The following is a 57671-nucleotide window of genomic DNA, read 5'->3' on the forward strand; positions in this document are numbered from 1 at the left end:
CAGGCGGGTAGTCTCTATGAGGTCATTTATGATCCATGTAAGTTGGGTCGTATTATACAAAACTGATTCAACGTGGCTCCGGGAAGCCCGATTCAGTCCTGTATCTTCAGCGATTAGTTCTGAGAATCCCTTTATGGCAGTGAGCGGGGTTTGCATTTCGTGGCTGACATTATCAATAAATTCACTTTGGGCGGCATTAGCGGCCTCCAGCTCCGACTGTTGCGCAATGATAGCCATTTCACGCTTTTCGAGCCGATAAGCCCCAACATAGCAGACTAGACAAACAGCCAGCATGCTCGGCGGCAAGCGCGCCAGCATTGTCTCCGGTATATGTGAAAGGACCAGCAAGAACACCAGCGTACTGAGACAGAGACTCAAGAACAGTGCAATATTTCGTTTAGTTAACTGAAAGATCGCAAGCACTCCGACATAGATCCACAGGAACCCGGGGACTGGCCGGAAATACGCTGACGTCAGCACAATAAAGATGATCAGCACCATCAATATTCCCGGAGCATAGCGAGTTGAGCCGGGCCTCTTAGCAGCCATAGCCAAAGCGCCGGTGGCAAGAGCGGTGGCTATACCAATGAGCCCAAACACTAGGTCGCCGTTTAAGTAATTTGAAATGCCACCGCCAGCAAAGATTATGGACGAAGCTATCATAAGGCCCGGTAGCAGAGTCGATATGGCTTCTGAGTGAATACCCAAATTCGGGGTTTCGTGTTCAGGCATTGCGGCTGGCTCTGCTGGCGAAATATCGCCTATTTGTACTCTTGAGCACTTTAGTTTCACCGAGTAATCAGAAGGTTGCAGGTTTATAGACAAGTAAGCAATTAGCGTGCCAGCAACTACAAGGCAAAATATTCTATTTATTCAGTAACTTAGCTGCCATCAGGGTTTTGCGTCTCGCAAATAGGATTGCAAAATGCATCGCATATTGCGAGGATTCGGTGCCACCTAAATACTGATTGGCTCTACTATCGCTTCAACCTCAGCCAGCGCGATATCGAAGATCTGCTCGCACGGCGCGCAGCAGTATGAGAATAATCGAGCTGAACAATCTCATGAGACGCGCGTGAGCAGGCTACTAGGCTGAGAGAGCGTGCGATGTATGGTCCCGCATCCCGGAAGTGCAAATCGGTCAGGCAAGCCCAAAGGTTCCTCAAGGTCCGGAGTAGGTAATTTGCCAAAACCGCGGCGCGCGCAATACCGATGGACGAGCTACACCAAGGCGCCTGGCTCAGGCGCTGTAACCTCCGTCCACGCCGATGACTTGTCCGTTTATATAGGATGCCCCATCACTCAGTAGGAAAGCTACCAGATCGGCGACCTCACGTGGCTCACCCAAGCGCGGCATTGGTGTACGCTGCAGGCACAAGTCGATCACATCGGCAGCGACCTTATCTGTGGTGAAAGACGAGTGCACAATACCCGCATCGATCACACCGGGAGCAACCGCGTTTACGCGCACGTTTACCTGTCCGACCTCGCGCGCTAGCTGTCGCACAATGCCCATAATGGCGGTCTTGGGTATGCCAGACATACCGTCGTTCTCCAGCGTGCGTAGTACAGCCGCGGTAAGCAATTGCACGACGGCACCGCCCTCGCGCTGGGCGAATAGACGGGATGTCGCCGTCAGCAGGTTGAATGCTCCGTTGACGTCGGTTTGCATGATGCGGTGAAACTCTTCAGGGGATACCTCCATCAATGGGCGCAATGGTATCGCCGGCCCCACTGCATTGACCACGCCCACCAGTCTCCCGCCGAGGGTATCGCCCGCGGCAAGAAATTCGTCTACCTGCGCGGCATCACGAATATCCACTGCCCGTGCCGAGGCAGTTCCTCCGGATTGCCTGATCCGTGCGACCAGGTCATCGGCTTTGTCCTGTCCACTGAAGAACCCGACAAGTATCGCGGTATCCTGACTGGCCAGTTTCAGGCAAATGTGTTCACCCAAGCCCCCACTGCCGCCCACGACAGCCACTGTTTTGGTTTCCATGGTTAGTTCCCCTGCGCGAGGGCGGCGCCCCGGATTATGCTTGTCTCAATGACGCCTATCGCTCTTGTATGTGTCTAGTAAAAAAACTTAGTGTACGCTGTGCATCGCAGAGCTCAAGGGTACTGACAAGCTAACTTATTTTTACTCGAAATGGGGTGCCAGCGCGGAAGATTCAGTGAAGTCGAGCCAAAGGTGATAGCTGATGACGCATTTCTGTTTAACTGACCCCTGTGTGTAGCGCCAGCCCATGACTTCAAGTTAATTTGTCAGCACCGTCAAAACCGCTTGGTGCGCAGGAAAAGCTAGGCGCCAGGCCAATACTTGCGCAGCACGGCTACTCTTTGGCGGCCCTTCTCCTGATCTTGATGCGCTCCAACATTCAGGGCTATGCCTTCCATGTTCAGACCCGGGTCTAGCTCGCAAGCGAGTTCGACCGCGCGCTTTGCCTTGTCTGACTGCCCTGTCATCTCTAAGGCGATGGCCAAGGTAATCCTCGCGGTCGCGTAGCGAGCCATATTCTCGAGTACGTGTTCTATGATCGGAATTGCTTCTTCATAGCGATCTTCCAGCCCTAGAACGATGCCGCGATACCATGTGTAAGGCCCCCTGTCACCATCGTCTGCAGCCATGCGCTCGGCGTTGTCGAAGCATAAGTGGGCTTGCTCAAATTTGCCGAGATAACCCCAGGAAAGCCCCAGGTGTAACATGGCATCGGGCTGGTGCGGGTTGTTGGATAGTGATTTCTGCAGAAACCTGACCGACTTTTCCCACTGCGCCATGTAACCGTAGGTCGCACCGATATAGTACTGCGTGAGAGAGTCCGAGGTGTCCAGATCCAGCGCCGCACGAAGTTGTGAGGCTCCTTCCTGGAGCGTACCCATGTGGTCTTCAGACCAGCCGTTTATCGCAGAGGAGATCAGCATCCATGCGTATGCAGCGCGTGCGTATGCGTAGCTGGAATCCATCTCAACCGCGCGCTCTAGCATGCCGACCACCTCTCTGGAGTTCGCAAGGCCCGGTGTGCTGTGAAAGGTCGCATGCATAGCCCGTTGAACCAGCTCCCAGGCGCCCAGCTCCGTGGGTGGTGCCCTGTCCGTTCTCTGCACTTCTGCCTCATTTATCCTCAGCGAGAGGGCGCTTGCGATATCACTCACCACTTCATCCTGCACATCGAAGATTTCGGCATAGAGTCGATCATACTTCTCGGCCCACAGGTGATTGCCCGTAGCCGCTTCAATAAGCTGCACAGTGGTACGCATTTTTTCTGCCACGCGGCGAACACTGCCTTCGAGCACATAGCGCACGCCCAGATCGCGTCCAACCTGTCGAATATCGGGCGACTGCCCTTTGTAAGCGAAGCTGGAGTTACGGGCCACCACGTGCAGGTGGGGTGTGGCGGCCAGCCCGGTAATAATGTCTTCTGTCATGCCATCAGCCAGAAAGGCTTGTTCACTATCGTCAGACATATTTGTAAACGGGAGTACGGCGATGGATGCGCGATTCTGCTCACTGCTATCGGTGCCGGGTGTTTCAGCTGTCGATGCGATTTCTTTGGCGTCAGGGGTAGTGTTTGCAGGCGGCGGGGTGTCGCTCTTATCTTTCTGGGTCTTGCCCAGAACTCGACGCAAACCCAACCCCACGGGGCTGAATACAACACTCGTGACTACGATCATGGCGGCGAGGCCGCTCAGCAGCGCCTCGTTGTCACTAATCCAGCTGCCGATTTGTGAGAGCCATTCCATGGCAACAGGTTATTGGATAAGTGTTTGAAAGTATATGAGTTGGCGTGCTCAGCGAATCTTCAGGTATTGCGCCTCGGGCCGGTCTGCATCTTGTAGATCGCTCGCGATATCGAAGACCTTTTAGCCCAGCGATGAATTCTTCGCCGGCGGGCCTGACCATTCAGGGTCAGGTAGCGAGGGGTGCGTGGTCCGGCATCCCGGAAATTAAAATTGATCAGGCAGGCTAAGAGATTCCTGAGTGCGTATGGCGTGGTCAGTAACTTGTTCAATTTAGGTAGGCATTTGGTTCGCGCTGAACATTATCGAGATCTGAGGATCATTGCGTTCACTGAATGGAGCAGGGCGACTGCTTGATGTCCACTTCCCGGATTATCCTTGGCTCGAGTAGTCAGCTTGTCAGTACCCGTCGACATATTCCTCTTCAAACCCGGAGTCGAAGTCACCAAAGGTATCTACTATCTGCCCATCATTAATGAGGAAGTGACGGTGCTGTAAGTAAACCTCACGGATAAACACATAGTGGTCACCGCTGATGAGCTCTTCAACATCCAATAACGCGGCGCGATCATTGATGCTATCACCCGCAGCAAGAGAAATACTCTGGCTACCCTGCAAGAGTTGAAGTGGATTGAAAATCGTATCCACCAATGCTCCCGCTGAGTCTCTGACAGTGCTAGGTCCAACAAATGGCAACTCTATATAAGGCCCGGGGCCTATCGCCCAAAAACCTAGGGTCTGGCCGAAATCCTCGTGGTGTTTTTCCAGTCCAAATGCCGGGCCGGCTACTTCGAAGAGACCAGCAACTCCTATCGTGGTGTTAATCACCAGGCGGCCAGCGTCTCCGGCGGCCTGCTTAAACTTAAGCTGTAACAGATCATTAATCGTCACCTTGATATCGTCGATATTACTGAAAAAGCGACTTGCGCGACGCTGCATGAATAATGGAGTAATTGTTGTGTAGGTTTCTGCAATGGGCTTCAGTATCGCGGCGTCCATCCCTCTGTTGAAGTCATGAACAGTTCGGTTCACTTCCATCAACGGGTCTTGATCGGCATGCGATGGTAAGGGTAGAGCCATGAACAGGGCACCGGTCACAAGAGCCAGCGCGTAAACCACGGCAGCGCTTGCAGGTTTAGCCGGGCTTAATCCCGCCTCTACTGCGCGGTGATTGACTGCTGATATGGTTGTTGCTGTGCAGTTCATGGTTGTACCCCTTGCTGTTACCTCAATTTATTTGAAACAGCCCTACGCTTTAAGGCTGTCTGTTGCGTATAGCCGGCTTTTCACACCAAATTGTGAAAATTAGGCTGCTCCTGCGGCAGCGTTGGAATGAAGCCCGGCTATCAGTGTGTCTACCTGCTCTTTGCCTTGGGCAATTACTTGCTCAGGTGTGCCTTTCGAGCCACTGGCAACGATATGAAATACCTCGCTAATACCCAGAAACTTACAGATATGCTCCAGATAGCGGCTCGCAAAATCCATCTCGCTGCCGACAGGGGTGCCACCTGTGGCGGTAATGATGAAAGCCCGCCTAACATTCAGTAAACCTACTGGGCCCTGTTCGGTATACTTGAAGCTGACGCCTGCTCTACAGATTGCATCGATCCATTGTTTTAAAGAGGCTGGAATTCCAAAGTTGTACATCGGCGCACCCAGCACCAGATTGTCCGCAGCTCTTAACTCCTCGATGAGCTGATCTGACAATGCCAATTGAGGCTGCAAACTGTCGCGCTGGCTGTCGGATGAGCCGTGAACAGCGATCAGGTCCTCAGCAGTGATTGGCGGCAAAGTATGCTGCGCCAGGTCTCGGCTAACGACTGGCTCGCCCAGAGCATCAACCAGATACTGGCCAATTATGCGGGTATTTGATTGGTTCATCCGTGCACTGCTATTGATATGTAATACGCTCATCTTCTTGCTCCAGTTATGTGTAGTTATAAGGTCGCGATCACTGCGTTAGCTGGGAGTGGAGTGCTCTATCGGCACTGAAGCTACCTGCGCCCCTGAATACCAGAGCAGCACTGGCCACCAATAAGGCCAGGGCAAATTCATAGCCATTGTTTGACATGAAGAGGCCGTTTTGCCAGTGAACGGTAGCGATCGCCACGAGCATGGTGACAGTCAGTAGTAGAGCGGTAGGGCGCACTAGTAAGCCTGCGGCCAGCATTAAGCCCCCGACGAACTCTGTGCTGCCGGCTAATATAGCCATCAGCAGCCCCGGTTCAAGACCGATGGATGTCATCCAGCCCGCGGTGCCCTCCAGTCCATACCCGCCAAACCAGCCGAATAATTTCTGTGCACCGTGTGCTGCAAATATCACACCAGCGCCTGCGCGAAGAGGTAAGGTATCAAGGCCGCTGTCCGTGCTTATTAGCTTGCTAATCTGTGATTTCATGCTGTTGTTCCTTTTGGTTTGTGTGGGTTTGTTTAGGTAATGGAGCCATTGTAATGACTGCAAAATTGTTAATAAGGCCCTTTTTTAGTTTAAAATGATCTAAATTACAGAACTAATTTTAGGGTGAAAGAAATGCCAAGAAATCCGATAAATATAGAAGTTCTGGAGGTGTTAGATGCTATCGATCGGCGCGGTAGCTTTGCAAAAGCAGCTGAGGAGATGAATAAAGCGACCTCGGCTGTTTCCTATGCTGTTCAAAAGTTGGAGGACCAGCTGGATATTGCTGTATTTCAACGGCAGGGGCGCCGCTCAGTATTAACCCCAGCAGGTCGTTTAATACTGGCAGAGGGCAGAGGGATACTGCAATCTACCGCTCGTCTGGCGAATATGGCAATAGAAGTCGCCACCGGCTGGGAGCCCCGTATCAATGTCGCTGTAGAGTCACATCAATCATATCCGGTATTTTTTACACAGCTGCGCGAATTTCTTGAAGAGCACCCCACAGTTGAAATCGATATCTGCGAATCAGTCCTCAATGGCGGTTGGGATGCGCTTGAGCAAGGCCGGGTTGACTTGATCGTCGGTTCGCCGGGGCCTGTCCCGCTGCAAAAAGGCTATCGCACCATACCCCTGTTACCCTCAGAGTTGGTTCCGGTGATCGCCTGTGACCATGTGCTGGCAGGTCTGGTTGCTAAGCCTGAAGCGTTGGCGGCGGCCCTACCGAAAGTCAGGCGCGTCATTACCCATGATACATCGGTGGTTGATATTGCGCGCAGCGCCGGGCTGGGAAGCGAGCAGCAATCATTTTATGTGCAAAATATTGATCAAAAAGTGGAAGCAATACTCGCAGGGATAGGTGTAGGCCACCTGCCACGAGAGCGCATTCAACAGCAGCTCGACAAGGGTGCGCTGATAGCACTGGATTTAACTGACAGGTCGGATCGCGAAAATTTTCTGGCCTGGAAAATTAGCAACAAAGGTAAAGGGCTAAAAGCGCTAACTGGGCGACTGTCTGCTGTGCTTGGGAAGAAAAGATAACCTCATAGAGTTTTGCCAAGTTAAAGCGCTGAGGTTGCTAGAATTCGCTCATGAATACATAAAAGCGACAGCGATTCCCACCCGATATCATTTCCTGCGCAGTCCGGCTCTACTGCAGATTCAAGCTCAGGCAACGAGATATCGAACATCTGCTAGGCGAGATAGTGCTGGGGCTAAACGGTTCTAGAGACGCCTGTTGAAATCCAGTGGCACTGCGCCAAAGAAGAGCGTAAAGATTAGCTCTGGCGCAGCTTGCACTGTTTCCGCGCCACCCCAAGCAGACCGATCAGGCCTGATCCAAAAAGCCAGGCGGCGGCTGGCAGCGGTACAGCATTAACCTGGGTATAGACATAAACACCGCCTTCTGCACCGAAAGCATAGGTGGTGCCCGCCTCTACATCAAAGGTCAGGGCCATGTCCCTTTGCAGACTTGTCGAGTCAATGCATGTGTTGATGCAGGTCAGCAGATCGTCATCACGGAATTCGTAAAACTCCAGATCACCGGCCGCGAAGCCCGCTTCATCAGCCTCATCGTCGGTGGCACCGTTATTTTTGGCTGTTGTGTAGGCAGCAGAATAGGCATCGGCGTCGGTGGCCTCCATCAATACTTCATAGCCGCCGGTAGCAAATTCAAACCCGGAAACTGGCTGTGCGGTCGAAACGCTCGCCAGCACCGTGTAGTCGATACTGAACATGACGATACCTGTGGACTCCGCCGTATAGAAGATCGATCGCCAACCTCCTCCCCAGGCATCTTTCTGTCCGGGACCGGCATTAGTGGCTTCTGCGCTTGCACCTACATCGTCACCGCCGTTATAGCCGCCCTGTACGTCGAGAGAAGTGTCAGTGTACGACGCTATTGCAGCTGAACCGTTAAAGGCCAGCGCCTCGTCCAGGTCGCCGCCTGAGCTGTTGCCTACCCAACCCTCAGCCTCTGACGAGACGGTGGGGCCACCGCCGGGCAGAGGGAAAGATGTCGGCGTCATGGTGACACCACTGGTTGACAGAGTGCTCCAGTCCAGGTTGATTGAAAATTGGCTGACGGCCTCAGCGTGTGCGCCGGACGTTGCAGCTAGTGAGCTGGCAATAAATAGAGCAGGAAGGAACTTCATCAGTGAAAATCTCCTTGGTTGCGTATCAGTTTTCAGCACTTAAGTAACAAAGTGCAAGATTTGCGCCATAAAAAAATAAAGCTTGTTTTTCATAGGGTTGAAAGTTTGTCGATCTGTGAGCCTGTGAAGAGTGTAAAGAAAGCTGACAAGAGTAGGGGGGATGCACAAGGCAAATATCTGAACTCGGCAGGCCCGTTACCGACACCTTCCTACAAGGTCATTCCTCCATCCACCACAAACTGGGCGCCGGTGGCGAAGGCGGCCTCATCTGAGGCGAGATAGGACACAATAGCCGCAATATCCGCGGGGGCACCAAGATGACCCACCGGATGAGACGCCACAAAATTGGCCATCAGGGCATCAGGGTCATCTGACTGGGCCAGAGTCTTGTCGATAATAGCGGTGTGAATGGCACCGGGATGTACTGAATTACAGCGGATATTATATTTCTGCTCAGCGCAGTAAAGAGCAATAGATTTGGTCATCATATTCACCGCCCCCTTGGCACCATTGTATGCGCATAGATAGGGCCCAGCCTTGATGCCGGCTGCAGAGGACATGTTGATAATGGCGCCGCCCTGCTTCTTCATCAGGCCGATGCCATATTTGCTTCCCAGGAACACCCCGTCCACATCAATGCTGAACTCGTGCTTGAAGGCCGCGAATGTCAGATCCTCTATAGAGCCCATGGTGGTAATGCCAGCGTTGTTGACCAATACATCCAGGCGCCCATATTGCGACTCCACCGACGCTATTGCAGCGACCCAGTCTGCCTCACTGCTGACATCCAGCTTCAACGCGCTCGCACTTCGCCCCAGTTCAGTCGCAACTCGTTCGGCGTTGTCCATATCTATGTCGGCAACGACCACAGTACATCCATCGGCAGCCAAACGTCCTGCAATGGCCTCACCCAGGCCAGAGGCGGCCCCTGTGATCAGGGCTATCTTAGTACTATTCGTCATTTCCACTTTTCCTGTGTTTTAACTTTTATTGCTAGTCATTGTAGACCAACGCGGGCTCCAGGGTATTGCCAGCTAAACTCGCACTCCACTGGTAGACTCGACGTATGAACAGATACAAGGTTTTAGGGAACCTAACTGGCCAGTACCAGCGCTATGAATACTGAGCGTAACGGCGCAGGGGCTCAATAGCATGTGCAATGCCTAATCTATGGGGTGAATATCCATTTTCTTTAGCCAGCTCAGCCATTGAGCGGGCCATGTGCGTGCATACTCTTCTTTTTCCGCTAATGCGCTACCGTGACGACCTTCCGGATAAATGTGGGTTTCCACGGGTACTCCCGCAGCTTCGAGCGCCTGGGAATAGATCACGGAATTTTGGAAGGGTACGATGCTGTCGGTTTTTGCCGTCCAGACAAATGCCGGCGGTGTGTCTGAAGTAACATGCCGCTCTGCACTCAATAGATTAATAAGCTCAGGGTCGGGATTCTCTCCGAGTAGATTGCCGCGGATGCCCGCATGCGCTGAGTCCGTTAAACTAGTGACCGCATAGGCTAACACCGAAAAATCAGGGCGCGTGCTATGACGTAACAAAGGCTGCAAACTGGCCGGCTGGCCTTGTTGGTACAGCGTTGATGCTGCCGCCGCTAAATGGCCACCAGCTGAAAAACCCATAATACCAATGCGCTGTGGGTCAATATTGTAGCGTTGTGCGTGTTCCCTTAGGTAGCGCATAGCAAGCTGCGTATCGTCGAGCGGTGCCGGGTGGAGTTTGAGTCGGTAATTTAAAACAAAGCCGGCAATCCCCTGGGCGTTTAGCCAATCAGCGATTTCTATTCCTTCGTATTTTTCGGAACGGAAAAAATAGCCGCCACCTGGCAGTATCAGGACGGCCGCTACTGGCTTTTCCCGGGCAACAGGGTAGGTCAAGAGATAGGGTCCCTGCTCCAGAAACGGGTTGTAAAAAGTCGACAGTGGCCAACGCCAAGCGGCGTCCGCATAGTCTTCTGATGCAGATGGGGGCATCGGCAAGTACTCCATTCTCGCGCGATATTGTTCGTCGCGATCGGGAAAATGACCACTCACAAAACGCCAGGCGATTGCCGCGAAAACAACCAGCAAAATCAGTATGGATAAGGAGAAATATTTAAGTAATCGCATATTTGTAGAACGCCTATTGATTAGCCCAGTTGATGCTGTGCGCATGCTTTTTTGCCACGGTGAGGTACTGCCAGGTTGGTACTGACAAGTTAACTTGTCAAAACCCTGTAGACTGTTCAACCATCAAAATCCTATCAAGCTATAGACCACTATGACACCAACAGAAAAAGATCTCTGGTTCCTGCCCCTGGGCGGTTGCGGCGAGATAGGCATGAATCTAAGCCTCTACGGTCACAACGGCCAGTGGCTCATGGTTGACTGCGGCATTGGCTTTGATCGTGAAGCCGTTGGCACCCGTATTATTGCTCCTTCAATAGAGTTTGTCGCAGCGCGCCGACAACAGCTGATAGGAATGGTCATCACACACGCGCACGAGGATCACGTGGGCGCGGTCGCACATTTATGGCCAGAGTTGCGCTGCCCGGTTTACTGCACGCGCTTCACCTCTGAGATCCTGCGGCGCAAGCTGTCTGAGGCTGGCCTTGAAAAAGACGTGCAAGTGCATATCGTTGAGCCTCGTCTCAGGCACCAGCTAGGGCATTTTGATCTCGAATGGTTCGGACTCACCCATTCCGCACCTGAATCTCAGGCACTGATGATCCGCACTCGTTGTGGCAATGTTTTTCACACTGGCGACTGGAAGATTGATCCAGACCCAGTAGTCGGATCAAGTATCGACTCAGCGGCGTTGAAACGACTGGGCGATGAAGGTGTACTGGCCATGGTCTGTGACTCAACCAACGCCATGCTCACCGGCCATTCGCTCAGCGAGGGCGATCTCTACAAGGGCCTGCTTGAGCACGCCAGGCACGCTAAGGGCCGTATTATCGTAGCCTGTTTCGGTAGCAATGTAGCCAGATTACATACGCTGGCAAAAGTCGCACAGGAAACCGGCCGCTATCCTGCCCTGCTAGGGCGTTCACTACACAACTACTATGGGGCGGCCAGACGCAGCCAGTTGTGGACGCTTGATCAGGGTTTTATCGAATCACAGCATTTGGGCTACTTACCGCGTCAGGATGTATTCGCTGTTGCCACGGGCAGCCAGGGTGAATCTGGTGCCGCCTTGGGCAGGCTCGCGGCTGGCAACCACCCAGCCATGGAGTTGGAGATGGGCGACACTGTGATCTTTAGTTCAAGAGTCATACCGGGTAACGAGGAGTCATTGGAGCGGCTTTGCGATTCGCTGCGAGCCCGCGGTGTTGACGTTATACAGGATGAGCATTCACTGCCAATTCACGCCTCGGGACACCCCGCCCAGGATGAGCTGCGAATTATGTATGAGTGGATTCGGCCGCAGCTGTCAATTCCTGTACACGGCGAAGCGCAACACCTGCGGGCTCACGCAGGATTCGCCAAATCAATAGGCGTTCCCAGCCAGGTCCGCGGGATGAATGGTGACCTGATTACGCTGGCGCCGCAGATTAGTGCACGCCGAGGGGCTGCTGAATTCGGTCGCGTTGAGATTAAGCGCTAGGAAATGCGCGGTCTGACGCCCTTCAAAATGCTGATTTCGATTACCCTAGTGCGGGGAATCCGAGGCTGCTGAAAGTGTGTGAGCAACTTGCTCGGCGAGCGCCAGTACCTCATCGACCAGCAAAGCAGCCGTGGAATCCAGAGTAAAGGGTTGAAACGCCGCGGTGGCCAGAATAAGGAAGAGCTCCTGTAGTTCTACTTCGCTATTCGCCGCAACTAAGGAGGCTTGCAGGCTTTGGAAAAATGGCAAAGCCGCGCTGTCTTCCGTTTTTTCAAGGTATTGGATCAGCAGTTGAAGCCTGGGCAGCAGTCTGTTTCTGACATCCTCTATCAAGTGCATCGCTATCGTCTCTTGTTGGTTTTCAGGGTGCAAATAGCCGCTCTGGCAATGTTCATCAGCGCCTCTCTCAACGGCCGTCGGTTACGCGCCAACCGCGCGCCTGAGCACTGAGGGTATCCGGATGCTGAACATGCCTCGCCAGAATTCGGCGGCCCTCGGCGCGCACCTGGGCATGCTTGCGCATGGACCACAAGGTTTCCCGCGCTTGGCCAAAAGTAACCGCACAATCGACCACCGGTTCGGGGTAGTTCAGAGGCTCCAGTTGCCTTTCCATCGGGGATGCATCCCAGGGCGTATGCAGTAAATGCAGTGGCGCGTTCGCGAGTTCGGGAACCCAGCGCCGAATAAATCGCCCTTCGGGGTCGTGCTCTTGCGACTGCTTGACCGGGTTGTAGATGCGGATGGTATTGGTACCCGTAATCCCCGCCTGCATTTGTACTTGCGGGTAGTGAATGCCGGGTTCAAAGTCCAGAAACAAAGACGCCAGATGCGTGGCTGCCTCCTGCCATGGCTGCCACAAATGATGACAAAAAAAACTGATCAGCATGGCCCTGCCACGAAAATGCGTATAGCCGGTTTGTTGCAGACAACGCATATGGGCATCAATTAGCGGGTAGCCGGTGCGACCCTCGCGCCAAGCGAGCTGCAGTTGTTGGTCTGGCAACCACTGGACGTTGTCAAAACCGCGGTTTACGTTGTCGCGTTCCATACGACATTCCATCTCAAACTTTTGGATGAAGTGGCAGTGCCAATGCAATCGGGATTCAAACGCTGCCAGCGAGCGGCTCCATCCCTGTCGCGGCGCTAAGGACCGCAATTTCTGAAAGACCTGGCGAATACTCAGGTTCCCCCAGGCAAAATAGGGCGAGAGTCGCGAGCAGTGCTCTGAGCTAGCCGCTGGCTTGGACATGCTGCCTGAATAAGCGCGGCCACGTACCTCCCAAAAGCTGTTCAGGCAGATGTTCGCAGCAGTGGCCCCACCGGTCTGAAAAGCAGAGTCAGATTCGAGCCATGCAGGGTCAGGGTTACGCAGCAACAGCGCGTCAAGCGCGCTGTTCGAAGGAACACTCGATCCTTGCAGCTTGTTGAGGTCGGGCGTCACTTGCGGTGCCTGCATAAATGCCAGCCACGCCTCGTTCCAACCAACTCGATCGCGACGACCGCGCTGGATGCCATTGCACTGGTATTCATGCCAGGGGATGTCGCGATCGCGCAACCAATCGGCTACCGCCTGATCACGCTGGAATGTTGATGCTATGCCTGTTTCTTCGTGGCTGAATACGCTGGCGATACCCAGTGTGTCGCCAATGACCTGGAGTAGTGCCAACATATCGCTGCTAAACACATGAAGACGGGCATGGCAGTCTCGTAAGCTGGCATTGATATCGCGCAGTGATTCGCCGACAAAGCGCCAGTGACGGGCGCTGTAGCGAGAGTCGGCAACCAGCATTGGCTCGAAGTTGTAAATCAGCAAAACCGGCCATCCTGAATCGATTGCCGCTGCAAGAGGTGCGTGATCCGCAAGCCTGAGGTCACGCTTGAACCAGACTACTGCAACACTCATACCGGAACACCGCTATCTGGCCAGTTCACTGCCTCGCCACTATCCGCGCAGTACAGTGGCAATTTATGGGTACGCAATACGCGGCGCAGGATCTGATAGGTGTCACGGTCAAACATGAAGGTGTTGTCGACGCCTGCCTGCGCCGCCGCGGCCTCTGAGCTGAACGTGCCAAGGTAAGTCCAATTATGCAGCAGGTGCCATTCCTGCCGCGGCTGACCCGCAACCGGCTCAGCGCAAGTTTCACGGACAAGCACAGGGCCGACCACCGGCCAGGCACTGAGCCTGTGCCGAGCTAAAGCTGCGCGCAGCCGCTGGTTGTGCACGTCCGCTGACTCAATACCCACGCAAGCCCCCGCACAGTGGCCCAATTGGCGCTGGAAGCAAGCACCGCGAGCATGCTCCAGCCCGAGAATTTTCGGGCACAAAGATTCACTGCGGGCGAGTTCTCGTAACGCCTCACGAGCATGATGGCGACTTTTAAATGAGCCGTATGCCGCCATAATGTCCGGTTTATCCAGTGTGAAAGCCTGAATCTCAGCTTGCTCATAGCCTGTTTTGCTCTGTTTCAGAAGAATCGACCAGAGTCGTCGCACAGCGCGCTGACTGCGGTTAAACAACGGTACGTCGCGTTTGATGGCGAGGTTCTCAAGTAACAGCGCGCCAGCTTCCCCTGCCGTCGGACGACAATCAACGCTTGCCGTGGCGCTCACCATGCGTTGTTGGCGCTGCGAGTGACGGGCTTCATTGAGGTGGGTCCTGACCCTGGCGTAGATGTTGATACTCTTGCCGATATAGAGCGGATAGCCGTTACTGTCGAGAAAGCGATAAACACCGGCGCAGGCGGGTAGGCGGGCCTGCGGTGCTCCCAGTACCGAAAAACCGGGCGTTCCTGTTGGTGCAACTCGATTCACTGATACTCGCCTGCTGCTATGCCGGCACCGGTAAGTCACCGTGCCAACCAACGCCTTAGTTTAAAGGCATTTCACTGTCACGCGTCTGAGCTGTCCAGCTTTTGTGGTGGCTGGGAGTGGTTAGACAAGGCTGACGCTGACGCAGACCGGTATCGAGGTATAGGAAAAATAAAGTTAAGTTACCAGTAGCGGTTCAGGGTAAGAGAGCCCGTTATTTCCTGGCGTGCAGTACAACCGGCAAAGCCGCATAACCCCGTATGAATGAGGAGGGTACGCGTTCAGGCTCACCCACCACCTCAATGCTGTCAAAACGCTCCAGAATTTCCTCCCAGAGTATTCTTAGCTGCATCTCACCGACGCGATTACCCATGCAACGATGTATGCCGAAGCCGAACGAAAGATGGCTGCGCACGTTAACCCGGTCGATGATGTAGTCATCGGGGTTATCAAAATGTGATTCATCGCGGTTACCCGAGACATACCACATAAGGACCTTGTCGCCCTTTTTGATCTCTTTGCCGGCCAGAGTAGTGTCTTCCTTGGCGGTGCGGCGCATATAAGCCAGAGGTGTTTGCCAGCGAATAGTCTCGGATACCATGTTGGGAATAAGCTTCTGATTCGCTTTGAGTTTTCTGAACTGGTCCGGATACAGATTCTGGCAAAGTACACTGGCCGTCATTGAGTTGCGGGTGGTGTCATTGCCGCCAACAATGAGTAGAAGGATATTACCCAGATACTCCAGGGGGTCCATTTCCTGCGTGGCTGACCCGTGCGCCAGCAAGGAGATGAAGTCGCCCTTCGGCTCCTCATTGATACGCTGATTCCACAACTCGGTGAATGCAGCCAGACACTCCAGTAGCTCCTTGCGCCGCTGTTCGTCGCTATCTATAACGCCCATTCCGGGTATGGCGAACGTCACGTCAGACCAACGCGTCAATTTGGCGCGATCTTCGAATGGAAAATCAAACAGCGTCGCCAGCATCCGGGTTGTCAGCTCAATCGATACTTTTTCGACCCAGTTGAACTCCTCGCCGATAGGCAATGAGTCCAGTACCTCGCGCGTGCGCTCACGGATAATGGGTTCGAAAATGCGCAGTTGCTCTGCGCGCACGGCAGGGTTGACCACAGCGCGCTGTTCATCGTGTCGTGGGCGGTCCATTGCAATAAAGGTGGACAGTTTAAAATCTTCCTGCAAATCTCCCACAGTAATACTGGGCTCTGAGGAATATATGTCGTGTGACGTGTCGACTTCCATGATGTCCTGGTAGCGAGTGACCGACCAGTAGGGGCCAAACATACTGTTGCGACAGTAATGCACGGGGTCTTCTTCGCGCAATCTTTTAAACCAAGGCCAAAGGGTGTCGCTGGAAAACAGGTGAGGATTGGCCACATTGAAATCGGCGATGTCGACGTCATAGGGGTCTTTATCGACTACTGTTGGATCATGATAGTCGGCGCTGTTTGTCGAGTGTGGGTCTGCTGCGGTTTCAGGCATGATTGTCTTTATCTAAAAAAGGTTTCAGGGAAGTGTAAGAGAAAGGCACCGCCTTCCCAAAGGTCTAAAGTGGCCACGAACTTGCCTTGTCTGATCGGGTAGTAAGGTGCTTGCGTTAATTGGTATTGCCAAGTTAACAGTCCGGAATTGATAGAATCGGCTAAGGAACACCTATAAAAACCACCGATTCCCTCTCAACATGATCAGCTACGCGGTCTGGCTCTACTACCGATTCAAGCTGAGATATCGCGATACTGAAGATCTACTGGCTAAAGACTTATCACTTAAAGGGCTCTGACCCCTTAAACTCAAAGGACTCTGACCCCTTAAACTCTTAAAGGGCTCTGCCCCCTTAAACTAGGAACTAGCAGTCAGTAATAGTACTAGAAAACCTCTAAATCACCGGTAGAAAAGCTGAAGCTACTGGTTGTCGGCTCTGCATCGATCAGCCAATTGGCTATCAATTCCATTTTCCCCAATCCGATCCATACCCCGGCGGCAAGGCATCGTTCTTGTACTTGCTTTGCTAACACCAGATAGTCCGCGGACAGTGTTCGCGTGAGTCCGCGCAGCGCTGCGCTGCAACCCGCCGTATCGTCACGCGGTTGCGTTGAGAGTATTTCTGACAAAACACACTCTCGCATACCCAGTCGCGTGTTCATCCTGTAAATAAAAGCCCAGTCACCGTCCCGATAGAAAAAGTACTGTAAGTGGGGTACCTCACAATAACGCCATTGATAATAGCGCTCGCCGATCTCTGACTGAAGCCCATCGGAGGTAGGCCTATGCAAATCCCTTACATCGTTTGGTTGCAGCGTATGAGAGGGCGCCGGCGAGTCGGATCTTACCTGCCCGAAACAATGGCCCCAGATGCCAACCAACATCCCTAAAGGGTGCAGGGGCTTGATCACCATGTTGATCTTCCCCTGGGAACGCCAGCCGAGCTTAAGGTACGCTGCACGGCTATTCTGATTAGGCGTATTCCAGACTAGGCACACGTCCTGGCGCTTACATTCTTCCAGAGCCGCTAAAGTTAATCTCGAAAAAATCCCCTGTCCTTGATAATCCGGATGGGTAACGGTATCGACGGCTCTTACGGCGTTGATGGTTTTACCTTGAGATTTAAGCCGCCAGCGCAGCAAGGCACGAAATCCGACCAGCTCGTCATCACGCCAGGCCAACAACATAATCGATTTACCAAAGGGGTTGTGCAGATGTTTCCAGCGCCAGTAAGCCTCGCTTCGGGGCTGGCTGTTCACCGCCACGCCGAGAGCAAGGTTCATCAGTTGAAGTACCTGAACGAGGTCCTGTGGTCGGAATGGCTTGATCTGTATATCCGTTGTTAAAGGCACTGGATTACTGGGCAAGCTGCTTACAGTAGATGGCGTCGAGGCTGGCCACCATCTTCTCCAGACCAAAGTTCAGTTCTGCGCGTTTGCGGGCAGCGGCTCCAAAATCACGACGTTTAGACTCATTATCCACAAGTTCACTCAGGCGCAGCGAGAACCTCTCGGTATCAGATTTGGCTACTAGATAGCCGGTCTCCCCATCAATTAGCGCCTCTGATATGCCACCAACATTGGTACATACCGCAGGTAGGCCTGCGGCCATGGCTTCCAACAGAGAAATCGGCAAGCCCTCGAACTGAGAAGACAAAACAAAAATATCAGCGCCGGCAATGAGTCCTACCACATCGGCAGAGGGTCCGTGAAATATCACGATGTCACTCAATCCGAGCGCTGCTGCCTGGCCTTCAAGGGCCTCCCTGCAATGTCCATCCTGGCCTACCAGGAGCAATCTAAAGCCCTCCCGCAGAGGCATCGTGGCGACAGCCTCCAGCAACATAGCGTGATTTTTTTTAGGGTTGAGGTTGGCCACACAAATGGCCACACAGATGCGCGCGTTGCCTGCCATATCTTTAGCCGGACTTACCTGAAAGCGGTCCAGATCTATGCCATTTCGAATCACAATCCCTCGTTCACCGGCAGACCGCCACACCTGCACCGAGCAACTCATCGAGACCGAATTCAAAGGATATGTCAGACGATTCAGCCAACGAATGAGCAGCCCGTAGCTGGACCACAGGTTGTGCTCTGTATACAGCAATCGAAAACTGAAAAAGGGCCTAAACAGACGCAACCAGATCCCCGTACTTGGTAAATGTGCATGCACCAGATCGAATTGCTTACTGGACAGCAAACGCCACAATCTGAGGCTGGATGCTACACCCATGCCATCACCTTCGCTCAAACACACAACCTCAACACCCAATGCCTCCAGCTCTGCAACCAGCGCATTTTTGTGGGGCAACAGGTAGGCAACGGTCAACTCATAACGACTATGATCCAGCGTCCTGACAATGTCGCACACGACCCTCTCAGCCCCACCCAGTCCCAGCCCCTTTATAATTTGCAGTACTCTAACTTTGGACATTGTTAGTCACAGCGTGGAATAAATTAAAATATTCCAGAGCGATAGTGTCCATGCCGAAAGTCTCGACACAATATTGCCTGGCGGCCTCGCCATAGACCGCTCGTTTATGTGCATCATTCAATAGCACAATCAGCGCTCGTTTGAGGTCCGCATGCGCCGCAAAGGGGACTATAGTTCCCGTTTTTCCATCCAGAACAACCTCATCCACATCGCCGACCTGCCATGTCACCACCGGAACTGATGCCATCCCTGCCTCTATCAGTACCCCTGGAACACCCTCCGAAAGACTGGCTAGCACCAGTAAATCCGTGCCTGCCAGGACACCTGGAATGTCGTCACTGGCGCCAAGGAAATTCACCTTGTCTCCAATCTGTAATGTAACGACTCGATTTTCTAACTCTTGCCGTTGTGGTCCGTCGCCTACAATATCCAGCCTCAACTGAGGGAATTGTGGCGCCAAGTCATGCATCAATTCGATAACCAGACCAACATTTTTCTCCCAGTTTAATGCTCCAATGCAAGCCAGGTGCAACAATCCATCCGCCCTCTCTGCATGTAAACTCGGTGTAACTCTGCGCCCATTGCGAATGTGAACCACGTTCTCCATCGACACAGAAAATACACCAGTGAGCTCCCGAGTTGAATTATCACCCAGTGAAACTACCTTGCAAGCTCGACCTATAAACCAACGATCGACCTGAATGCGCAATCGTTTAAACCGTTTCAGCCAAGGTTCAGTCAACCCGATCTTGCAATAGATGACTTCTATTGATGACCCGACACTACTCACTACAAAGTACTTCAGAGCCTTGCTTCCCAGACACACTACCAATTCTGGCCTTTGGGTTTTGAGCATCTTGCGGATTGTTCGAATACGCCCCCTCGAAGAGTCAGGCGTTGCCACACTCACTTTGTCTGGTAGCTCAATGGGCAATGGCCCAGCTGCGGCTAAACTCACCAGACTCTGAACGACACCGAGGTGCTCTAATTCGCCAGCCAATTCAGCCAAAAATATCTCTGCGCCGCGCCTCTCCAGACTACTTATTACATACATCACCTTCATCTACATAAGCCGATGCAATAGCGTAAATGCAGATCTTACCGAAGGCCATAAAACGGCTTTCATCGACTTTAAGGGCTCCATCAAAATCTCTCCAACACCTTTTGATAAAGTGCTTCGGTCTGCGCGCTAATCGATTCAATATCAAACAACGCACGCGCCCTGGAATAATTTTGCCAGCCATGCAATTGTCGGATCTGGGGGGCGTCCAGGAAACGCCCAATAGTCAGCGCCAGCCCTGCAACATCGCCTAACGGATATAGTGAAACATCGGTTTCGCCATCTAACATTTCCTTATGAACCGCGATGTCAGACAAAACCACCGGCAAAGCGCACAACATCGCTTCAATAACAGCACCAGGCATTCCTTCATTGCGAGAAGCCGACACAAACAGATCAGCTGCGGCCAAAATTTGAATAACGTCGGAGCGAGCGCCCAACAGTGACACAACACCCTGCAAACCCAATGCTGCCACCAGACCTGAAATAGCTGCACGCTCCGGTCCATCCCCAACGATAATTAAATGTACATTTTTGTGGACACTGCACGCCATCTTGAAAGCAGCAAGAAGCTCTGCATGGCCCTTATGCTCATAAAGCCGCGCCACAGCAACAATCACCGTGCCAGAAGGGTCCACATCCAACTCCGACAATTTCTTGGCGCGCTGCATTTCATCCGGGACAGGCAAACATGGGCTGATTTTTCGGCCGCGATAAATAACCTCGACCCTGGATTCCGCCACTCCCAGATATTGACAGTTGGTGCTCTTGATAGCATGTGAATTCGCCGTAAATTGTGACACCAGGCCGGCACTGTAGCGATCGATCAACCTCACCGAATCATGCTTCAGTCTTTGCAGCAGCTTCATACCGTTACGACGCTTGGGTGAATAACTGTCCAACACGAAGCTATTGACCAGCGGAACATGTTCCAAAGCAGCTGCACAGCGTGCAGCTACATCTGATCTGAACAAGGTAGAGTGAACCAGGTCCGGTTGAATGCGGCGGATCAATTTTCTCAACCCCGATATCGCCGCCATGAATTGATATTTCCCCTTCAGGTTGAGTGACTCAACCTCTATACCGGCAGCGTGATAATCAGCGGCCAGCGTATCTCCAGCGTATAAATGACACATAACAGGCTGCACTTCGGTAAACCCTGAGGCAATTGCTAACAGGCTTTTCTCCGCGCCACCGACTTCCAGCGTATCTATGACGAACAGTACCTTCACCCGGATTCACTGTCGATTTGTCGCTGCATAACGAGCAAAACCATATGTCCAGACCAAGGCTGCAGCAGCTTATTCAGCAAAAAATTAAGACTTCGACAAGCCACGTTCTTTTTTCGCAACAGGCTGAATAACCGGCTAAACACAGGAAATGTATCCTCAAACCCCGATAAACCCAGCAACGGCTGTTGCTCTATCAATGTGAAGTGACTGGATTGAAAATCCTTGATAACCCGCTCCGGGTCCAATGCGAACTGGTAGAACTTGCGAATTGCTTGCGGTTGTAAAGGCGGGTAATAATTTAACCGGTTGAGCATACGACGTAACGGACTCATGTAGGGAAAAGTCACAAAAACATAGCCTTGGGGGCGCACAACCCGCGCCATCTCAGTTAGAAATTTGCCATAACCGTCATAGAAATGCTCGATGACCCCCAAGGACCAATAGCCATCGAGAGAGCCATCTCGAAAAGGCAGCGAACCCACATCGCCCAACACCGGGTTCACCTCAGGCAAACGGGCGCTCAGGCGATTGACCGTTGCCGGGGCAAAGTCCAGAGCGATGGTACGGTAACCTAAAGAGTGCAAGTGCCTGCTATGAAAAGCGGTACCGCAGCCGCCCTCCAAAATATGGCTGCCGGGAGCCAGGTACTTTTGAGTTGCGTTGGACACAAAAGTGCCGCGCCGAGGGAAAGGCTTGATCAGGTCAGTTTCGAATTGACTATCCCAGAGTCCGTCCCAGAACTCCGCCGTGGCAGGTTCCTGTATATAAGCCAAGCAAGCCTTGGCCTCGTCGTAAAATACCTCGCCTCGCGATTCGCTCACGCTATCTTACCGGGGGTACCGTATACAGTGGCATTGGCAGGAATATTTTCCAGCACCAGACAACATGCGCCAACCGTGGCCTGTTCGCCAATACTAACTGCTCCCAATACCACGCAATTCGCATACAGAGTGGCTGCATTAGCCACCACCGGATACTCGGGGTTGAGTTTTGATCGTCCGCCCAGGGTGACGTGCTGATACAGGACCACATCATCGCCAATACGAACTCCCTTTCCGATGATCACGCCGCTGGGGTGCGCCAAATGCAAGCGCTGACCGATCTCCGCGGAAAAATCAATATGGCAGCCTGACAGCACCTGCATCAAATATTTGAGTGGTTGATTCAGGAAACGAAAGACCGAGCCACTGACGGTAAGATAATGGCCCAGGCGATAGATTAAAATCACATGCAAACCTAAACTGAACAGGAGTCTGAGATAAAATCGGACGCTTAGGTAGTCATTACCACAATAATGACCAACGTCCTCTCGCACTGTGTCGGAAACAAGTTTCACCGGGACAATCTAACCTCCATCAACTGTTTAACCGAATACCACACCAACAGACCATACATAGCCACACCCAAACCCAGGTATACGGCAGCAGACCAGCCAATCTCCGTCATTGTCTCCCCGAATATCAGAACCGGCATGACCACCACAATCGTTAGCCCGATCGCCCTCAGTAGCCCCGCAAGATAAGCCATAATATCGACCTGCAATAGCCTCAGCGCATAAAATATCTGGAATGGAAACACAATCAGTGACGCAATTAAATAGGCCTGGGCAACCCCCAGAATACCGTACTGGGCACCAGCGAGCAGGGCGCCCGCTATAGCGAGCGCATTTACCAGTACAAAGCGGGAAAATTGACGGGTTCTGGCCTGAGACTGGTAGAGCGAAGGCAGCAGGGAATACAAGGTTTGAATACAACCGACTCCACACATATAAGGTACCAGTGCTGCAGTATCAGCCCATTGCTGGCCCAACAGGACATCGATAACCTGTTCCGAATATAGAGCGATGACGGTCATCGGCGGAAAAACCAGGGCCGCTACACACCAGCTGCTGGTTATGAAGAGCTCGCTGATTCGAGCCGAATCACTGCCCAGTTTTGAAAACACCGAAAACAGCACATTGTTTACACTTCGCGAAAAATGGAGCAGCGGAAAAAGTACAAACTGGTACGCGACGTTATACAGCCCCAGACTATAGGCCCCCAGGGCTCGTCCAATAATCAAAGTATCCAGATTCCGACTGACGTAGGACGTAAATCGCGCCAATAGCAAAAATCGACTGTACTCCCACATTTCCTTGAAAGCATGCTGGTCGAACAGAAACTTCGGCTTCCAGCCAGATTGCGCGTACAACAACAGTGAGCCGATGGCAGCACGCATCAGACTGTCCACCACCAAGGCCCACACGCCAAACCCCGTCAGTGCTGCCACTATCCCACAACTGCCGCCGATAAACGTTGCTACCAATTTGCGCAGCGCGATCGGGCGAAAATTCAGTTCCTTTTGCAACAAAGCTGTCATGGTACTTTCGGGGAAAGATAGAATATTGCGCAGGCTCAGCGCGATAATAATGAGTGTCAGTTCCGGGTTCTGAAAAAACTCCGCAAGCGCCGGCGCCAAAGCCACCATAAGAAAACACACCAGCAGCGCCAAGATCCCATTCGACCAAAATGCTGTAGATTTATGCTGCTCAGTCACGGCCTTGCACTGGATTAAAAACGCACCAAAGCCCAGATCCATGAACCACCAGGAGAAGCTGATGACCAACATGGCAATCGCCACCAGACCAAAGTCCTCCGGAACCAGCAGTCGGGCCAGCACAAGTCGAATCAGGATGTGCATTAACTGCCCAGACGCCTGCCCCCCCAAATCCCAGGCAAAGGCTCGGGCACCAAGATGAGTAAGGGATGATTCCATCTCGGCTTTCTTTTCGGTCATTCTGGCCTACTCAGAGTTTTCACCAGGCGGTCAGCCGAATAGCTTTAAGTCGCGAAGAGAAACTCATATCGAGTGCTGTAGACTACTTTGGCTTGAGGACGATGCCCATTATATATCAGCTTCATGCACTAATTGTTATTGTGTCTTGAGAATATCGAATCAGTGGTCGATTTCACGAGGCGCTTAGGCACTGAGCCACGGAAGATCGTGACGGATAAGTTGCTGAGCTATCCAGTCGCCCTGCGAGAGTTGATGCCAGGCACGATCCACAGTACTCAACGGTATGAGAATGAGCGGGCCGAGCAATCGCATGAAGCGACGAGGGGCAGGGAGCGGGGGATGCGTGGTCCGGCATCCCGGAAGTTCAAATCAGTGCGTCAGGCGCAGCGATTTTTTGGGGCCTCATGCGGCGGTTAGTAATCTTTTCAATCTTGGTAGGCATCTCATCAGCGCAGAACATCATCGGACTCTCGGGGCAGCTGCGTTTACAGATTGGGGACTGGCGGTTGCTTAAGATCAGGCGTTACATTTGGCTGGCTTCAGGAAGTTAACTTGTTAGAACCAGTAGAACACCTGAGGTGGAATTACGGTAATGCTTGAGGACGGTGACTTCCCGCTGGGTGGCCTCTTCACCATCAAGCGCTTCAATACCAGCAAACTTCGTTAGTCCAGAATTTCTGCCAGCAGGGTTCCAAGCTCCAGTCTCTGGATTGAGGCGATACAGCGCCGATGAATCTCGGGCATGACCTCATTCATGTCTTCAGTCATCACTGCGAACCCCATTGAGACCACGATTGTCATCCAGGTCTGGAAGGAGAAGCTTCGGTACTGGTACCAGGTCTCCGCGAACTCCAGCTGCACGCCGTTCTCTGCAAGCATTTCCAAGTAGTACCTCACCAGCGCCTCTTCATTCTCGGCGAGCACATCCGCCGGCAGCGAGTCAGTCAGAAAATACTGTACATCGCGAATGCCTTTGCCCCACTGCGCTGCCTGCCAGTCAAGCATGCCCGCATCGTCGCCATGACCGAAGTGATTGCCGATATGGGAATCGCCATGCACCAGCGTCAGCGGCCCCTGGCTCCACCAGTCAACCAGTTGGTCCCAGTGAGCCAGGGCCTTCTCGTACCATTCGATGTGCTCGGCTGACAAAGCCAGGTCAGCTCGCTTGCGACAATTATTGAGCGCGGCCCTTCCCATCATGGGTGTGAGTGCTCGCATCACCGGTGAGGTAAAGGGCTGCATGGCCGGAGGCAATAAGGTGTCTCTTTCCGCTTTGGAGATATCGTGAAACTCCGCGTGTATCCGCGCCAATGTCTGCAAACATTTCCTTGCCGTATCCAGTGATGAACCCGCAATCATCTCGGGGTTGGTGTGCAGTACCACGGAGGGATCTTCGTAGAGGTTTTCCATGAGCATGAGCATGCGCGAGCCACGATTTGCCATGGCGTAGGCGGTCGGTGTTCGCACGGGCAGGCGCGGTGCTACCTTGCGGTAGAACTCGCACTCCAACTCCCAGGACATGATGGCTCCCATAAATACCCGGGTGGCGAAGCTGCGTACCGGCATTTTCAGGAACATGGTGCGCGGCCAGGGCGCGCTTTTATCAGCATAGTCTAGTTCCAGTACACGGTTATTACAGTTGCTGCTGACCGATCGGATATCCAGCAGGCGCACGGCGTCTATGCCCTCGATACCTGAATATTTTCCCAGTCCATACTGGCTCAGCAGGCCCTGCAGAAACAGGGGGTCTGCGACTTGCGCTTCAGACAGCGGCAGCGCTGCCTGAGGGCGCGCCGCATCGGCTGCGACGCGGGCCAGGCTGCGCCCCAGTTGTCTGGTAATTACCCACTGTTGTGACAACTTCATGCTCTGCTCCGTATGAGTCTTGCTAGCCGGCGTGACTATGCCTACGCCTACTTGCCGGTATCGGACATAATATATAATATGTCCGATAGTGTTCCAAACGTTGAAACCACAATGTAACGGGTTGAATACCATGTCAAACCAGGAAAGAGCATTCGATGCGATCGTCATAGGAGCGGGCCACAATGGATTGGCCGCAGCCACCGTTCTGGCCCGTAACGGGCAGCGCGTGCTGGTGCTCGAAAAAAATAACTACGTAGGCGGCATGGGGGGTACCCGTGAAATCCTCAAAGGCTGCCAGAATGAAGTGGGCGCCAGCGTCATGTTTCCGCTCTCCAGTGAGGTAAAGCACTATTTTGATTTCGAGGGCCACGGGGTTGAGATGATTCCCCTGCCGGTGATGGCGGTGAACCTCAGTGGTGAAGATGGACGTCCGCTGGTGTTTTACAAGAACCCCCTCAAGTTGGCGTTCAACCTGTTGCTTGGCTTTGGTCCGGGAGCGATGCTGGGTTTCGTGCGCCTGTTGAAATTTTGCGAGTACCCGGCCCAGGTTCTGGATCGGTTTACGGCCCGAAAAGCGCCACGCAATCTTGAAGACTTGATTGCCGAGGCACCGACCGAGGCGAAGCGGGAGCAGTTGGAACTCGCTTTCAAAGGCTCGGCCATGGATATCATCGACCGCTTCTTCCCTGATCAGGTAAAGCACCGGGAGTTGCGCGCCAACATGGCGTTTGCCGCCGTTCAGGCGACCTACAAGGGGCCCTATACGCCCGGCTCCGGTTTGTGCCTCATCTATACCATGGCGCAGGAGGGTTCCGAGGGAATGATGCAGCGCGTGAAAGGGGGGATGGGCAAGTTGTCTGAGTCCCTGGCGTCGCAGATCGAGTCGATGGGCGGAGAAATCCGCCTTAAGCAGCGCGTCAGCCGTATTGTGCTTGATGGAGACCGGGTGACGGGTGTTGAACTCAAGTCCGGCGAGCAGCTTATGGCCAACGTGGTGATCTCCAATCTCGATAAACCTGCCACGTTTGCGGGTCTGCTTCCAGATTACCCGCTGGGTCAGGAGGTGCAGCAACGCGTTGACGATTTCGAACATCGTGGCGCGTTTGTGCACATGCTCTTTAAGTTGAAGGGCTTGCCCCACTTTGCGCCGCGCCTGGAAAAGCTCAACCGGACCAAAGAGTGTCGTTTTGGCGGTGCCATGGTGCTCGACCCAGAGGTCATGCAGGCGTGCTACGAGAGTTGTCTGCGCGGAGAGTTGCCGGAACAGGTGCCGCTGGCCTACCAGTTTCCCACCGTGATGGATCCGAGTCTGGCGCCTGAGGGCTACCATATCGGCAGCGCCTACGGTTTTTACTTTCCCTGCGATGCGCCCAAGGGGCAGCGGGGCAAGCTGCGCGATCGGATGGGCGAACTGATTATCGATCACATATCCATGCATATGCCGGACTTCCGGGAATTGCTGGTGGATACGGCTATCTTTTCCTCAGACCATTTTGCCAGCATGCAGGGCGTCACCAATGGCGACTGGACGCACGGCTTGTTGCACCCGGAGCAGATGATCGGCGATCGCTGCCTGATTGAGGGCACCGGTCACGTAACGCCGGTTAAAAATCTGTTTCTGTGTGGGGCATCTTGCCACCCGGGTCCGGGCGTCACTTTCTTGCCGGGCTATAACTGCGCCCACGAAGTGTTGGCGCTGGCGCAGGCAGTGGGTGAGTCCGGTGATGGAGTTAGTGCAGCAAAACCGGCACCAGCAGAGCGTGCAGCGTAGTGCGCAGTTGTTTGTCGTTCCTGATCCAGTTGCTTGGCAGGGTCAGGAACGACAGCAGCACACGGTAAACCCACTCGATCATGATCTCGGGTTTGACCTCGTTTTTCAGCAGTCCGACTGCCAAAGCGGGGCCAATAACATTCTCCATCAGCTCTTCGCCAAATCCGACAATGAGCTGCGATCCCCAGACAATGCGTCTGGCAGTGGCGTCCTCGTCTGAGGCGAAGACGGCTCTTAACAGTGGGCGGCGAGGTATTTCGCGCAGCGCCAGAATCAGGCCTTCGACAATGATATCTTGGGGCTCGCTATATCGCGATAAGCGGGACTGTATAGATCTGTTGGCGGCATCCATTTCCTGTTTAATGACGGCCACCAGCACATCGTCGCGGCTGGGAAAATACCGGTACAGGGTGGAGCGCGCCACGCCTGCGGCGAGCGCGACTTCGCGCATACCTGTCTTGCTGATACCATCCTTCAGGTAGCACTTATGGGCGGCGTTCAGGATCGTGGTTTCAGGGTTTTTACTCATTTTTCCAGCGAGGCATCAGTTATCGTGGATTGCAGTTTAAAACAGATTCCAGTTTTTGTCCGATCATCCGGCGGCCGCGGGGTGGCCCGAGCATGAGCGCGCAGTTGGTTCAACTACCTGTGCCTGTGAAACTGATGAACAGCGTCGTGGGCGCAACCGGTCCTTTTGGACGGTACTGACAAGTTAACTTGCCAGCACTCTCAGGGCAGCAGCGTTTACAGATTGGGGAATGGCGGTTGTTCGAGGCCAGGCGTTACATTTGGCTGGGTTCAGGAATTTGACTTGTCAAAACCCTTTTGCAATCTGGAAAAATGAGTCTGATAATAACCATTGTCCTGAAACAGTGATTGATGAATGTCAGCAGATAAATCCAGGTTCTTGAATCATGATAGGTTAGGTTACTCTGGTAGAATCTGCGTCATTTTGCGTCAGTTTCAAGCATCCTTAATTTAATGTCTGCTACGCGTCTCTTATTTTTACTCATCACCTTGTTTCATACGATAGCCGTGTCGGCTGAACCGGTGTATCAACCGCCGGGGGCGAACCTTACCTATGGCAACGTAACCCATGGACAGCGGGTACTTTCTGCGACGAGCAACCCGGCCGCAGCGGCGGCTGACGTATACCGTGGTGGAGGCAAAGCGACCAGTGGCACCGTTGTCTCGGGTGTTGCTGGCATTGAGTATGGCAATGTGCAGGAGCTCTTCGATACCATCGATGACTTGTCAAAAGGCTTCGAGCCAAGTGACCCGGGTGGTGAGTCAGGTGCGGCGCCCGAGAATCCCAAGGAGCCTATCGATATCGGTAACATCATCGACACCAATGCTCCCAATTTCAACGAAATCGTTGATGACATCGCCAAAGAAGTTACCGCCCAGGCCGCCATTCTTGCGCTTATCTCGGTCGAAGGTTACGGCAAGGCTTTCGTTTCTGCCGATATACCATTCGTTATAGGAACCGAATTACTGGGTGGCGCCTGGACACTAGGTGTCAACTGGTCCGGTACATCCAAGGCTTACGGTTTTGTTCGGCCGATCGAATTCGATTTCGACAAAGTACTGGAAGACATCAAAAACGATTACGATCCGAGTCAAACGCCGGATGGAAAACCCAGGCTCTATGACGTGTCTGGAGATGTTAATATTCTTGTCGACCAGGCCACTGGAAGCTATGGCATAAATTTCGCTAACGATAGTTCATTTTTAACCAAGGCGGTAAAAACCTTCGAGCTTTCAGTCGGCTACGGCTGGTTAGCCAAACAGTCCAAGCAAGGTAACCTGTTCCTCGGCATTGAGGGCAAATACTACAACGTGGGGTTGTCGCGCTTCAGCGTTCGTTTCGGGGATTTCACAGACTCTGAAGAGATATTCGACTCGCTTCGGAACAGTAATTTTGTACATGACAAGGGTTTTGGGGTTGATTTTGGCACACTTTGGGTCGCGCGTAATTACCAGCTTGGTGCCACCCTTACCAACATCAATGAACCAAAATTTGAATATCCCGATGTCGATATATCATCTTACTCCGATCAAGTCGTCATTAGTTTTCTGCAAAAAGACAAGCACTATACGATGGAGCGCCAGCTAAAGATCGAGGCCTCTTACTTCACGACCAACCGCAAGTTGACAGTCAACCTTGGCCTCGATGCGAATAACGTAGAAGACCCGGTTGGTGATGATTTTCAGTGGTTGACGATGAGCGCTGGTTACGTGATAGATAGCTGGTGGCTACCCGGCGTACGTTTCGGATATCGGCAGAACCTCGCGGGGACGGAGCTCAAGTACCTGAGTGTCGGAGTAACCGCATTCAAGATCCTGAATATCGATATTGCTTCATCTCTCGAACAGGTCAAAATCAACGGAACCAAGTTGCCCCAGGGATTGATCGCGAGTATGGGTTTCGACATCAGTTTCTAGCATACTAATCTGAGGGGTATTGCCACGTTAAAGCGCTGTAATTGATAGAATCGACGCATAACACCTTCAGACGCCTGCTCCGATCTAGTGGCACTCAGCCAAGAACGATCGTGACGGTTAAGTTGCGTAGCTAACCCGTAGCCCATGGGGAAGTGATGCCAGACACGATCCACACTACGCAGCAGTATGAGAATAATCGGGCAGAGCAGTCACACGAGGCGACCAGGGTAAGGGAGCGGGGGATGCGTGGTCCCACATCCCGCAAGTTCCAATCGATCAGGCAGGCTCAGAGGTTTCTGGATGCTCATGCTGTCGCTACTAATTTAGTCAATCTTGGTAGGCATCTCATCAGCGCAGTACAGCTTCGGAATCTCAGGGTAGCTGCGTTTACAGATTGGGGAATGGCGGTTGTTTGACGTCAGGCGTTACATTTGGCTGGTTTTAGGAATTTAACTTGTCTAAACCCTTGCGCAGGTTGTGTCCACTTTCCTTGCAGCATCGGACTTCACCCAACAGAAAATAAATGATAACTTCCCCGGCCAAAATTAGGGTATCGGGATATGCGATTATTACCAATTAGTCTTTTGGCACTCACCCTCGCCGCTTGCGGCGGGTCCAACAACAACGACAACGATGTAACCGTGCCAAACTATAGTGACGCCGATTTTTCTGCGGCTGACGCGTGGCTGGAGGGCTTTGTCCAAACCGAGGCGGCCTTCCCGGGTGGTTCTTATGTGATCGTTGACCGGGCCAACGGTATCGTTCACAAGGGCGCGTTTGGTGACCAGGACGGAGAAGACCTGGTGTTGTTGGCATCCACCTCGAAAGTACCGACGGTAATGCTGCTGATGGCACTGGCGGAAGACGACGACAATGTCGAGTTTGCCATCGATGCACCTATCGCGAACTACCTGCCCTGGATGGGCGTTTGGGACGCCGACATTACCACTGAGCACCTGATGTCCAACCGCTCGGGAATACCTGGCCTAGTCAATCTTTTCACCCGCCCCGATGACTATCAGGCCCACATTTGCCAGTACCTCCCGTTTGGGACTCTGCAAGCCTGCGCTGAAACCCTTTACACCACGCCACTGCCAGCGCTGGAGAGCACTCCGGCCAATACCGCCTTTGAATACGGCGGCTCCCAGTGGCAACTTGCAGGTGCTGTGGCCGAAGTGGTCGGCGGCAGCTCCTGGAACCAGCTGTGGGACGCCTACATCGGTGCACCCTGCGGACTGGAGGTCGCAACCTACGGTAACAATCTCTCTAATGCGGCAGGGTGGGACGGCAATGCGGAAAGTCTGGGAGGGCTGGACAACCCCAACATGGAAGGCGGCATGATGAGCAATCTGGACGACTACGCCAAACTGCTGTCGTTACACCTGAGTGGGGGGCTGTGCGGCGACAACCGGGTGTTATCGGAAGAAGCGGTAAAGTTTATGCGCATCGCCAGAACTGATCAGCCCGGTTATGGCATGGGTTGGTGGTTGGAGACGCCTGTCGATGGTGGCGAAGTCACCCTGTTTACCGATGCGGGCTTCTACGGTTCGGTGGCCTGGATCGACACCGAGCGCCAATACGCCGGTGTGATATTGTTTGAAGAGTATTCGGGTGCTCGGGGCAGTATCGGCAGTGGCGGTGCGATCAGCCAACTCATCCCTCTGATTGAGGAAGCGATCGACGCTGTTGCGCCTTAACGCGCCCAGTCGCTGCACTCGACGCTCGCGACGTTACTGACAAGTTAACTTCTTTTTCGCGAAAAGTTGGGGGGTAGCGCGAAAGATTCGGTGAATTTCAGCCAAAAACGGGAGCTGGTGACGCATTTCTGCTTATCTGAACCCTGTTTGTGTAGTGTCGGTCCATGACGTCACGTTAACTTGCCAGTGCCTCGCTAGCGCTCCAGCTCAATCGCCAGGCGACGCAAATTCAGTGCAAAGGGCATAACTTCCGCTAGAGAACCCATGGTTACCAACACGCCATAGGTTCCTGATTTTCGATCAATCCAGGGAAATGTGCCAAACGCACCCGCGCTGTTTATCTTTGTACAGCGCCCCTCAAGCGGAGATTCGCACCATAGGCCGAGCCCGTAAAACCAGTCCTCGGGTAATGGTCCGCGCTCACTGTGGTGAACCAACGTCGAAGTCTGGTCGCTCTCCATTTGTCCAGTGCTGTCCTCAGTCAGCAAGCGGCGTTCCATTCCATCGGCAGACACAGCTGTTAGAAAATTAAAATAGTCCTGGCCGGAAGCATACAGGCCACCTGCAAGATTCGGTGACTGAATCTCGACGCCAGGACTGTACCAAAACGGATGGCCGTAAGTGCTGTGTTCCATTCCCGCGGGGGTTGCGACCAACTCATCAAAGAGTTGCGACCAGCGCTTACCGGATGCCTGCTCTGCAATATAGCCCGCGATCTGCATTGAGATGCCGCCATAGGAAAACTTAACTCCTGGTTCATTCTTCACCGGTATTTGAATCAGCTGCTCAAAGTGTGCTCTGTAAGACATGCTCGGAGGGTTTTCAATGGCATGGCCCGGGCCGGCCCCGCTCGAGTGGCTCAATAACTGTCGCAGTGTTGCGTTTGCCCAGTGTCCGTCTAATTCGGGAATATAAGTATTCAGCGGAGCATCCAGGGTGAGTACGCCCTGCTCAACCAGGCGCATCAATACCGCAGAGCTAACCCATTTGCTCGCTGATGCAACCGATACAACCTTATTGGCATCAAAATCACCGGAGCTAACCCGAATCTGCTCACCACCATTTCTGCCTACAAGCATCACGGCACCAGGCAACTCGAGAACCTCCACCATTTCATCTAGCGCCACCTGCAGTGATTCTCTCTCGACGTTATCAGGATATTCGGGCAACCCACGCGCGCGCCACTTGTGTCGTATTACATTGAAGATGGAGGACCGTATATACGCTGCGACCTCACTAGGCCCCAAATCACCGTTGCCGTCGATATCGAGCTCGCTGATTCGCAAACGCATCAATGGCGACAGTTCTTCGGTTTGAATTACGCCGTTTCTATCGACGTCCATCATAGTCATTATTCTATCGACCTGACCGCTCTGCCATGAGGTGACGAGCCAAGTGGCTAGCGCAAGGGCAATAGTGATGATAAGTAATGTGAGTTTAGTGGAGGTCTTCATCGAGAATAGTTCCTTGTCGCTGACTGCCCTGATCGTAAGTACGCAGACCATCGCGCTCAGGTTGAAATTGATGGGTAATTTACATCACAGGCGTGGGCGGTGTAGCTCACTCACTTCGGGGAACGTCCAGTCACCACTAAGGATTTCTTCTAGTGGGCGATACAACCTAACCACATAGTTCCAGCCATCTGTCAGCGGAATGTAGTTGCTACTTTGAGGGTCTCCGCCGAAATGTATGGTGATCGATCCATCGGCATTCTTTTCCGCGGATTGATCCGACACACCGTAGGACCCATAGTCATTTTGCTCAAAATAGCCGTCTTTGTTGTACATTGCCAATGACCAGAATCCATCCACAGGGACATCTTTAACTGTCAGCACGTAGGCGCCCGTGTGCGGCAAATCCGGGTTCACTGTCAGGAGCAGGGACTCACGTTCAGGCAGCGTACCGAAGCCATAAGCTGAGGCCAGTAGTTGTTTAATCGGATCGACTTCTTCCCTGGAGCCCGCTGCCCCCGCGTTGTCCTCCAAACCTTTTCCAAGCGCCAACAAATGCTCCGTTGTAGCGCCAAAACTTTCCGCGTCATAAGCGGGATGCTGATAGGGTCTGTCAGACTGGCTCTGAATCGCCAGCTGGTCCTGCAGAACTCTAGCAACTTCTATATCGTTGGTGATCTCTGGAGATACCAAAGTTCGCACCAATAGCCAGACATAGGAGGTTTCGAACTGGTTCATATCCAGTTTATAGCTACCGCCGCCGTGGAACACGGCATTGGTGTAGCCTTCCTCATTAACCACTTGCAGCGACATGTATCGTCCGGCCGCTTCCGGCATTTCCACCACTGCACCTTCACTGATATCAACAATAGCAACGCTGTAAAGCGTGTCTCGATTAAGTCGCTTACTGCTTCGATTCTCGAGGCCAGCAACGTTACGTGAATGACTAAATCGATTTATGTCACCTGCACTGGCATAGTATTTGTCAAACTGCAGGGCCGTCTTGGCACGTACGTAGTTCAACGCGCTCACTTTAATCACGGCTGAGATTTCCTCCTCTGGGCTCGCTGGACCAGCGGATGTCAATCCGCTGGTCAGCAGTATCATGGAAAACACGCACGCCAGAGAACTTGAGAGACGACTGAAAATAATCCTGCCAGGGTTCATTCTTAAGAACGCTAAATGAGTCCCATCAAGTCTTCAAAGTTCTTGGCGTAAAAGTTATCTAACTCTTCCGGTGATGCCTGGACCAAGTCAAGGCTGCGTTCAAAATCGCCAAACGGATCACTACCGCCTTCAGGGTGAGGGTAGTCAGTGTTGAACATCAACATATCCTTGCCAACGCTGCGCAGTACCCAGCCTGTGTCCTCCACGTGCAATGGTGTCGCTCTCACTTGGCGCCTCATATAGTCTGAAGGTTTCATCGACAAATCTTTCAAGCCCATATCGAACTTGCCTAGCTCAGATACACCCAGGTCCAGATTTGCCATACACGCGGGCAACCAATTTGAGCCCAGTTCAATGAGGCCAATCTTAAGCTTAGGGAACCGCTCCAGCACGCCGTCATAGATCATGCAGGTAAGCCAGCGCTCTATAGAATGGTGCAAAATGGGCAGGTCTTTTGGCGAAGTAGTTTCGACGTTCATCGACATTGGGTGGAGTACACGTTCGACGCCCGTATTTCTATACACCTGAGGCAACTTCTTGCCGCTACCAATGTGCAGTACTATCGGCACGCCGGCTTCTTCCATGAGTGCCCAAATGGGATCGTAGGCGATGTGTGAAGGCGCACGCCCATCGTAGGCATCTGAGCGCATCCAAAGCGATTTAATGCCCATGTCGATGGCTTGCTTGGCACTTTCCAAAGCCATAGCCGGGTCTTGTAGTGAGAGGTAGCCCACCGACAGAAGACGCTGTTTATCAGCGGCGCAAAAATCAACCATGCCTCTATTCATGGCTTCACTGCCGCCGTAAATCACTTTTGGATCTCTGGAGCCGGCGAAGCGAGAGGCAAATACCAGACCGGGAAATACCAACTGGCTGCTAATGCCAGCAATGTCCAGTGAGTCACGGCGCTCCTCTCCGTTAACCGCGCCGTATGCTGCCATGAGGTTGCGTTTTCCGGGGCTGCCGAATAAGTTTGATTTCAATTGCTCGGTCAGTTCTGGGTCGTTGCCTGCCAAACGATTTTTGGCCTGTGCAATGGCAGGCTGTAACTGGGGAATGTCTTCAATTTTTAGAAAGGGTTCGTCAAGGTTCTCTCGAACGTACTCGCTTGCATAATCTTCCATCCAACCGTCGTACTCCGTAATATGACTATCGGCATCGTGTACCGTGCGGTTGGTGCAGTGTGCTGTTGGCTGGTTCATGCTGACGCTGTCCTCTATCGAAATCGTGAGAATAAAATGGGTAGCGGTTGGTTTGCTGTCTAACCTAGCTTGTGTAGGTGTCAAGCGTTTAATATATAAAAACTATAATAGAGGTAGATGCGTGGTATTGTCAACGGCGTGTCTGTCGAATGCCAGTGATCCGGATTTTGAAGGATAGACTGGCTATTCTCGCGGCTCGTTTGTGGTTTGCCAGGCTTGAGGGAGATTATTCTCAATGCGAAATTGAGTCCCGGGTTTGCAAAGCGGTGGTAAGCTCTATGGTATCGGTAGTACCCTATATGCTTGGATTTGGGCTAATCCTTTAGGGTATCGTCAGCTCGCAATGAATAAGGAAACGCGTTTATGAGTGGCAAGAAACGCACTCGCCTGTCGCCGGAAGGTCGTCGAAACCAGCTTCTCGACAGTGCCAGAGACCTGATCCAGAATCAGGGCTTTTCTGGTTTCACCATGGAGGCGCTGGCTACTGAGGCGGGCGTTAGTAACCCATTGGTATACAAGTACTTTGATACGCGGCTGGAGTTGTTACAAGAACTCTGGGCGAGAGAGTATGAGCGGTACATAAGTAACGTTTACGAGAAGATCTCTAAAGCAGAGAATTTTGAGGATATCGTGAGGTTATTCGTGGACCTCAATTTCAGCGAGTTATCCCTGGGCGGCATTACCCACATTTTGGGCGCCCAGCCGGAAGTACGCGAAGTAACCAAAGAAAAACAGAAAGCCAATTTACGCAACACTGGGCGCTTTTTGGTGAACACTGTGGAAGAGATGTACCACTTGACACCCTCTCAGGCTGGTCATCTTATCGCCCTGGCATCCGGCGCTTCTCAAGAAGCCGGCAGACACTTTGCCAGATATGGTGGTAGCCGAAAAAAAATGGTGGAGGATACGGTCAGCTTTATTTTGAAGGGTGTAGAGGCCTTCAAAAAGTGACTGTGAATTCGCGCGGCAACCACTCCGGGCTGGCCGCGCGATGAATTAGGGTGCACAAGTGCTACAAGCCCAGGTAATCCTCATAGTTCTTACTGTAGAAATTGTCCAATTCCTGTGGTGTGGCATCTACGGCGTCGAGGCTGCGTTCATAGTCACCGAAGGGGTCGCTGCCACCCTCGGGGTGCGGATAGTCAGTGTTGAACATCAGAATATCTTTGCCAACATTCCTTAGAATCCAGCCGGTATTTTCAAAATGCAGGGGAGCGACGCGAACCTGCCGCTGAATATACTCTGATGGCTTCAGAGAAAGTTTGTCCAGGCTGGTGTCAAACTTTCCAAGATGAAAACGGCCAATGTCCAAATTTGCCAGCATGGTGGGAAGCCAATTGGCGCCCAGTTCTATAATGCCGACCTTCAGGCGCGGGAAGCGCTCCAGAACACCGTGGTAGATCATACAGGTTAGCCAGCGCTCGATGGAGTGGTGCAATACAGGTATGTCATGTGCTTTGGTGCTTTCAATATTGAACGGGCTCCCTTTCAGGTCACGTTCCACGCCGGTATTCATATAATCGGGTGGCATGTTTACCCCGCTACCGATGTGCAGCGTAACCGCCACCCCGGCCTCTTCCATCACCGCCCAGAGCGGGTCGTAGTCTATGTGAGCAGGGGAGCGGCCTTCGACGGAGTCTGCTATTACCCAGATTGTTCGAATGCCCAACTTCAGCGCTTCTTTAAGACACACCTGTGCGCGTTCAGGGTCATTCAGGGGCACATGGCCCACTGCCAGTAAGCGGGGGTCGTCTGCGCAAAAGTCCGCCATACCGCGATTGAGTGCGTCAGCGCCGCCGTACATTAAATCCATGTCAGGGGTACGCGAAAAGCGGGCCATGGCGATGCTGGGAAAGACCAACTGCGAGCTTACGCCCATTATATCGAGAGATTCGCTTCTTTCTTCTTTCTTTGTCGCGCCGAACGCAGCCCACATATTGAGCTTTTCTCGCGCACCAAAGATGTTGGCTTTCAACGTTTCTGTCAGCTCCGGATCATTGCCTGCCAGACGCTTATCGGCCTGATCTATAATTCGCTTAAATATTGGATTGTCCACCGTTATTCGGCTGGGCTTCAGGTTGGCTTTAACGTATTCGCTGCAATAGCTCTCCAGCCAGCCAGGATATTCGATGATGTGACTGTCGGCGTCGTGAATGATTCTGCCTTCGCGGTGTGATTGCTGTGTGCTCATTCTCTCTACTCCTTGCATGTTTGTGCTCGCTATTATATAAATACTAAACTAAAAGTAAAGGTGGTGAGGCAACTTTTTTGGGGGGTCATCGCATATTCAGCTCCGTTTCCGCATTTTATAACTACATAATTTGAAATTTTGATACCGTTATCCACCGGCCAGAACACTATGAGGCAGCATGACTACTCTTCTTAATGATCAGCAAATTATCGAGCGAATCCTCAGTCATATAGACAACAAGACCACTGATCTTGGCGAGACAGTCTGGAGAGAACCTGTTTCCAGCTATTTATCTGACGAGCGGTTTGAATCTGAAATTGCGATGCTGCGGCGGCTGCCGATACCCTTTTGTCCCTCAGCTATGCTGCCGGAGCATGGTGGTTATGTGTCCAGAAAGGCTGCGGGTACCCCCCTCGTGGTTGTGCGCGGGGATGATGGATTGGTTCGCGCCTTTGTAAACGGCTGTCGACACCGGGGTATGCCAGTGGCCAAAGACAGCGCCTCTGCGCGTTCATTTGTCTGTCCTTATCACGGTTGGACATATGGTCTGAATGGACAGCTCAGGCATATCCCAGGGCAAGAGGGTTTTCCGGGTGTTGATTTGCAGAGTAACGGTCTCGTGGAGGTTGGTGCGCTGGAAAAAGGCGGCCTGATCTACGTCAATCAGAGTGGCCCGGTTGAGCTGTCTGCGCTTGAGAGTGTTCCTGACTTTTTTACATTCGAGCAGCAGTATTTTGACAAAAGCGAATATACCGATGAGGCGAATTGGAAGTTGATCGCCGAGACCACTATGGAGGGGTATCACATTCGCTCCCTGCATAAGAAGAGCTTTGCTCCTTACGGTTTCGACAATATCAATGTGGTTGAAAACTATGGTCCCAACTCTCGAATCACTTTTCCTTTTCGGCGCATTGAGAAGCTTCGCAAGATTCCACCTGAGGCTAGGCGTCTTGATGGCATGCTGACATCTGTGTATACGCTATTTCCGAATGTTGTCATTTCTGTTCTTTCCAAGCATACAACGATAACGGTATTCGAGCCTCTGAGCCCCTCACATACCCAAATGGTTATTTATCGAATGATAAACAGTACACACGATGGCGCAACCATAGGCGTTGAAGAGGTAGCGCGGGATGTGGATTTTGTCAGGGCGGCGGGTTTCGATGAAGATCGTGAGGCGGCATGTGGCATTCAAGAAACTCTGTCTAGCAAAGCAAATCAGTACCTGACTTTTGGGCATTTCGAGAAAGCGATTGTGCATTTTCACCAAAACCTAAAAGAGTACCTCTAGGCAAAAAGTCGCCAATAGCTATTGCATACTCCATGTCACTATTATATGTTTAGTTAAATAGTAAGCTAATAGTGTAAATTTATAATAAGAATCCGCGCAGCCACTGCGCCAAACTCGGTGAGAGGCATGCCGTTACCAAAGTGAATAATAACTAAAGCCATGAATAGCTTGGCAAATCACTCATATAAAGAGGCCTGATAATGTTTGATATCGATACTAATAGTGATGCAAGAAGTAGGGCATTGTTCCGTCGAAGCGCGTTGTTCGCAGCTGTGCTCGCGACCACGGCTGGCAGCGTTTCGGCCGAGGAAGACAGCAGGCTGATAGAAGAGGTACTGGTCTCTGCATCCAAGCGGACCGAGACGCTGCAGGACACCGCTATAGCTATTACTGTTATTCCCGGCGATGTTCTAGAGCAAACCCATGCAGTGGATTTGTTTGATATGCAGAGTCTGGTACCGTCTTTCAGGGCGCGACCGAGTTCAAGGGCAGGTGCTGCGATAATGACTATTCGCGGTTTTACCAGTGCTTCTGCGGCGGGGTCAGAATCATCAATTGGCATGTTCGTGGATGGCGTTTACCGGCCACGCTCGCAATCACAAGTCATGGACTTACCGCGGCTTGAGCGAATCGAAGTGCTTGCCGGGCCCCAAAGTACGTTGTTTGGAAAAAACGCTTCAGCGGGCGTCATAAGTCTGGTGACAAAGGCCCCGACGCAGGAATTTGACGCCAAGATTGAAGCGACCGTTGGTAACTATGACCATCGCCAGGTAAAGGCTTATGTTAGTGGTGGGGTGTCAGATACCGTTGCTCTCAGCCTTTCAGGCAGCAGCTACACCCGCGATGGTTACACCAAGAGCCTCACCGGACTGCAAGATCTCAATGACAAAGACCGATGGAATTTGCGCGGCCAGGCTCTGTGGCAGCCCACCGATGATATATCTATCAGGGTGGTGGCGGATTACGGTGAAATAGACGAAGTATGCTGCTCCGCAAGTGCAGTAGAAGTTGGTGTTACCGGCGCGATTATTGAAAGCCTTGGCGGTCAAACGCTTGATCCCGAGCGTGCCTTCGACTACGAATCCTACCTGAACCACGATCAATTGAACAAAATCGATGATGGTGGTATTTCAATTCATGCGGATTTCGCCTTCGATGGATTTGTGCTCACCTCCATTACTGCTTACCGCGAAAATAATGTAGAAGGTGATGGGGATATTGATTACACAAGCGTAGACATAGGGCGCGGGCTCACTTACCAGAACTCGGAAATGTTCACGCAGGAACTCCGTCTAACATCGACAGGTGACTCACGGTTACAGTGGATGGCGGGGGCTTACTACTTCCGAGAGGATATTGAACTCGGTGGCATCACCGAATATGGCGTAGACCTGCGTGATTATATGTTCACTTTATCAAGAGGAGCCCTTGGTGCACTCGAGGCTATTACCGGTTACGCTCCTGGCACCTTTTTCGCTCCGGGTTTGGAGGTTGAAAGTGCATCCAAGCTAGAGAATGAAGCTTATTCATTTTTTGGTACCGCTGATTTTGATATTACAGATAAGCTGACCGCTAGCGCGGGGATCAACTACACCAAAGATGAAAAGGAAGTGACGGTTGGTCAGGTTAAGAATGAAGATGTTTTTTCAGCTCTGGACCTGGGAGAAGTACTGGGTGGCGCCTTCGCGCCATTTGCACCTTTCCAGTTTAGACCGCCGCAATTAGGCTTGCCCAATTCGGTAGAGTCAAATGAGACGTCAGATGACGATACCACCTGGATGGTGCGTTTAGCTTACTCAGTGAATGACAATATTAGTATTTATGGCAGGGCCGCAACTGGTTTTAAAGCAAGCTCGTGGGACCTGGGAGGGTCCAATCCTCTGCGCGCTGATGCGGACGCCATTGCGGCAGCCGGTCTGGAAACGCCCAATCAGCAATACGGCGCTCGCTTCTCTGATCCCGAGAGTTCGTTGGTATACGAGTTTGGGCTAAAAGCTTTTTACGACAATTTCTTTGTTACTTTGGCTGTGTTCGACCAACAGATTGAAGATTTCCAGACCCGGGGCTTTGACGGTGTTCGATTTATTTCAACCAACGCCGGTGAGGTTGAGGTTAAAGGGGTTGAGTTTGACCTCAACTACGTACCAACAGAAAGCTGGTTGTTCAGGTTTGCGGGAACCTATCTGGACCCCGAGTATGTTGACTATCAGAACGCACCGCCATCCTTTGGTGACACTACGCCGATTGACCGGTCTGGCACCACGCCCGGCGGTATTGCTGAATGGAGTCTCGTTGGCAGCGCCACTTATAATTTCAGCGTGGGTGCTAACGCCAACGGCTTTGTCAGAGCCGACTACGTTTACGAAGAAGAAACAGAGATCAACGACAGTTTCCCGGGGGTTATGCGGGAGCTCGGTACCTTTAATGCCAGCGCCGGTATTGATTTTTCCAATGGTTTCAGTGCCAGCTTATGGGGGCGTAACTTGAATGAAGATGAATATTTTCACACAGCGTTTGCCGGCGTTGCCCAACCTGGTACTGTCAACTCTTGGCCCAGTCAGCCTCGCACTTATGGCGTCACCCTGGCTTATCGATTTCAATAGTCTTTAGCTAGAGGTCATACAGCGAGAGTACTTTCGCTGGCCGCCATTGCCGAAGTGGGTGTTGGCGGCTGGTTGGATCTCCTGCAGTAGACTTAAGGGCTACATCCGATTTTTATTAAGCTGCAGTGAGACGACATGGAGACAGCACCAGAACGTTTGCCATTCAGAATTAAGGTGGCCTATGGAATCGGGGAAATGGGCGAGCTCGTATTCCTCGGCATGTTCAATACGTTCATCGTCATCTACTACAACCAGGCAATTGGTCTTTCAAATTCACTGATTGGCACCGCGATCATGCTCGCCATGATCGGCGATGCTATATCCGACCCTCTAGTTGGGATGATGTCTGATCGCTGGCATTCGCGGCTGGGCAGGCGTCACCCCTTTCTTTTTGCCGCTCCCATTCCACTCGCTGTTTCACTCTACTTGATTTTCAGCCCCCCGGAATTACTCACAGGCGGCGCTGCAGGTGAGCCCAATCAGGTGTGGCTGTTTGCCTGGTTAGCTGTTTGGACAATATCCGCACGCCTGTTCGTGACGCTGTACACCATTCCCCATCACGCATTGGGCGGTGAATTAACCAAGGATCCCAATGAGCGATCCCAGCTGTTCAGTATCAACGCGATCATTGGCTATGTATCGGGGGCGCTATTTGCCTTTACAGTCTGGGGCTTCTTTCTTGCCGGTGAAAGCGTATTGGCCGATGGGTCTGTCGTACCCAGGCACCTGGACGCGTCGGCGTATCCACCTGTGGTTGTAACCGCCTGTGGGATCATTCTGGTAATGATATACCTGAGTTCTCTTGGCACGCTGGGGCGGGTGCCCTATCTAAGTTCGCCGCCTGAGAATCAGGCGCGCATGTCGCTTCTGGGTTTCTATCGAGAACTGATAGGAGCTTTTACTAATCCCAACTACGCCTTTCTGATGATAGGTTTTTTCTTGCTCATGATTTCAGTTGGGCTGAGTGAGACCTTATCGGTCTTTATCGCGACGTATTTCTGGGAACTGAAACCCGAGCAAATTAAGTGGTTCGGTCTGGTGTTAGTCCCAGCCGTTATCATCGGCGCGAGTGCGTCTCCCGTTTTGATGAGAAAATTTGATCGTAAGTCGGTTTTGATCGGCGGCCTTCTGGGCTTAATGGTATTCACTCAGATACCTATAGATCTGCGCTTGTTGGGTTTGATGCCCGCCAATGGATCTGAGATTTTGCTGCCACTACTGTTGTTAAGTGCCCTGTTGGGTTCGATATGCGCTGCCGCGGGAGCCGTGGCGATGATGTCGATGTTGGGAGATATAACGGATGAGAATGAGTTTCTGATTGGCCTTCGGCAGGAAGGCTTGATCTATTCAGCACGCGCTTTCTTTGCCAAAGCATCCAACTCGGCTGGCCATTTAGTCGGTGGTGTAATGCTGGATCTGTATATTGTTTTCCCCTTTGATGCGGTGCCGGGTGAGGTCGACAGTGAGGTCATCTGGCGTCTGGGTTTGTTCGGCGGCCCGATCATGTGCATCGCCGGTATTTGCGCACTGCCATTCTATGCGCGCTATCGGCTAACTCGAGCCAGGCATCGCGAGATTTTGAACGAGCTGGAAAGAAAGACGTAACTTGGAGAGGAATATGAGTGATACAGGCTTGCAACTGCGTTCATTGATTACGGAAGACGCGGTTCTGAAAATTGGTTTGAAGGCGGCTCCCATACCGGAGCCTGCGGCTGACGAGATCGTCATCAAGATGGAAGCTGCACCACTGAATCCTTCAGACATGGCCTTACTGACTCTTCATGCGGACTTGTCGACGGGGCGAACCACCGGTAGCGGAGCCGATACAGTGTTCACTGCCGACATACCCGCGCACCTCATGAATTCTGTTACGGCGCGTATCGGCAAGTCCTTGCCAGTAGGTAATGAGGGCTCCGGAACCGTGGTTCGTGCTGGCAGTGGCGATGCAGCCCAGGCGTTGCTGGGCAAGATCGTCGCAGTTGTCGGCGGCGCCATGTTCTGTCAATACAGGCTGATGAAGGCGGTGCAAGCGCTGCCTATGCGTGACGGTATTTCAGCAAAGCAGGGCGCGTCTTGCTTTGTAAACCCCATGACAGCACTGGCAATGACCGAGGTTATGGCATCGGAAGGCTTTAGCGGGCTGGTGCATACCGCCGCAGCTTCCAATCTGGGGCAAATGTTAAATCGCGTGTGCCAGAAGGACGGTATTAGCCTGGTTAACGTGGTGCGTCGCGAAGAACAGGAGGCGCTGCTGCGGGGTATGGGCGCCGAGTATGTCGTGAATTCCAGTAGCGACAACTTCCGCGCTGAGCTGGCGGCAGCAATCTCCGAGACAGAAGCCTATATGTGCTTTGATGCCATTGGCGGTGGCGGTATCGTGGATGACGTGCTGGCCGCGATGGAAGGTGCGGCCACGAAGGGGCAGGGTAGCATCGGGCCCTACGGTTCGGATGTGTTCAAACAGATCTATGTTTACGGTGGCTTGAGTCAGGAGCCAACGACACTGCAGCGCAGTTACGGTTTCAATTGGGGGGTGGCAGGGTGGTTGACCACTCCATCTATGGTGAAATTGGGAGGGGCAAAAGTGCAGGCAATGAGGCGTCGCGTTGCCAGTGAGATTGACTCGACATTTGCGAGCTCATATCAGGAAGAGGTATCGCTGTCTGGTGCGTTGCAGGTCGATCATATCGCCCGCTATGCCCGGCAATCCACTGGCAAAAAGTATTTGATCAACCCTTCCCTGGACTTGTAGGTTTACTAGCGGACTGGTCTTGCAAGCACTGTAAGCTTTTCTTCTTATGTAATAGTTATTGAGGGTGTAGCTCCTGCTCAGACCTCTGGAGAATCATAAATGAAGCTGATATCAGCAGATCTAAGTCCTTATTCCGCCAAAGTGCGAATGCAGATATACGCCATGGGGCTGACGGATATTGAATTCGATCTGCCGCAAGAGGTTTTGATTGGAAAGCTCGCCAAGATCTCACCCATTGGCCGTATTCCCGTTCTGTTAACCGACAATGCGACGATCCCTGAATCGGAGGTGATTGCCGAGTACCTGGATGATAGGTACCCCGATCAGGCGCTGCTGGGGCACACGCCGGAAGAGCGAGCACAAGTGCGCCTGATCTCACGGATCGCCGACACCTACCTGATGAACAATATTTTTATGGTGCTCTCCCAGCTAGATCCCAGTTCCCGTGAGGATGCAGTGGTGAATCTGCTGATGGGACAGGTTGAGCGTGGAATGGGGGCCTTGGAGCAACACATTGGTTCTGCGGAGTACGCGGTGGGGGATACGCTGACGCGAGCTGACTGCACCCTGGTGCCTGCGTTATTTATGTGTGAGCACACGGTGCCCTTACTGGGTGTGGAAAATCCAATACTGGTCACCGAGAAGGTGGCTGCTTACTGGCAGAAAATCCAGAATCATGAGCTCGCTGCCAAGGTTATCGCTGAAATGATGCGGGGCCTGATAGCGCGCAGGGATGGCAGTGAGAAGAAGATGGTGCTGGCAGCCATGGCTGCGGCGCGAGGCGAGTAACGCTTATGCCAATAGGAAAAGGTAAGATGAAACTATCTGCGAGCTGTGCGCTGCTGGTGATGGCGGTATCGAGCGCCCCGCTCCTCGGGCAGGACCGTACACTATACTGGGGCGACACTCACGTACACAGCACCAATAGCTTTGATGCCTATCTTGGATTCAATCGCTCTGTAGATCCCGCAACCGCCTACCGTTATGCCCAAGGTAAACCCGTCATTCACCCTTACCACAAGGCGCGAGTGCAGATCGACACCCCTCTGGATTTTCTCGTCATTGCCGATCACGCCGAACTCATGGGAGCGTTGCAAACGATAGCCGAGACAGGTATTCCTCGCGACGGCCTGGGTTTTCTCGACACCATGAAGAGTTGGTTTATCGAGTATCGGTTGCGCAAGGCGCTGCAGGAGTTCGATTTGTTCGGCTTGGCCTCTTCCATCATAAAGGATCGCGGTGGCCCCGTGGAGGCCGCACGGCCACCGGAGGAGGCAAGCAGGCCAATTCCCAATGCGGATGTCATGGCGAGCCGTACCTGGCAGCAATATACTCACGCGGCAGATGCGTACAACGATCCGGGGCGGTTTACGGCACTGATCGGTTGGGAGTGGACCTCAGGGCCGGGCGGAGCGAATTTGCACCGGGTTGTTTTCACAGACGCCGACGGCGAAACGGCGCGCACATTTCAGCCCTACGGATCTAATGAAAGCGCTTATCCCGAAGATCTGTGGGCCTGGCTAGAGGAAACATCGGCCGCAACCAGCTCGGAATTTGTTGCGATACCGCATAACTCCAACATTTCCAAAGGGTTCATGTTTCCTCAGACGACCATAAAGGACGAGCCAGTGAGTCTCGAGTATGCGCGGGCACGGCAGAAGTGGGAGCCGGTCGCGGAAATCACTCAGTACAAGGGCGATTCAGAAACTGCAGCCCTTCTGTCGCCTAATGATGAATTTGCAGATTTCGAAACCTACGGTTTTTTTCTGCAGGCCAATGCCGAGGACTACATTCCGACGGAAGGGGATTACCTTCGCGGGGCACTTAAGCGTGGCCTGGAGTTCGACAGTAGCCTGGGAATAAATCCTTACAAATACGGTCTTATTGGTTCCACAGACTCACACACCGGCTTAGCTTCGGCAGAGGAAAGCAACTTTCACGGCAAGTTCGCGCGCGATGGCGTGCCGGAAAACAAAAGCATGTATCCCGAGCAACCACACCGTTCGAGTGGCTGGGCCATGTCGGCGCAGGGCCTCGCCGCCGTGTGGGCCCAGGGCAATGATCGCGAGTCGATCATGGCAGCATTCAAACGTCGTGAGGTCTATGCCACGACCGGCCCCAGAATTAGCCTGCGATTTTTTGGCGGCTGGAATTTTACTCCTGAGGATCTGGATTCATCAGATTATGCCAACATCGGTTATACCAAGGGCGTTCCTATGGGCGGTGACCTGAGGAGAAACAATGAGGGAGACGCGCCAGGTTTTCTGATCAGAGCTGCCCGCGACCCTATCGGTGCCAACCTCGATCGAGTCCAGGTGGTGAAGGGGTGGCTCGATGCGCAAGGCAAGTCTCATGAGAAGGTATTCAATGTCGCCTGGGCGGGAGCCAGGCAGCCTGATACGACAGGAAAACTACCGGCAATCGGGAATACGGTGAATGAAGCCACCGCTGCCGTCAGCAATTCGATTGGCACGGAGGAACTATCTACCCTTTGGGTCGATCCCGAGTTTGACGCGAGTGTACGCGCGTTCTACTACATTCGGGCGCTACAGATCCCTACGGCCAGGCACTCTCTGTACGATGCTATCGCGCTGCAGATCCCTGAAAGCGACCGCGGTGCGAAGAGCATCCAAGAGCGAGCCTATTCATCTCCTATCTGGTATACGCCCTGATTTAATGCAGACGGAGGCGAACCAGCGCCCTGCATGCGAAACTTTAGAAGGAATGAACCTCATGCACAAACTACGTGGTATGCCGCCTCTCCCGGGGCTTTACATATTTGTCTTGGTTGCTCTGGCAGGGTGCCAGGATGAAGCGGTTGCCGTTTTTCCCGAGGGGCCCGGCGATGTACTGTTTACAGAAATAATGCCGGCGCTAGAACCCGCGGATGGCAGTTGGTTAGAGCTATTTAACAACACTGACAAAAGCGTCAATCTTGAGCAATGTGTGATTGGTAGTAGCAATGGACAAGAGCTGTCTCTAGCTTCGTCACAGATTGTAGCTGCCAGGCAGTACCTAGCCGTGCATAGTGCCGACGTAACTCTTCCCGGCTTAAGCGATATCGCCAGCTTTTCCTTTCCAGTGGACGCCTTCCAGCTCAGCGCTGATGAAACACTGGTGTTGAAGTGCGGCGGCCGCACGGTTGATCAAGTCAGTTATCAGGTAAGCAGGCCAACCATGAGTGACAGGGTGCGGTCCTGGCAGCTGCATTTGAACCCCGCGGAACCTGGTAGATATACCAGCGAGTCCCATTGGTGCCATATTTTGCCGTCGGAGAAATATGAATTTTCCGTCAATCGATTCGCTACGCCTGGTTTTTCTAACTCTTTTTGCGACTCCAATATGCCCTTCGCTGTCTTCGATAATCAGGCGGCGGTGCTCATAGAGGGCGTGGATCTGGAGGCAACACTTAAAGTTGCCGAGGCAGAATTTGCGCGTAAAAGCGCTACATCTGAGCTGGTTATATGGGGTATTCGAGATCAGGTGATCACGCCGGCCATCGCCCGCACAATTTCTGAGATGTATTTTGCCAATATCGAAATGCTGTATGACACTCAGCCGTTTATGGCACTCGACTGGAATCACGCGGTGTGGCATTTTGCCTGGGCTATTTCGAACTTGTATCGCAATGGAGACTCTGCGGTTAAGAGGGAACTGCAAGCGGCTTATGAGGACGCACTGACACGCCCGGAGACATTGGATCGTAACAAGTATGTGGCCGCGGAGTATGTTCGCGGCGAACGGATTGTTATGGGTGATATGCACACGCCAGCGCATAACCGGATGCGAGAGCTGATTGTCGCGCCCACAAACCCCAGTTACCTAAGCAGCTACGAAGAATATCAGGAGAATGGACGAAGCTCGCTAGAAACCATCGGGCTTCATTATCTCTATGTTGTGTTTGCTTTTTTCTCCGAATCATTCAAATGAATGGGTTATGCGAAGGTTGGTGAGCTGAGTGGCAGTCGTGAAGCCATCCGCCTGTTGCGATCCAGTGGCACCGAGCCCACGAAAATCGTGACGGATAAGTTGCGTAGCTACCCCGTAGCCCATCGGAAAGTCATGCCAGACACGATCCACAGTACTCAACAGCATGAGAATAACCGGGTCGAGTAATCGCATGAAGCTACGAGGTTACGTGAACAAGGTATGCGATGATTCAAATCAGTTAGTCAGGCTCAGAGATTCTTGGGCGCCCAGGCATCGGTGAGTGATTTATTCAATCTAGGCAAGCATCTAGTCCGGGCTGAAGATTATAGGAATTTCAGGACAGCCGCGTTTACAGATTGGGTCATGGTGGCAGCTTGAGATCGGGCGTTACATTTGGCTGGCTTCAGGAAGTTAACTTGCCAGTACCATCTGCAGATTTGATAAATTTTCCAAAAATATTGGCAGCTAACGGTTCAATAGATCGGCATTCGTTGGGTATTTCTCAAGTAATTCAACAAGCTTCTTGGTGCCTTCTACAGGTTTAAGATGTGTAAGCGCCCTCCGTAAACCTCTTACCTTTTCGATTTCTTTCGGATCTAGAAGAAGCTCCTCACGCCGCGTACTGCTTTTAGAAATATCCAGCGCGGGAAAAATCCGTTGTTCTGCAACCTCCCGTGATAAAACGATTTCCATATTACCCGTACCTTTGAACTCCTCAAATATCACCTGGTCCATCCGGCTTCCGGTATCGACGAGTATTGTCGCTAGAATGGTAAGCGACCCACCATTCTCAATCTTTCTAGCTGCGCCAAATAACTTGCGTGGTATTTCCATTGCTCTAGCGTCAAGTCCGCCCGTCATGGTGCGACCGCGGCCCTTCTGCTCTGCATTATGTACACGTGAGAGCCTTGTCAGAGAGTCAATGACAATCATTACATCGTGCCCCTCGCCAGCTTGCTGGCGGGCGGTGTTAAGAAGGGCATTGGCCACTCGAACGTGTTGGTCATAGCTTTCATCCGAGGATGAGGCGTGTACCTCTGCCGGCACGCTGCGTCTAAAATCAGTCACTTCTTCTGGCCGCTCATCAATGAGTAACGCATAGAGCTTTATGTCGGGATAAGCTTTCCCCACAGCCTGGCAAATATGCTTTAAAAGCGTTGTTTTCCCGCAGCCCGGTGGAGCAACAATCAAACCTCGCTGCCCCATTCCTATTGGCGTGATCAAATCCATCGCTCGGGTGGTGAGTTGCCCAGAACCTAATTCCAGGCGAATGCACTGACACGGATTAATGGCTATGCCATTTAAAAAACGCTTTTGTGGGTCACCAGGAGATACAGCTTTGACCAACTCATCTGCTTTTTTGGAGTCTCTCTTTCTTTTCACATTCAAAGACAATGTCTTTCTCGTCATGATATCGGTCTTTAGCTCTAGAGAATTAAGTGTTTTTCGATCTGTTCAAGTAGTCTACCGCAGCTGGTCAGCGAATATCCGCTATACGAGCAGTCATTTTTAGTTCTGAGGTTATTGCCAGCTTAGCTGACCGATTTGAGTAAAACCGGCTGATGAACACATACTAACGCCATCGTTTCCCACCCGAAATCATTGGCTACGGCGATATCTTTTACATCCGATGAAGTATTCATCAAAATCAACGGCAGCAGCATTATCTATGGCGAGCCGTTGATCAGGACGGCGAAGTGATAGATATTATTCTGCAGGCCAAGCGCGATGGCGCAGCAGTAAGGCGCTTCTTCAGAAGCCTGTTGCGATCTAGTGGCACTGAGCCCAGGAAAGTCGTGACGGACAAGCTACGAAGTTATCCGGTGGCTCAGCGTGAGGTCATGCCTGACGCGATTCACAGCACGCAGCAGTATGAGAATAAGCGGGCCGGGCAATCGTATGATGCGACGAGGGTCAGGGCTCAGCATTATCGCGAAATGAGGGTGAGTGCGTTTAATGAATGGAGTAGGGCAGTAGCTTGACCTAGGCGGCCTACCTTTACCGGGCGAGAACAGTTAACTTGGCAGAACCCTAATTCGCCAAGCACAGTCTAGAAAACAAGGAATTAAGAGTAAAGACACTATGCAGCGACTCAACGAAAAGTTTGCTTTAGACGGCGAAGATCACCACCTCTGCGTAGTTCAGGGCAAAGGGGGCATGCCTGTCATCGATATAAGAAACAGATTTGCGACGGCGTTCATTAGCCTGCAGGGAGCACATGTGCTCAGCTGGACTCCCGAAGGCCAGGACGATGTTCTCTGGTTGTCAGAAGAGGCCCGCTTTGCACCCGGCAAGTCCGTGCGTGGCGGCATTCCTATTTGCTGGCCATGGTTTGGGGCACACTCATCAAACTCCAGTCTTCCGTCACATGGCCTCGCTAGAACCGCTATGTGGGAAATTCTGGGGACTCAGGAGCGGGAAGACGGCAGCACACGCATTACCTTCACCCTCACGCCACAGCCAGGCAACGAACAGTTGTGGCCGGCACACACGACCTTGCAATACATGGTAACCATCGGCAAAACGCTGGAAATGGAATTGGTGACAAGCAACAACGGCGCTGATGACATCACCATCGGCCAGGCGCTGCATACCTATTTCAGTATCGGGAATGTCGATTCGGTATCGCTGCATGGGCTGGACAATGACAGTTATCTGGACAAACTCGAAGGTTTTGCCAGGAAGCATCAGCGCGGCCCTGTCATAATCCAGGGAGAGGTCGACCGGGTATATATTGATACGGTAGACGAGTGTGTGATCGAGGATAAATCGCTAGAACGCACTATAACCATAAACAAACGCGGTAGTCATTCTACGGTTGTCTGGAACCCTTGGAAGGAAACCGCCGAGAAGCTGGGCGACATGGGCGAAGAGGGGTACAAAAAGATGCTGTGTGTCGAGACCTGCAATGCAGCTGATGATGTGGTCACCATCGCGCCGGGCAAGGCACATCATCTGTGGGTACAGTACCAAGTCTCTAATACGCAATAGCCATATAATGTCGCAGTTGGCACGCATTTCATGCCATTCCTCAATCCAGAATGCGCACTGATTCATTTAGACCTACTTATGATATCAATTATTGTTTTATATCAATCACGGCTTTTAACTAACGTAATATCCTTCAATAGCATTCTAAATAGGCTATGGAATAAAGATGAAAAAATGTCGGTTGTTGTTGGTAGGTATTTCACTATTTTTTGTTGTTGGAACTTCTTCTGCTGTTTGGGCGGCTGTTTTGTCAGGCCCTCTCGATTCCAGGGAAAACACAACTTATTCATTTGGTGATGGAACTCATAACCTAAATATCAAGTGGGTTCTGCCGGGATCGACTGGTATTATTCTAGGGCCCAATAATCGTAATACTCTCTATCCTGGCACTTCTGATGCTTTGCTTTCAAATTTGGGTTTCTCTGTTGATATCGACACATTGGATACAGAGGCAGCAGTAGCCGCTTCCGCCCCTTATGCCTGGGCCGACCTGAGCAGGAACTTTGTTCCGGGACAATGGATAGCGTTTAAAGGTCTAAATGGCTACTACGGTGTTTGGCATATAGAGAGAGCCATAGATTGGGATAGCAATTTTGGGCTGCCTGGCAAGATAGCGGGAATCTGGTATTTTCAGGATGATGGCACCAGCAGTTTTGTTTCTAATGTCCCTGTTCCTGGCGCAATATGGCTATTTGGTTCAGCGATAATTGGTTTGGTTGGAATGGCCAAGCGCAAGCAAGCTTAGAACTCGGCTCCAAATCGATTGTAGAAAGGCGGCTAACTAGTCGCCTTTTTTATTTCTGTTGAGTGTCCGCATAGAGACTGGTCGGGTTTCAGGAAGTTAACTTGTGAGTACCGGCGATGCCTTAAAGTCGGCTGTGGATATCCATAAGGTGCTCTCTCAGCCAGATGTGCCCGGGATCGTTGTCGTTGCTGCTATGCCAAGTGAAGAACACGGGAAGTTTCCTCTCCAATGGAAATTTTACGATTTTGAGAGGGTGAACTTCGGCGAAGCTCTTGGCGATTTGCATGGGCATGCTGCACACCAGATCCGTGCTACTGAGTATGCGCGGTACATTGAAAAAACTGTGTACAGATACCCTGTGCTTGCGCTTGAGGCCGTGGGCCCAGAGCTCGCGATCAATGATGCTGGGGCCGTAGCCGCCGGGTAATTCGAACACGAGGTGCTCCAGTGCCGCATACTGTTTTAGGCTGAGAGTGTTCTTCACTGTCGGGTGATCTCGTCGGACCAGGCAGACTTCTTCGGTGGTACCGGCTTGCTGAGAGATGAGTTCTGCATCATCCATGGGCGTTACCCAGACGTGAAGATCGACATTGCCGAAATGCATTTCTTTTTTCAGGTCCATACCTGCCGCCGATAGCGTTCTAAGACGAATATCGGAGTCGTGCTCTTGAAGTGACTGAATCAGGCGCGGTAACAGAGCCAATTCACCGTAATCACCCAGCACCAGATTGAAGGTGCGCTCGCTGGCGGCGACATTAAACTCGGCGGCTTGTTCCAGTGCACCAGAGACCATGTCCAGGGCGCGCCGGATTGGGGCTGCAAGTTGCAGGGCGCGAGGGGTTGGCTTGACGCCGCGGCCAGTGCGCTCGAACAGTTCATCCTTGGCGATGTGCCGGAAGCGGGCGATGGCTATGCTCACGGCCGGTTGGCTCATTCCAATTTTTTCGGCGGCGCGGGTGACATTGCCTTCGGTTATCACCGCATCAAAGACGGTTAGCAGATTAAGATCTATAGCTCTTAGGTTCATGGGGTCTCCACAGCTGCCTCTATGTTATACAAAATATTTATATCACATATACAAACAATATATTTTTTTAACATCGTTGTGGGTGCTAATTTACTTGCCTAATCGCCCATGCCGGGTTTTCCCAATAGTCGCACTTCCTGTGAGGAAAAAGGATGAAAACAATAAAGATAAAAACTGCGAGCAACCTGCTCACTGCCGCTATCACCGCGGCCTCCGTGACATTGCCCCTCACTGTCTCAGCGCAGAGTCTGGAAGAGGTCATCGTGACCGCGACCAAGCGCGCCGAAGGTCTGCAGGACGTGCCGATTGCCCTGTCTGTAGTGTCTGGTGATTCGATCGATGAGATGGGTCTTCGCGATATGGAAGACGTCTCACTTTACATGCCCAATGTCACTGTGAGTCAGGCGGCTGGTGCCAGTCAGATCTTTATTCGCGGTGTTGGGTCTGGCAACAACTTCGGCTTTGAGCAATCGGTGGGTACCTTTATTGATGGCGTTTATTTTGGTCGTGCGCGTAACGCCCGGGCAGCTTTTCTAGACGTCGAGCGGGTCGAAGTCTTGAAAGGACCTCAGTCGACACTATTTGGCAAGAACACAGTTGGTGGCGCGATCAATATCACCACCAAACGTCCGTCTGATGTTCTGGAAGGTTTTGTTGAAGCGACCTACAAGACTGAGGTTGAGGGATTTGGCATAACCGGAGCAGTTTCCGGTCCGCTGAGTGATAATCTTCGTGGCCGGTTAGTTGCCAAGGTCTATGAAGATGAAGGCTTTATGGAGAACTCTGCTCCCAATGGCGACGATGGCCCCCAGCGTGATGACAAAGTTCTTCGCGGCGTATTGGAATGGGATGCCAGCGAGAATCTCAGCTTTTTCTTGAAAGCGGAGCATGGTGAATTCGATGTCACTGGCAGGAACTACAAAATCACCACGTCTACGCCGACCTCGACTTTCCTCTACGGGTTGGGCGATGATCCGAATTTTGGCGATAGCCTGGGATTTAATCAAAAACAGTCTGTGAGCAGCTTCCCCGGACGCAAAGACCTGGATGAAAATGAGTCTGATATCTTCCAGCTAAATATAGATTACCAGATGGGTGAGCACAGTCTGCGTTCTATTACGGCTTATACTGAGTACGAATTTAGTAATTGTGTAGACGCCGATTATTCCTCGCTTGCTTTTATCGATCGTTGCCGCGACGAAAAGCACGAGCAGTTTACTCAGGAATTCCTGCTGACTTCACCCAGCGGTGGCACGCTAGAGTACTTGGTGGGCGTGTATTACCAGGATGCGAAGTTGCAGAGTGATACCAGCACGATGCTGGATTGGACCGCTATTCCGCCCGTGGAGGGAGCCATACTGGATCTTGTGGGAGGCCTGCCCAGCGGATCGTTGAACAGTGAGTTTTTCAACAACTTCGGACAGGATACCGAAACCTGGTCCGCCTTCGCCGAACTTACTTTCAATATTACAGACTCGTTCCGCACGACTGTCGGCCTGCGTTATTCCGATGACAGCAAGGATGCCAGCAAGGCGCAGATTACAACAGCTCCTGGCACGGGTGTGTCTGATCCCTTTCTTGCCTTTGTCAACGGCCCCGCGGGGTTGGGGTTCGCAGTTGAGTACGACTACTCTGAAAATCGTGGAGAAACACACTGGACTGGCAATATTAACCTTCAGTACGACCTAAGTGATGACACCATGAGCTACCTGAATCTTTCCAATGGTTACAAGGCCGGCGGATATGATGCCGACAACGCCATGGACAGATCACGTGAATTTGAAGACGAGGAAGTGACGTCTCTCGAACTGGGGCTCAAGACCGAGATTTGGGATAATCGCGCACGTATCAATACGGCGCTTTTTTATACCGAATTTAGTGACCTGCAAGTCAGTGGTTTTGAGTCAGCTGGCTTTGTCGTGGGTAACGCTGCTGAGAGCGAGGTGAAAGGCATAGAAGTAGATTTTGTTGTCGCTGTCACCGATTCACTAACATTGAATGGCGCCTGGGCTTACCTGGATGCGGAGTATAAAGAGTACGATAACGCAGCGTGCACGGTTGATCAGCAGGTCGATGGTAGCTGCGCGGCCAATGGAGGTTTTCAGGATCTGAGTGGTACCTCGCTACAGTTCGCGCCAGAGTGGTCGGGTAATCTTGGCGTTAGCTACGATGCGACCTTGACTGATAGTCTGGATCTGCTGATGCGCTTTGACGCCCTTTATAGTGATGACACCCTTATTGCTCCAGACGGTGATGACAACGTTGTGCAGGAAGCCTACTGGAAATACAACGCTCGCATCGCACTGCAAGGTGGCGATGGTGCCTGGAGTGTGGCGCTGGTGGGTAAAAACCTCAGCGATGAAACTACCTTTAACTGGGGTAATGATGCGACGCTGGCGGGGCTGGGTTTTGGCTTTGAGTCCGCCTACTTCCACATCATCGAAGCGCCTCGCACCTTCGAACTGCAGGCACGCTACAACTTCTGACCAGAGGTCTACTGGCCCCTTCACAGGGGCTTTGTTTCACTGGAGCACTCCGCTGCGGAAAAGTGGCTGAAAGGTTAAATTGAGTATGCATTGCAATACAGCTGTAATAGTGGCGCTTTTCACCGGTTCTTTATCCATAGGCAGTGCGCTGGCTCAAGATGCTAAGCTAGCAGAATTGAGTGATCAGCGAATGGCTTCTTCGCCCGCAGGGTTGATGAATGCCCTCGCAGATATATCATTTCTGCCGCCGGAGGAGTACAGGGCCAAGGTGGAAGCTGAAAAGTCGAAGTTCATTCACCCTTTAGGGGTAAAGCCAGTTGCGCAGTTGCTACCTGAAGGGAATGATGCGCGCAGCGATATTAGCGCCGACGAAATAGCGGGTTACCTCGACTACTTGACTGATATTTCACTACAATCAAAACGCGATGGCGAACTGCTTTGGGGTCGCATACAGGGGACCAAATACGAGCGCCAGGCATCCAACTGGGTGCAAAGTAAAATGATTGAATTTGGTTTTACAGACGTAAAGAAAGACCGCGTCCCGGCGCGACGTCCGCTGTGGAGGCTGGATGGCCTGGAGCTGACTGTAACTGGTGCCCCGGGGTTTTCTGCAGGGCAAACGTACCGATTTAACAATGCGCTGACCGCATATCAGTCAGCTACAACACCACGTGAAGGTTCCGAGGCAGAACTGGTATATGTCGGTGAAGGCACGGCAGCGGAATTGCGGGGCAGAGATCTTGCCGGGAAAATGGTGCTGCTGCGCTCCAGGGGTTTGCCAGGAGCCTTGTTTCACAGCGCGCGCACAGCTTTCTCGCGCATAGCCACTGGAACATACGGCGAGCCGGCCGGTGTCATCATGTGGTCTGACGTGCCCAATGCGACTCAGGTAGCTGCTCGCGTCGGTTCGGTAGGTGGTGGTGAGAATATCGGGCTCGCCTTACCGTGGACCTCTATCAATAATGACGATGGCTATTATCTGCGTAAACTGCTTGACCGTGCCAGCGCGGATCAGCCTGTTACGGTGCGACTGAATGTGCAGGGTGCAGAGGAGGCTGGCGATGTACGCTATTCCTACAATGTTTACGGTACGCTGCCGGGCAGGTCCGGCAAGTACATTCTCTATCTGGCTCATGTAGACGGCTTCCTGTATGCCATGCATTGTAACGGCGGCGCCGTTGCCATGTTACTGGCCATGGCCAATCACTATGCGAAAGTGCCGATGGAAGAGCGCGCTCACGGTATGATTTTCCTGTTTGTAGGCGATCACGAAAACCCGGGAGTCGGCGCGACGGACAAATTCATTGAGACCAATCGTCAGTTGGTAGAAAACGATTTGCTGTTGGTATTACGGCCGGAAAAGCCGGGTATGATCCAAGAGGTAGACGAAGGCTGGCTGACATCTATGCCCAGTAATGTAGCGCTTCCCGGCCAGCTTATGATTACTAATCGCAGTCCCTTGCTGATCGATTTATTCCGGCAGGCAGCCAGCAATTATGCGATTGCAACGGGCGATTTCTTCTATACCGACCCGGCTGCGGATGAAACCAATTTTCACCCACCGTATCTTGATAAAGGTATCATTTCAGCGGGCTGGGCAACCGCCACCCGTTATTACCATACCACTGCCGACGGGGACCAAAAACTGGTCAGCGCCAAGGAGCTTGAAAAAATGGCGCGAGCCTACGCTTTTATTGCCGATGCGCTGGCCGATTACAGCAAAAGTGATTTGGAGCAGGGTGGGGTTCCCTACGAGTCCGAAAATTCTATTTATCAATCCGATATTTTGAAATTGATGTTCGGAAACCACTAGGGCCAGTCTGTTGAGAAGGCGAACATTTATCGGTTTGGCCGGCGCTTCGGTAGTCGGAACGTCGTTGAGCAGTGTCTCGTCAACGCGTGAAACTGCCATTGGGGATACTCTGCAGGAGAAACCCATGTCACGAGGCGATGCAGGTGACGAACTTTTGGCCTACGATGCCACTGGTTTGGCCAAACTGGTGCGCGCCGGGGAGGTGTCGCCGCAAGAACTGGTAATGGCGACTGTGGCGCGCATCGAGCGGTTGGATGGACAGCTTAATGCTATATCCACCTTGCTAGTGGATCGAGCGCTGCAACGTGCCGGCGACATTCCAGTAGATTCGTTGTTCGCTGGGGTGCCAACGCTATTGAAAGACTTAGTTGATATGGCGGGGGTGCGCCGTACCAGTGGCTCTCGATTGCATTTAAACCACGTGCCCAAGGAGTCGGTGAGTTATGTCAGGGCCCTGGAAGAGGCCGGGCTCAATATAATCGGTATGACCAATACACCCGAGTTCGCTTCTCTTGCGTTAACCGATAACCACGCTTTCGGACCCAGTCGGA

46 protein-coding genes and 6 pseudogenes (2 of these 52 only partly in view) are annotated in these 57671 nt (G+C 52.4%); 24 read left to right on the plus strand and 28 right to left on the minus strand.

The features are described from left to right. The 3 genes from EYC98_RS07900 to EYC98_RS07910 all read right to left on the minus strand — a co-directional run. A protein-coding gene (locus EYC98_RS07900) for a hybrid sensor histidine kinase/response regulator (RefSeq protein ID WP_279244777.1) crosses the window boundary here: on the minus strand, positions 1–549 show its start. It extends 942 nt beyond the left edge of the window; only the first 549 of its 1491 coding nucleotides appear in the window; it begins with the start codon at positions 547–549; the stop codon falls past the left edge of the window. 691 nt (positions 550–1240) lie between these two features. Further along, positions 1241–1999, minus strand: coding sequence for an SDR family NAD(P)-dependent oxidoreductase (locus EYC98_RS07905; RefSeq protein WP_279244778.1), 759 nt, complete (start codon positions 1997–1999; stop codon positions 1241–1243). 302 nt (positions 2000–2301) lie between these two features. Then, positions 2302–3741, minus strand: coding sequence for a tetratricopeptide repeat protein (locus EYC98_RS07910; protein WP_279244779.1), 1440 nt, complete (start codon positions 3739–3741; stop codon positions 2302–2304). Positions 3742–3924: 183 nt separating this feature from the next. Here EYC98_RS07910 and EYC98_RS21740 point away from each other — a divergent pair. Next, positions 3925–4095 (plus strand): annotated as a pseudogene (locus EYC98_RS21740) (IS6 family transposase); the annotation flags it as partial. A gap of 42 nt (positions 4096–4137) precedes the next feature. Here the strand turns inward: EYC98_RS21740 and EYC98_RS07915 are convergent. The 3 genes from EYC98_RS07915 to EYC98_RS07925 form a co-directional block, all read right to left on the minus strand. Next, entirely contained in the window at positions 4138–4944 is an 807-nt protein-coding gene (locus EYC98_RS07915; RefSeq protein WP_279244780.1) for an MlaA family lipoprotein, read from the minus strand. A gap of 99 nt (positions 4945–5043) precedes the next feature. Further along, a complete protein-coding gene (locus tag EYC98_RS07920; RefSeq protein ID WP_279244781.1) occupies positions 5044–5652 on the minus strand; it encodes an FMN-dependent NADH-azoreductase in 609 nt (202 codons plus the stop codon). Between the two features lie 37 nt (positions 5653–5689). Beyond that, the gene (locus EYC98_RS07925) at positions 5690–6136 is read right to left on the minus strand and encodes a DoxX family protein (protein ID WP_279244782.1); all 447 of its coding nucleotides are present in this window, start codon (positions 6134–6136) and stop codon (positions 5690–5692) included. A gap of 132 nt (positions 6137–6268) precedes the next feature. On the opposite strand from EYC98_RS07925, the gene EYC98_RS07930 reads away from it, so the two are divergent. Then, the gene (locus EYC98_RS07930) at positions 6269–7174 is read left to right on the plus strand and encodes a LysR family transcriptional regulator (protein ID WP_279244783.1); all 906 of its coding nucleotides are present in this window, start codon (positions 6269–6271) and stop codon (positions 7172–7174) included. Between the two features lie 236 nt (positions 7175–7410). Here the strand turns inward: EYC98_RS07930 and EYC98_RS07935 are convergent, their stop codons facing one another. From EYC98_RS07935 to EYC98_RS07945, 3 genes are all read right to left on the minus strand, one after another. Beyond that, positions 7411–8286, minus strand: a complete 876-nt coding sequence (locus tag EYC98_RS07935) for a VPLPA-CTERM sorting domain-containing protein (RefSeq protein WP_279244784.1) — start codon at positions 8284–8286, stop codon at positions 7411–7413. A 209-nt stretch (positions 8287–8495) separates the two neighbouring features. Then, positions 8496–9248: a glucose 1-dehydrogenase gene (locus tag EYC98_RS07940; RefSeq protein ID WP_279244785.1), complete on the minus strand. Its 753-nt coding sequence runs from the start codon at positions 9246–9248 to the stop codon at positions 8496–8498. A gap of 201 nt (positions 9249–9449) precedes the next feature. Beyond that, complete coding sequence (locus EYC98_RS07945; protein WP_279244786.1) at positions 9450–10406, minus strand: alpha/beta hydrolase; 957 nt, start codon at positions 10404–10406, stop codon at positions 9450–9452. A 151-nt stretch (positions 10407–10557) separates the two neighbouring features. On the opposite strand from EYC98_RS07945, the gene EYC98_RS07950 reads away from it, so the two are divergent. Then, positions 10558–11883, plus strand: a complete 1326-nt coding sequence (locus EYC98_RS07950; protein ID WP_279244787.1) for a ribonuclease J — start codon at positions 10558–10560, stop codon at positions 11881–11883. 45 nt (positions 11884–11928) lie between these two features. On the opposite strand, the gene EYC98_RS07955 is transcribed toward EYC98_RS07950, so the two are convergent. The 4 genes from EYC98_RS07955 to EYC98_RS07970 all read right to left on the minus strand — a co-directional run bounded on the left by EYC98_RS07955 (position 11929) and on the right by EYC98_RS07970 (position 16192). Then, positions 11929–12216 carry a hypothetical protein gene (locus EYC98_RS07955; protein ID WP_279244788.1) on the minus strand — a complete coding sequence of 96 codons (288 nt, stop codon included), beginning with the start codon at positions 12214–12216 and terminating at the stop codon, positions 11929–11931. Positions 12217–12289: 73 nt separating this feature from the next. Further along, on the minus strand, positions 12290–13786 hold the full coding sequence (locus EYC98_RS07960; RefSeq protein WP_279244789.1) for an FAD-binding domain-containing protein: 1497 nt from the start codon (positions 13784–13786) through the stop codon (positions 12290–12292). After that, entirely contained in the window at positions 13783–14697 is a 915-nt protein-coding gene (locus EYC98_RS07965; RefSeq protein ID WP_279244790.1) for a GIY-YIG nuclease family protein, read from the minus strand. The genes EYC98_RS07960 and EYC98_RS07965 overlap by 4 nt, the downstream gene beginning before the upstream one ends. A 211-nt stretch (positions 14698–14908) precedes the next feature. After that, positions 14909–16192: a cytochrome P450 gene (locus EYC98_RS07970; RefSeq protein ID WP_279244791.1), complete on the minus strand. Its 1284-nt coding sequence runs from the start codon at positions 16190–16192 to the stop codon at positions 14909–14911. Between the two features lie 199 nt (positions 16193–16391). Here EYC98_RS07970 and EYC98_RS07975 point away from each other — a divergent pair. Continuing rightward, positions 16392–16463, plus strand: a pseudogene (locus EYC98_RS07975) (IS6 family transposase); the annotation flags it as partial. 112 nt (positions 16464–16575) lie between these two features. Here EYC98_RS07975 and EYC98_RS07980 read toward each other — a convergent pair. The 7 genes from EYC98_RS07980 to EYC98_RS08010 form a co-directional block, all read right to left on the minus strand. Then, on the minus strand, positions 16576–17544 hold the full coding sequence (locus EYC98_RS07980) for a GNAT family N-acetyltransferase (RefSeq protein ID WP_279244792.1): 969 nt from the start codon (positions 17542–17544) through the stop codon (positions 16576–16578). Positions 17545–17548: 4 nt separating this feature from the next. Further along, positions 17549–18625 (minus strand): glycosyltransferase, encoded by a 1077-nt coding sequence (locus EYC98_RS07985; RefSeq protein WP_279244793.1) that lies wholly within the window; start codon positions 18623–18625, stop codon positions 17549–17551. Then, positions 18612–19679 carry a glycosyltransferase gene (locus EYC98_RS07990; RefSeq protein WP_279244896.1) on the minus strand — a complete coding sequence of 356 codons (1068 nt, stop codon included), beginning with the start codon at positions 19677–19679 and terminating at the stop codon, positions 18612–18614. The genes EYC98_RS07985 and EYC98_RS07990 overlap by 14 nt, the downstream gene beginning before the upstream one ends. Positions 19680–19768: 89 nt before the next feature. Next, positions 19769–20917 carry a glycosyltransferase gene (locus tag EYC98_RS07995; RefSeq protein WP_279244794.1) on the minus strand — a complete coding sequence of 383 codons (1149 nt, stop codon included), beginning with the start codon at positions 20915–20917 and terminating at the stop codon, positions 19769–19771. Next, positions 20914–21738, minus strand: a complete 825-nt coding sequence (locus EYC98_RS08000; RefSeq protein WP_279244795.1) for a class I SAM-dependent methyltransferase — start codon at positions 21736–21738, stop codon at positions 20914–20916. Before EYC98_RS08000 ends, EYC98_RS07995 begins: the two co-directional genes overlap by 4 nt. Further along, the gene (locus tag EYC98_RS08005) at positions 21735–22145 is read right to left on the minus strand and encodes a serine O-acetyltransferase (protein ID WP_279244796.1); all 411 of its coding nucleotides are present in this window, start codon (positions 22143–22145) and stop codon (positions 21735–21737) included. Before EYC98_RS08005 ends, EYC98_RS08000 begins: the two co-directional genes overlap by 4 nt. A 104-nt stretch (positions 22146–22249) precedes the next feature. Further along, a complete protein-coding gene (locus tag EYC98_RS08010; RefSeq protein WP_279244797.1) occupies positions 22250–23692 on the minus strand; it encodes a lipopolysaccharide biosynthesis protein in 1443 nt (480 codons plus the stop codon). Positions 23693–23869: 177 nt separating this feature from the next. Between EYC98_RS08010 and EYC98_RS21745 the strand changes: the two are divergent. Next, positions 23870–24206 (plus strand): annotated as a pseudogene (locus EYC98_RS21745) (DDE-type integrase/transposase/recombinase); the annotation flags it as partial. A gap of 149 nt (positions 24207–24355) precedes the next feature. On the opposite strand, the gene EYC98_RS08020 reads toward EYC98_RS21745, so the two are convergent. After that, positions 24356–25558 (minus strand): phosphotransferase, encoded by a 1203-nt coding sequence (locus tag EYC98_RS08020; RefSeq protein ID WP_279244799.1) that lies wholly within the window; start codon positions 25556–25558, stop codon positions 24356–24358. 130 nt (positions 25559–25688) lie between these two features. Between EYC98_RS08020 and EYC98_RS08025 the strand changes: the two genes are divergently transcribed. Beyond that, the gene (locus EYC98_RS08025; RefSeq protein WP_279244800.1) at positions 25689–27329 is read left to right on the plus strand and encodes a phytoene desaturase family protein; all 1641 of its coding nucleotides are present in this window, start codon (positions 25689–25691) and stop codon (positions 27327–27329) included. Here EYC98_RS08025 and EYC98_RS08030 read toward each other — a convergent pair. Then, complete coding sequence (locus EYC98_RS08030) at positions 27289–27858, minus strand: TetR/AcrR family transcriptional regulator (protein ID WP_279244801.1); 570 nt, start codon at positions 27856–27858, stop codon at positions 27289–27291. The genes EYC98_RS08025 and EYC98_RS08030 overlap by 41 nt on opposite strands. Positions 27859–28310: 452 nt before the next feature. On the opposite strand from EYC98_RS08030, the gene traF reads away from it, so the two are divergent. From traF to EYC98_RS08040, 3 genes and pseudogenes are all read left to right on the plus strand, one after another. Next, the gene (gene traF / locus EYC98_RS08035) at positions 28311–29774 is read left to right on the plus strand and encodes a conjugal transfer protein TraF (RefSeq protein WP_279244802.1); all 1464 of its coding nucleotides are present in this window, start codon (positions 28311–28313) and stop codon (positions 29772–29774) included. A gap of 65 nt (positions 29775–29839) precedes the next feature. Further along, a pseudogene (locus EYC98_RS21750) lies at positions 29840–30190 on the plus strand (DDE-type integrase/transposase/recombinase); the annotation flags it as partial. Positions 30191–30334: 144 nt separating this feature from the next. Beyond that, positions 30335–31471, plus strand: coding sequence for a serine hydrolase domain-containing protein (locus EYC98_RS08040; RefSeq protein ID WP_279244803.1), 1137 nt, complete (start codon positions 30335–30337; stop codon positions 31469–31471). Positions 31472–31665: 194 nt separating this feature from the next. Here EYC98_RS08040 and EYC98_RS08045 read toward each other — a convergent pair whose 3' ends face one another. The 3 genes from EYC98_RS08045 to EYC98_RS08055 form a co-directional block, all read right to left on the minus strand. Further along, positions 31666–32925 (minus strand): serine hydrolase, encoded by a 1260-nt coding sequence (locus EYC98_RS08045; RefSeq protein WP_279244804.1) that lies wholly within the window; start codon positions 32923–32925, stop codon positions 31666–31668. Between the two features lie 84 nt (positions 32926–33009). Then, positions 33010–33963 carry a DUF1214 domain-containing protein gene (locus EYC98_RS08050; RefSeq protein WP_279244805.1) on the minus strand — a complete coding sequence of 318 codons (954 nt, stop codon included), beginning with the start codon at positions 33961–33963 and terminating at the stop codon, positions 33010–33012. A 137-nt stretch (positions 33964–34100) separates the two neighbouring features. Beyond that, positions 34101–35291, minus strand: coding sequence for an amidohydrolase family protein (locus tag EYC98_RS08055; protein WP_279244806.1), 1191 nt, complete (start codon positions 35289–35291; stop codon positions 34101–34103). A gap of 363 nt (positions 35292–35654) precedes the next feature. On the opposite strand from EYC98_RS08055, the gene EYC98_RS08060 reads away from it, so the two are divergent. After that, complete coding sequence (locus EYC98_RS08060; protein WP_279244807.1) at positions 35655–36242, plus strand: TetR/AcrR family transcriptional regulator; 588 nt, start codon at positions 35655–35657, stop codon at positions 36240–36242. A gap of 61 nt (positions 36243–36303) precedes the next feature. Here EYC98_RS08060 and EYC98_RS08065 read toward each other — a convergent pair whose 3' ends face one another. Next, entirely contained in the window at positions 36304–37482 is a 1179-nt protein-coding gene (locus EYC98_RS08065; protein WP_279244808.1) for an amidohydrolase family protein, read from the minus strand. Between the two features lie 178 nt (positions 37483–37660). Between EYC98_RS08065 and EYC98_RS08070 the strand changes: the two genes are divergently transcribed. The 8 genes and pseudogenes from EYC98_RS08070 to EYC98_RS21755 form a co-directional block, all read left to right on the plus strand. Next, positions 37661–38773, plus strand: coding sequence for an aromatic ring-hydroxylating oxygenase subunit alpha (locus EYC98_RS08070; RefSeq protein WP_279244809.1), 1113 nt, complete (start codon positions 37661–37663; stop codon positions 38771–38773). A gap of 200 nt (positions 38774–38973) precedes the next feature. Continuing rightward, complete coding sequence (locus EYC98_RS08075) at positions 38974–41376, plus strand: TonB-dependent receptor (protein WP_279244810.1); 2403 nt, start codon at positions 38974–38976, stop codon at positions 41374–41376. A 135-nt stretch (positions 41377–41511) separates the two neighbouring features. Continuing rightward, positions 41512–42981, plus strand: a complete 1470-nt coding sequence (locus tag EYC98_RS08080; RefSeq protein ID WP_279244811.1) for an MFS transporter — start codon at positions 41512–41514, stop codon at positions 42979–42981. Between the two features lie 13 nt (positions 42982–42994). Continuing rightward, positions 42995–44128, plus strand: a complete 1134-nt coding sequence (locus tag EYC98_RS08085; protein ID WP_279244812.1) for an MDR/zinc-dependent alcohol dehydrogenase-like family protein — start codon at positions 42995–42997, stop codon at positions 44126–44128. Positions 44129–44227: 99 nt separating this feature from the next. Further along, complete coding sequence (locus EYC98_RS08090) at positions 44228–44917, plus strand: glutathione S-transferase family protein (protein ID WP_279244813.1); 690 nt, start codon at positions 44228–44230, stop codon at positions 44915–44917. Between the two features lie 26 nt (positions 44918–44943). Continuing rightward, complete coding sequence (locus EYC98_RS08095; RefSeq protein WP_279244814.1) at positions 44944–46800, plus strand: DUF3604 domain-containing protein; 1857 nt, start codon at positions 44944–44946, stop codon at positions 46798–46800. A 61-nt stretch (positions 46801–46861) separates the two neighbouring features. Continuing rightward, positions 46862–48058 carry a lamin tail domain-containing protein gene (locus tag EYC98_RS08100; protein ID WP_279244815.1) on the plus strand — a complete coding sequence of 399 codons (1197 nt, stop codon included), beginning with the start codon at positions 46862–46864 and terminating at the stop codon, positions 48056–48058. A gap of 48 nt (positions 48059–48106) precedes the next feature. Further along, a pseudogene (locus EYC98_RS21755) lies at positions 48107–48436 on the plus strand (DDE-type integrase/transposase/recombinase); the annotation flags it as partial. A gap of 87 nt (positions 48437–48523) precedes the next feature. Here the strand turns inward: EYC98_RS21755 and rho are convergent. Further along, positions 48524–49468: a transcription termination factor Rho gene (gene rho / locus EYC98_RS08105; protein ID WP_279244816.1), complete on the minus strand. Its 945-nt coding sequence runs from the start codon at positions 49466–49468 to the stop codon at positions 48524–48526. 194 nt (positions 49469–49662) lie between these two features. Here rho and EYC98_RS08110 point away from each other — a divergent pair. The 3 genes and pseudogenes from EYC98_RS08110 to EYC98_RS08120 all read left to right on the plus strand — a co-directional run. Continuing rightward, positions 49663–50040 (plus strand): annotated as a pseudogene (locus EYC98_RS08110) (DDE-type integrase/transposase/recombinase); the annotation flags it as partial. 100 nt (positions 50041–50140) lie between these two features. Further along, positions 50141–51049, plus strand: a complete 909-nt coding sequence (locus tag EYC98_RS08115; RefSeq protein WP_279244817.1) for a D-hexose-6-phosphate mutarotase — start codon at positions 50141–50143, stop codon at positions 51047–51049. Positions 51050–51215: 166 nt separating this feature from the next. Continuing rightward, entirely contained in the window at positions 51216–51794 is a 579-nt protein-coding gene (locus EYC98_RS08120) for a hypothetical protein (RefSeq protein WP_279244818.1), read from the plus strand. Between the two features lie 121 nt (positions 51795–51915). On the opposite strand, the gene EYC98_RS08125 is transcribed toward EYC98_RS08120, so the two are convergent. After that, positions 51916–52821, minus strand: a complete 906-nt coding sequence (locus tag EYC98_RS08125) for a LysR family transcriptional regulator (protein WP_279244819.1) — start codon at positions 52819–52821, stop codon at positions 51916–51918. A 152-nt stretch (positions 52822–52973) separates the two neighbouring features. On the opposite strand from EYC98_RS08125, the gene EYC98_RS08130 reads away from it, so the two are divergent. The 3 genes from EYC98_RS08130 to EYC98_RS08140 all read left to right on the plus strand — a co-directional run. After that, on the plus strand, positions 52974–55307 hold the full coding sequence (locus EYC98_RS08130; protein ID WP_279244820.1) for a TonB-dependent receptor: 2334 nt from the start codon (positions 52974–52976) through the stop codon (positions 55305–55307). Positions 55308–55521: 214 nt separating this feature from the next. Further along, complete coding sequence (locus EYC98_RS08135; protein ID WP_279244821.1) at positions 55522–57120, plus strand: hypothetical protein; 1599 nt, start codon at positions 55522–55524, stop codon at positions 57118–57120. A gap of 124 nt (positions 57121–57244) precedes the next feature. Then, positions 57245–57671, plus strand: partial view of an amidase gene (locus tag EYC98_RS08140; protein WP_279244822.1) — the start only. Its footprint extends 1007 nt past the window's final position; only the first 427 of its 1434 coding nucleotides appear in the window; it begins with the start codon at positions 57245–57247; its stop codon lies off the right edge, out of view.

The organism is Candidatus Litorirhabdus singularis (assembly GCF_026262625.1).
Lineage (GTDB): Bacteria > Pseudomonadota > Gammaproteobacteria > Pseudomonadales > Halieaceae > Litorirhabdus > Litorirhabdus singularis.

What these genes read in the sequence shown, in the direction of transcription:
- EYC98_RS07945 (WP_279244786.1), bottom strand. Translation starts at nt 10,406, where the DNA reads ATGCGATTACTTAAATATTTCTCCTTATCCATACTGATTTTGCTGGTT.
- EYC98_RS08080 (WP_279244811.1), top strand. Translation starts at nt 41,512, where the DNA reads ATGGAGACAGCACCAGAACGTTTGCCATTCAGAATTAAGGTGGCCTAT.
- EYC98_RS07985 (WP_279244793.1), bottom strand. Translation starts at nt 18,625, where the DNA reads ATGTCCAAAGTTAGAGTACTGCAAATTATAAAGGGGCTGGGACTGGGT.
- EYC98_RS08135 (WP_279244821.1), top strand. Translation starts at nt 55,522, where the DNA reads ATGAATGCCCTCGCAGATATATCATTTCTGCCGCCGGAGGAGTACAGG.
- EYC98_RS08115 (WP_279244817.1), top strand. Translation starts at nt 50,141, where the DNA reads ATGCAGCGACTCAACGAAAAGTTTGCTTTAGACGGCGAAGATCACCAC.
- EYC98_RS08020 (WP_279244799.1), bottom strand. Translation starts at nt 25,558, where the DNA reads ATGAAGTTGTCACAACAGTGGGTAATTACCAGACAACTGGGGCGCAGC.
- EYC98_RS07915 (WP_279244780.1), bottom strand. Translation starts at nt 4,944, where the DNA reads ATGAACTGCACAGCAACAACCATATCAGCAGTCAATCACCGCGCAGTA.
- EYC98_RS08095 (WP_279244814.1), top strand. Translation starts at nt 44,944, where the DNA reads ATGAAACTATCTGCGAGCTGTGCGCTGCTGGTGATGGCGGTATCGAGC.
- EYC98_RS08125 (WP_279244819.1), bottom strand. Translation starts at nt 52,821, where the DNA reads ATGAACCTAAGAGCTATAGATCTTAATCTGCTAACCGTCTTTGATGCG.
- EYC98_RS08090 (WP_279244813.1), top strand. Translation starts at nt 44,228, where the DNA reads ATGAAGCTGATATCAGCAGATCTAAGTCCTTATTCCGCCAAAGTGCGA.
- EYC98_RS08130 (WP_279244820.1), top strand. Translation starts at nt 52,974, where the DNA reads ATGAAAACAATAAAGATAAAAACTGCGAGCAACCTGCTCACTGCCGCT.
- EYC98_RS08060 (WP_279244807.1), top strand. Translation starts at nt 35,655, where the DNA reads ATGAGTGGCAAGAAACGCACTCGCCTGTCGCCGGAAGGTCGTCGAAAC.
- EYC98_RS08010 (WP_279244797.1), bottom strand. Translation starts at nt 23,692, where the DNA reads ATGACCGAAAAGAAAGCCGAGATGGAATCATCCCTTACTCATCTTGGT.
- EYC98_RS08045 (WP_279244804.1), bottom strand. Translation starts at nt 32,925, where the DNA reads ATGAAGACCTCCACTAAACTCACATTACTTATCATCACTATTGCCCTT.
- EYC98_RS07905 (WP_279244778.1), bottom strand. Translation starts at nt 1,999, where the DNA reads ATGGAAACCAAAACAGTGGCTGTCGTGGGCGGCAGTGGGGGCTTGGGT.
- EYC98_RS07960 (WP_279244789.1), bottom strand. Translation starts at nt 13,786, where the DNA reads ATGAGTGTTGCAGTAGTCTGGTTCAAGCGTGACCTCAGGCTTGCGGAT.
- EYC98_RS08040 (WP_279244803.1), top strand. Translation starts at nt 30,335, where the DNA reads ATGCGATTATTACCAATTAGTCTTTTGGCACTCACCCTCGCCGCTTGC.
- EYC98_RS07910 (WP_279244779.1), bottom strand. Translation starts at nt 3,741, where the DNA reads ATGGAATGGCTCTCACAAATCGGCAGCTGGATTAGTGACAACGAGGCG.
- rho (WP_279244816.1), bottom strand. Translation starts at nt 49,468, where the DNA reads ATGACGAGAAAGACATTGTCTTTGAATGTGAAAAGAAAGAGAGACTCC.
- EYC98_RS07920 (WP_279244781.1), bottom strand. Translation starts at nt 5,652, where the DNA reads ATGAGCGTATTACATATCAATAGCAGTGCACGGATGAACCAATCAAAT.
- EYC98_RS07925 (WP_279244782.1), bottom strand. Translation starts at nt 6,136, where the DNA reads ATGAAATCACAGATTAGCAAGCTAATAAGCACGGACAGCGGCCTTGAT.
- EYC98_RS07935 (WP_279244784.1), bottom strand. Translation starts at nt 8,286, where the DNA reads ATGAAGTTCCTTCCTGCTCTATTTATTGCCAGCTCACTAGCTGCAACG.
- EYC98_RS07940 (WP_279244785.1), bottom strand. Translation starts at nt 9,248, where the DNA reads ATGACGAATAGTACTAAGATAGCCCTGATCACAGGGGCCGCCTCTGGC.
- EYC98_RS08025 (WP_279244800.1), top strand. Translation starts at nt 25,689, where the DNA reads ATGTCAAACCAGGAAAGAGCATTCGATGCGATCGTCATAGGAGCGGGC.
- EYC98_RS08055 (WP_279244806.1), bottom strand. Translation starts at nt 35,291, where the DNA reads ATGAACCAGCCAACAGCACACTGCACCAACCGCACGGTACACGATGCC.
- traF (WP_279244802.1), top strand. Translation starts at nt 28,311, where the DNA reads ATGTCTGCTACGCGTCTCTTATTTTTACTCATCACCTTGTTTCATACG.
- EYC98_RS07970 (WP_279244791.1), bottom strand. Translation starts at nt 16,192, where the DNA reads ATGCCTGAAACCGCAGCAGACCCACACTCGACAAACAGCGCCGACTAT.
- EYC98_RS08030 (WP_279244801.1), bottom strand. Translation starts at nt 27,858, where the DNA reads ATGAGTAAAAACCCTGAAACCACGATCCTGAACGCCGCCCATAAGTGC.
- EYC98_RS08065 (WP_279244808.1), bottom strand. Translation starts at nt 37,482, where the DNA reads ATGAGCACACAGCAATCACACCGCGAAGGCAGAATCATTCACGACGCC.
- EYC98_RS08070 (WP_279244809.1), top strand. Translation starts at nt 37,661, where the DNA reads ATGACTACTCTTCTTAATGATCAGCAAATTATCGAGCGAATCCTCAGT.
- EYC98_RS07930 (WP_279244783.1), top strand. Translation starts at nt 6,269, where the DNA reads ATGCCAAGAAATCCGATAAATATAGAAGTTCTGGAGGTGTTAGATGCT.
- EYC98_RS07990 (WP_279244896.1), bottom strand. Translation starts at nt 19,679, where the DNA reads ATGTATGTAATAAGTAGTCTGGAGAGGCGCGGCGCAGAGATATTTTTG.
- EYC98_RS08120 (WP_279244818.1), top strand. Translation starts at nt 51,216, where the DNA reads ATGAAAAAATGTCGGTTGTTGTTGGTAGGTATTTCACTATTTTTTGTT.
- EYC98_RS08085 (WP_279244812.1), top strand. Translation starts at nt 42,995, where the DNA reads ATGAGTGATACAGGCTTGCAACTGCGTTCATTGATTACGGAAGACGCG.
- EYC98_RS08100 (WP_279244815.1), top strand. Translation starts at nt 46,862, where the DNA reads ATGCACAAACTACGTGGTATGCCGCCTCTCCCGGGGCTTTACATATTT.
- EYC98_RS07950 (WP_279244787.1), top strand. Translation starts at nt 10,558, where the DNA reads ATGACACCAACAGAAAAAGATCTCTGGTTCCTGCCCCTGGGCGGTTGC.
- EYC98_RS08075 (WP_279244810.1), top strand. Translation starts at nt 38,974, where the DNA reads ATGTTTGATATCGATACTAATAGTGATGCAAGAAGTAGGGCATTGTTC.